The 55,311-nt window shown below is 69.9% G+C and carries 54 protein-coding genes, 3 tRNA genes and 1 pseudogene (2 of these 58 cut by a window edge); 26 read left to right on the forward strand and 32 right to left on the reverse strand.

The annotated features are described in order from the left end of the window. A protein-coding gene (locus tag ABIA33_RS18280) for a PKD domain-containing protein (protein ID WP_370082787.1) crosses the window boundary here: on the forward strand, positions 1-29 show its 3' portion. 2,728 nt of this gene lie to the left of the window's left edge; 29 of the gene's 2,757 nt are visible here — the last part of the coding sequence; the start codon falls outside the window, past its left edge; it ends in the stop codon at positions 27-29. Positions 30-129: 100 nt separating this feature from the next. Here ABIA33_RS18280 and ABIA33_RS18285 read toward each other — a convergent pair whose 3' ends face one another. Then, entirely contained in the window at positions 130-3,696 is a 3,567-nt protein-coding gene (locus tag ABIA33_RS18285) for a PAS domain-containing protein (protein WP_370082789.1), read from the reverse strand. Between the two features lie 222 nt (positions 3,697-3,918). On the opposite strand from ABIA33_RS18285, the gene ABIA33_RS18290 reads away from it, so the two are divergent. Further along, positions 3,919-4,009 (forward strand) — tRNA-Ser (locus ABIA33_RS18290). A gap of 230 nt (positions 4,010-4,239) precedes the next feature. Further along, positions 4,240-4,312 (forward strand) — tRNA-Arg (locus ABIA33_RS18295). A 70-nt stretch (positions 4,313-4,382) separates the two neighbouring features. Here the strand turns inward: ABIA33_RS18295 and ABIA33_RS18300 are convergent. The 5 genes and pseudogenes from ABIA33_RS18300 to ABIA33_RS18320 all read right to left on the reverse strand — a co-directional run bounded on the left by ABIA33_RS18300 (position 4,383) and on the right by ABIA33_RS18320 (position 9,036). Beyond that, the gene (locus ABIA33_RS18300) at positions 4,383-4,754 is read right to left on the reverse strand and encodes a tyrosine-type recombinase/integrase (RefSeq protein WP_370082941.1); all 372 of its coding nucleotides are present in this window, start codon (positions 4,752-4,754) and stop codon (positions 4,383-4,385) included. Next, positions 4,752-4,982: pseudogene (locus ABIA33_RS18305) on the reverse strand (transposase); the annotation flags it as partial. The pseudogene ABIA33_RS18305 and the gene ABIA33_RS18300, both read right to left, overlap by 3 nt. A gap of 133 nt (positions 4,983-5,115) precedes the next feature. Further along, entirely contained in the window at positions 5,116-5,469 is a 354-nt protein-coding gene (locus ABIA33_RS18310) for a hypothetical protein (RefSeq protein ID WP_370082791.1), read from the reverse strand. Between the two features lie 440 nt (positions 5,470-5,909). After that, positions 5,910-8,747 carry a PKD domain-containing protein gene (locus tag ABIA33_RS18315; protein WP_370082793.1) on the reverse strand — a complete coding sequence of 946 codons (2,838 nt, stop codon included), beginning with the start codon at positions 8,745-8,747 and terminating at the stop codon, positions 5,910-5,912. A gap of 88 nt (positions 8,748-8,835) precedes the next feature. Beyond that, positions 8,836-9,036: a hypothetical protein gene (locus ABIA33_RS18320; protein ID WP_370082795.1), complete on the reverse strand. Its 201-nt coding sequence runs from the start codon at positions 9,034-9,036 to the stop codon at positions 8,836-8,838. Between the two features lie 804 nt (positions 9,037-9,840). Here ABIA33_RS18320 and ABIA33_RS18325 point away from each other — a divergent pair. Beyond that, the gene (locus ABIA33_RS18325; RefSeq protein WP_370082797.1) at positions 9,841-10,011 is read left to right on the forward strand and encodes a hypothetical protein; all 171 of its coding nucleotides are present in this window, start codon (positions 9,841-9,843) and stop codon (positions 10,009-10,011) included. A gap of 16 nt (positions 10,012-10,027) precedes the next feature. Here the strand turns inward: ABIA33_RS18325 and ABIA33_RS18330 are convergent, their stop codons facing one another. Continuing rightward, positions 10,028-10,849 (reverse strand): MerR family transcriptional regulator, encoded by an 822-nt coding sequence (locus ABIA33_RS18330; RefSeq protein ID WP_370082799.1) that lies wholly within the window; start codon positions 10,847-10,849, stop codon positions 10,028-10,030. A 225-nt stretch (positions 10,850-11,074) separates the two neighbouring features. Between ABIA33_RS18330 and ABIA33_RS18335 the strand changes: the two genes are divergently transcribed. The 6 genes from ABIA33_RS18335 (at position 11,075) to mscL (ending at position 16,390) form a co-directional block, all read left to right on the forward strand. Then, a complete protein-coding gene (locus ABIA33_RS18335; RefSeq protein ID WP_370082801.1) occupies positions 11,075-11,770 on the forward strand; it encodes a class I SAM-dependent methyltransferase in 696 nt (231 codons plus the stop codon). 97 nt (positions 11,771-11,867) lie between these two features. Beyond that, positions 11,868-12,686 (forward strand): alpha/beta fold hydrolase, encoded by an 819-nt coding sequence (locus ABIA33_RS18340; RefSeq protein ID WP_370082803.1) that lies wholly within the window; start codon positions 11,868-11,870, stop codon positions 12,684-12,686. Between the two features lie 108 nt (positions 12,687-12,794). Further along, on the forward strand, positions 12,795-13,505 hold the full coding sequence (locus ABIA33_RS18345) for a histone deacetylase (RefSeq protein WP_370082805.1): 711 nt from the start codon (positions 12,795-12,797) through the stop codon (positions 13,503-13,505). Positions 13,506-13,602: 97 nt separating this feature from the next. Further along, positions 13,603-14,133, forward strand: a complete 531-nt coding sequence (locus ABIA33_RS18350; RefSeq protein ID WP_370082807.1) for a MarR family winged helix-turn-helix transcriptional regulator — start codon at positions 13,603-13,605, stop codon at positions 14,131-14,133. 62 nt (positions 14,134-14,195) lie between these two features. Next, positions 14,196-15,845 (forward strand): MDR family MFS transporter, encoded by a 1,650-nt coding sequence (locus ABIA33_RS18355; protein WP_370082943.1) that lies wholly within the window; start codon positions 14,196-14,198, stop codon positions 15,843-15,845. Positions 15,846-15,958: 113 nt separating this feature from the next. Then, positions 15,959-16,390, forward strand: a complete 432-nt coding sequence (gene mscL, locus ABIA33_RS18360) for a large conductance mechanosensitive channel protein MscL (protein WP_370082945.1) — start codon at positions 15,959-15,961, stop codon at positions 16,388-16,390. Positions 16,391-16,417: 27 nt separating this feature from the next. Here mscL and ABIA33_RS18365 read toward each other — a convergent pair whose 3' ends face one another. From ABIA33_RS18365 to ABIA33_RS18380, 4 genes are all read right to left on the reverse strand, one after another. Beyond that, entirely contained in the window at positions 16,418-17,062 is a 645-nt protein-coding gene (locus ABIA33_RS18365; protein ID WP_370082809.1) for a uridine kinase, read from the reverse strand. Positions 17,063-17,147: 85 nt separating this feature from the next. Then, the gene (locus ABIA33_RS18370; protein ID WP_370082811.1) at positions 17,148-18,107 is read right to left on the reverse strand and encodes an aldo/keto reductase; all 960 of its coding nucleotides are present in this window, start codon (positions 18,105-18,107) and stop codon (positions 17,148-17,150) included. Between the two features lie 51 nt (positions 18,108-18,158). Beyond that, on the reverse strand, positions 18,159-19,124 hold the full coding sequence (locus ABIA33_RS18375) for a sugar kinase (RefSeq protein ID WP_370082813.1): 966 nt from the start codon (positions 19,122-19,124) through the stop codon (positions 18,159-18,161). Continuing rightward, complete coding sequence (locus tag ABIA33_RS18380) at positions 19,121-19,834, reverse strand: bifunctional 4-hydroxy-2-oxoglutarate aldolase/2-dehydro-3-deoxy-phosphogluconate aldolase (RefSeq protein WP_370082815.1); 714 nt, start codon at positions 19,832-19,834, stop codon at positions 19,121-19,123. Before ABIA33_RS18380 ends, ABIA33_RS18375 begins: the two co-directional genes overlap by 4 nt. A 134-nt stretch (positions 19,835-19,968) precedes the next feature. Between ABIA33_RS18380 and ABIA33_RS18385 the strand changes: the two genes are divergently transcribed. The 4 genes from ABIA33_RS18385 to ABIA33_RS18400 all read left to right on the forward strand — a co-directional run bounded on the left by ABIA33_RS18385 (position 19,969) and on the right by ABIA33_RS18400 (position 23,298). Then, the gene (locus tag ABIA33_RS18385) at positions 19,969-20,625 is read left to right on the forward strand and encodes a GntR family transcriptional regulator (RefSeq protein WP_370082817.1); all 657 of its coding nucleotides are present in this window, start codon (positions 19,969-19,971) and stop codon (positions 20,623-20,625) included. Positions 20,626-20,770: 145 nt separating this feature from the next. Further along, positions 20,771-21,718: a 5-dehydro-4-deoxyglucarate dehydratase gene (locus ABIA33_RS18390; RefSeq protein ID WP_370082819.1), complete on the forward strand. Its 948-nt coding sequence runs from the start codon at positions 20,771-20,773 to the stop codon at positions 21,716-21,718. Next, on the forward strand, positions 21,715-23,025 hold the full coding sequence (locus tag ABIA33_RS18395; protein ID WP_370082821.1) for a glucarate dehydratase family protein: 1,311 nt from the start codon (positions 21,715-21,717) through the stop codon (positions 23,023-23,025). Before ABIA33_RS18390 ends, ABIA33_RS18395 begins: the two co-directional genes overlap by 4 nt. 81 nt (positions 23,026-23,106) lie before the next feature. Next, entirely contained in the window at positions 23,107-23,298 is a 192-nt protein-coding gene (locus tag ABIA33_RS18400) for a hypothetical protein (RefSeq protein WP_370082823.1), read from the forward strand. An 82-nt stretch (positions 23,299-23,380) separates the two neighbouring features. Here ABIA33_RS18400 and ABIA33_RS18405 read toward each other — a convergent pair whose 3' ends face one another. Next, complete coding sequence (locus ABIA33_RS18405) at positions 23,381-24,211, reverse strand: hypothetical protein (RefSeq protein ID WP_370082825.1); 831 nt, start codon at positions 24,209-24,211, stop codon at positions 23,381-23,383. Between the two features lie 170 nt (positions 24,212-24,381). On the opposite strand from ABIA33_RS18405, the gene ABIA33_RS18410 reads away from it, so the two are divergent. Beyond that, positions 24,382-25,263 carry a tyrosine-protein phosphatase gene (locus ABIA33_RS18410; RefSeq protein WP_370082827.1) on the forward strand — a complete coding sequence of 294 codons (882 nt, stop codon included), beginning with the start codon at positions 24,382-24,384 and terminating at the stop codon, positions 25,261-25,263. A gap of 63 nt (positions 25,264-25,326) precedes the next feature. Here the strand turns inward: ABIA33_RS18410 and ABIA33_RS18415 are convergent, their stop codons facing one another. The 5 genes from ABIA33_RS18415 to ABIA33_RS18435 all read right to left on the reverse strand — a co-directional run bounded on the left by ABIA33_RS18415 (position 25,327) and on the right by ABIA33_RS18435 (position 29,257). Continuing rightward, positions 25,327-26,127 (reverse strand): RNA polymerase sigma factor SigF, encoded by an 801-nt coding sequence (locus ABIA33_RS18415; protein ID WP_370082947.1) that lies wholly within the window; start codon positions 26,125-26,127, stop codon positions 25,327-25,329. 298 nt (positions 26,128-26,425) lie between these two features. After that, complete coding sequence (locus tag ABIA33_RS18420) at positions 26,426-27,388, reverse strand: RNA polymerase sigma factor SigF (RefSeq protein WP_370082829.1); 963 nt, start codon at positions 27,386-27,388, stop codon at positions 26,426-26,428. Between the two features lie 245 nt (positions 27,389-27,633). Then, complete coding sequence (locus tag ABIA33_RS18425; RefSeq protein ID WP_370082831.1) at positions 27,634-27,927, reverse strand: Dabb family protein; 294 nt, start codon at positions 27,925-27,927, stop codon at positions 27,634-27,636. Between the two features lie 38 nt (positions 27,928-27,965). Then, positions 27,966-28,130 (reverse strand): hypothetical protein, encoded by a 165-nt coding sequence (locus tag ABIA33_RS18430; protein ID WP_370082833.1) that lies wholly within the window; start codon positions 28,128-28,130, stop codon positions 27,966-27,968. Positions 28,131-28,528: 398 nt separating this feature from the next. Further along, the gene (locus ABIA33_RS18435) at positions 28,529-29,257 is read right to left on the reverse strand and encodes an SHOCT domain-containing protein (protein WP_370082835.1); all 729 of its coding nucleotides are present in this window, start codon (positions 29,255-29,257) and stop codon (positions 28,529-28,531) included. A gap of 491 nt (positions 29,258-29,748) precedes the next feature. On the opposite strand from ABIA33_RS18435, the gene ABIA33_RS18440 reads away from it, so the two are divergent. Both ABIA33_RS18440 and ABIA33_RS18445 read left to right on the forward strand, forming a co-directional pair. Next, positions 29,749-30,666: a hypothetical protein gene (locus ABIA33_RS18440; protein WP_370082837.1), complete on the forward strand. Its 918-nt coding sequence runs from the start codon at positions 29,749-29,751 to the stop codon at positions 30,664-30,666. Between the two features lie 329 nt (positions 30,667-30,995). Next, the gene (locus ABIA33_RS18445; protein WP_370082839.1) at positions 30,996-32,252 is read left to right on the forward strand and encodes a hypothetical protein; all 1,257 of its coding nucleotides are present in this window, start codon (positions 30,996-30,998) and stop codon (positions 32,250-32,252) included. Between the two features lie 148 nt (positions 32,253-32,400). Here ABIA33_RS18445 and ABIA33_RS18450 read toward each other — a convergent pair. The 4 genes from ABIA33_RS18450 to ABIA33_RS18465 form a co-directional block, all read right to left on the reverse strand. Next, positions 32,401-32,487: transfer RNA gene (locus ABIA33_RS18450), tRNA-Ser, on the reverse strand. Positions 32,488-32,520: 33 nt separating this feature from the next. Continuing rightward, positions 32,521-33,045, reverse strand: a complete 525-nt coding sequence (gene tadA, locus ABIA33_RS18455) for a tRNA adenosine(34) deaminase TadA (RefSeq protein ID WP_370082841.1) — start codon at positions 33,043-33,045, stop codon at positions 32,521-32,523. 95 nt (positions 33,046-33,140) lie between these two features. After that, positions 33,141-33,641: a hypothetical protein gene (locus ABIA33_RS18460; protein WP_370082843.1), complete on the reverse strand. Its 501-nt coding sequence runs from the start codon at positions 33,639-33,641 to the stop codon at positions 33,141-33,143. A gap of 235 nt (positions 33,642-33,876) precedes the next feature. After that, positions 33,877-34,134: a hypothetical protein gene (locus tag ABIA33_RS18465; protein ID WP_370082845.1), complete on the reverse strand. Its 258-nt coding sequence runs from the start codon at positions 34,132-34,134 to the stop codon at positions 33,877-33,879. A 164-nt stretch (positions 34,135-34,298) separates the two neighbouring features. Between ABIA33_RS18465 and upp the strand changes: the two genes are divergently transcribed. After that, positions 34,299-34,937, forward strand: coding sequence for a uracil phosphoribosyltransferase (upp, locus tag ABIA33_RS18470; protein WP_370082847.1), 639 nt, complete (start codon positions 34,299-34,301; stop codon positions 34,935-34,937). 190 nt (positions 34,938-35,127) lie between these two features. Here the strand turns inward: upp and ABIA33_RS18475 are convergent, their stop codons facing one another. The 5 genes from ABIA33_RS18475 to ABIA33_RS18495 form a co-directional block, all read right to left on the reverse strand. Beyond that, positions 35,128-35,862 (reverse strand): LytR C-terminal domain-containing protein, encoded by a 735-nt coding sequence (locus ABIA33_RS18475; protein WP_370082849.1) that lies wholly within the window; start codon positions 35,860-35,862, stop codon positions 35,128-35,130. Positions 35,863-36,017: 155 nt separating this feature from the next. After that, positions 36,018-36,314: a type II toxin-antitoxin system VapB family antitoxin gene (locus ABIA33_RS18480; RefSeq protein WP_030253738.1), complete on the reverse strand. Its 297-nt coding sequence runs from the start codon at positions 36,312-36,314 to the stop codon at positions 36,018-36,020. A gap of 147 nt (positions 36,315-36,461) precedes the next feature. Beyond that, positions 36,462-37,643: a hypothetical protein gene (locus ABIA33_RS18485; RefSeq protein WP_370082851.1), complete on the reverse strand. Its 1,182-nt coding sequence runs from the start codon at positions 37,641-37,643 to the stop codon at positions 36,462-36,464. 330 nt (positions 37,644-37,973) lie between these two features. Beyond that, the gene (locus ABIA33_RS18490; protein WP_370082853.1) at positions 37,974-38,159 is read right to left on the reverse strand and encodes a hypothetical protein; all 186 of its coding nucleotides are present in this window, start codon (positions 38,157-38,159) and stop codon (positions 37,974-37,976) included. 188 nt (positions 38,160-38,347) lie between these two features. Next, the gene (locus ABIA33_RS18495; protein WP_370082855.1) at positions 38,348-39,322 is read right to left on the reverse strand and encodes a magnesium transporter CorA family protein; all 975 of its coding nucleotides are present in this window, start codon (positions 39,320-39,322) and stop codon (positions 38,348-38,350) included. Positions 39,323-39,543: 221 nt separating this feature from the next. Between ABIA33_RS18495 and ABIA33_RS18500 the strand changes: the two genes are divergently transcribed. The 4 genes from ABIA33_RS18500 (at position 39,544) to ABIA33_RS18515 (ending at position 42,007) form a co-directional block, all read left to right on the forward strand. Then, on the forward strand, positions 39,544-39,714 hold the full coding sequence (locus tag ABIA33_RS18500; protein ID WP_370082857.1) for a DUF6126 family protein: 171 nt from the start codon (positions 39,544-39,546) through the stop codon (positions 39,712-39,714). A 58-nt stretch (positions 39,715-39,772) separates the two neighbouring features. Then, positions 39,773-40,186 (forward strand): anti-sigma factor antagonist, encoded by a 414-nt coding sequence (locus ABIA33_RS18505; RefSeq protein WP_370082860.1) that lies wholly within the window; start codon positions 39,773-39,775, stop codon positions 40,184-40,186. 206 nt (positions 40,187-40,392) lie between these two features. Continuing rightward, positions 40,393-41,310, forward strand: a complete 918-nt coding sequence (locus ABIA33_RS18510; RefSeq protein WP_370082949.1) for an esterase/lipase family protein — start codon at positions 40,393-40,395, stop codon at positions 41,308-41,310. A gap of 121 nt (positions 41,311-41,431) precedes the next feature. Then, entirely contained in the window at positions 41,432-42,007 is a 576-nt protein-coding gene (locus ABIA33_RS18515) for a hypothetical protein (RefSeq protein ID WP_370082862.1), read from the forward strand. Positions 42,008-42,041: 34 nt separating this feature from the next. On the opposite strand, the gene ABIA33_RS18520 is transcribed toward ABIA33_RS18515, so the two are convergent. The 3 genes from ABIA33_RS18520 to ABIA33_RS18530 all read right to left on the reverse strand — a co-directional run bounded on the left by ABIA33_RS18520 (position 42,042) and on the right by ABIA33_RS18530 (position 44,800). Continuing rightward, on the reverse strand, positions 42,042-43,058 hold the full coding sequence (locus tag ABIA33_RS18520; RefSeq protein ID WP_370082864.1) for a TolB family protein: 1,017 nt from the start codon (positions 43,056-43,058) through the stop codon (positions 42,042-42,044). A 324-nt stretch (positions 43,059-43,382) separates the two neighbouring features. After that, positions 43,383-44,537: an SPFH domain-containing protein gene (locus tag ABIA33_RS18525; RefSeq protein WP_370082866.1), complete on the reverse strand. Its 1,155-nt coding sequence runs from the start codon at positions 44,535-44,537 to the stop codon at positions 43,383-43,385. An 11-nt stretch (positions 44,538-44,548) separates the two neighbouring features. Beyond that, a complete protein-coding gene (locus ABIA33_RS18530) occupies positions 44,549-44,800 on the reverse strand; it encodes a hypothetical protein (protein WP_370082868.1) in 252 nt (83 codons plus the stop codon). Positions 44,801-45,281: 481 nt separating this feature from the next. On the opposite strand from ABIA33_RS18530, the gene ABIA33_RS18535 reads away from it, so the two are divergent. Beyond that, positions 45,282-47,351, forward strand: a complete 2,070-nt coding sequence (locus ABIA33_RS18535; protein ID WP_370082870.1) for a glycosyl hydrolase family 28-related protein — start codon at positions 45,282-45,284, stop codon at positions 47,349-47,351. A gap of 103 nt (positions 47,352-47,454) precedes the next feature. On the opposite strand, the gene ABIA33_RS18540 is transcribed toward ABIA33_RS18535, so the two are convergent. Beyond that, the gene (locus ABIA33_RS18540; RefSeq protein ID WP_370082872.1) at positions 47,455-48,372 is read right to left on the reverse strand and encodes a Gfo/Idh/MocA family protein; all 918 of its coding nucleotides are present in this window, start codon (positions 48,370-48,372) and stop codon (positions 47,455-47,457) included. 137 nt (positions 48,373-48,509) lie between these two features. Between ABIA33_RS18540 and ABIA33_RS18545 the strand changes: the two genes are divergently transcribed. After that, positions 48,510-49,610, forward strand: a complete 1,101-nt coding sequence (locus tag ABIA33_RS18545; protein WP_370082874.1) for a glycosyl hydrolase family 18 protein — start codon at positions 48,510-48,512, stop codon at positions 49,608-49,610. A gap of 84 nt (positions 49,611-49,694) precedes the next feature. On the opposite strand, the gene ABIA33_RS18550 is transcribed toward ABIA33_RS18545, so the two are convergent. Next, positions 49,695-51,491 (reverse strand): discoidin domain-containing protein, encoded by a 1,797-nt coding sequence (locus ABIA33_RS18550; RefSeq protein ID WP_370082876.1) that lies wholly within the window; start codon positions 51,489-51,491, stop codon positions 49,695-49,697. 368 nt (positions 51,492-51,859) lie between these two features. Between ABIA33_RS18550 and ABIA33_RS18555 the strand changes: the two genes are divergently transcribed. After that, the gene (locus ABIA33_RS18555; RefSeq protein ID WP_370082878.1) at positions 51,860-53,359 is read left to right on the forward strand and encodes a glycosyltransferase family 39 protein; all 1,500 of its coding nucleotides are present in this window, start codon (positions 51,860-51,862) and stop codon (positions 53,357-53,359) included. Positions 53,360-53,432: 73 nt separating this feature from the next. Here the strand turns inward: ABIA33_RS18555 and ABIA33_RS18560 are convergent, their stop codons facing one another. After that, the gene (locus ABIA33_RS18560; RefSeq protein WP_370082880.1) at positions 53,433-54,293 is read right to left on the reverse strand and encodes an aldo/keto reductase; all 861 of its coding nucleotides are present in this window, start codon (positions 54,291-54,293) and stop codon (positions 53,433-53,435) included. Positions 54,294-54,410: 117 nt separating this feature from the next. Here ABIA33_RS18560 and ABIA33_RS18565 point away from each other — a divergent pair, with 117 nt between their 5' ends. Next, positions 54,411-55,311 carry the 5' portion of a LysR family transcriptional regulator gene (locus ABIA33_RS18565; RefSeq protein ID WP_370082882.1) on the forward strand. It continues 2 nt past the right edge of the window, so the window shows 901 of its 903 coding nt (coding positions 1-901); the start codon lies at positions 54,411-54,413; the stop codon is cut by the window's right edge — 1 of its three bases falls inside, at position 55,311.

Consider the following 55,311-nt stretch of genomic DNA (forward strand, 5'->3'; position numbering starts at 1 on the left):
GCTATCAGTACACCTACCCCCAGGGGTAAGGGTCCGACAGCAGGGGAACGGGGCACTGCGGAAATCTCCGCGGTGCCCCGACTCGTTGCACCCTGCGCAGGGCACTGCCCTGCCCTGGGCCGGGCTCGGCTACTGACCCAGCGACCCGATCTTGCCCAGCAGGTCCACTATCCGGCTCTGCACCTCAGCACTGGTCGAGCGCTCCGCGAGGAACAGCACCGTCTCGCCGGAGCGCAGCCGGTGGGTCTGGTCGGGTCCGTCCACCGAGGTGTAGACGACCAGCGGCGTGCGGTGCAGCTGGTTGCTGTCGCGAAGCCAGTCCACGATGCCGACCCGGCGGCGGCGGATCAGCATCAGATCCATCACCACCAGGTTCGGCTGGACGCTGCCCGCCTTCTCGACGGCGTCGTTCTCGCTGGTCGCGTGCACCACGTGCATGCCGCGCCGCTCCAGCGTCGCGGTGAAGGCCGCAGCGATGTCCGGGTCCTGCTCCACCAGCAGCACCCGGGGGGCGTGCCGCTCGCTGTCACGCGGTGCCAGCGCGCGCAGCAGCACAGCCGGGTCGGCTCCGTACGCGGCCTCCCGGGTCGCCTGGCCCAGCCCTGCGGTGACCAGGACCGGGACGTTGGCGTCGCCGGCCGCGGTGCGCAGCGACTGCAGCGCGGTGCGGGTGATCGGTCCGGTCAGCGGGTCCACGAACAGCGCGGCGGGGAACCCCGCGACCTGCCCCTCGACCTCCTCGCGGGTACGGACGATCACCGGGCGGTAGCCCCGGTCCTGCAGCGCCTGACGGGTCGAAGGATCGGGCTCCGGCCACACCAGCAGCCGGCGCGGTCGTCCGTCGGCGGCGGGCGCGACCATCGTCGGGTAGTCCGCCCCCGCGATGAACTCCAGGCGGCTCTCGGTGCCGGGAGGCGCGTCGTCGTCCGCACGGTTCGCCGGGTCGGCCGCCTCGAGCGCGAGGGCGTCCGGGACGGGGCCCAGCGCGCGGCCCTGGCCGGGGACACCGGCCGGAGCGTTCGCGGGCGCGCTCTGACGCTCCACCGCCGCGCCCCCGCCGTCGGGTCCAAAGCGCCCGCCGAAGGGAGCCGCGGGCACCGGCTGCAGCGCGGCCGGACCGGAGCCGGCGGCCGGTGCCTGCCCCTGGCCCGCCCCCTGGTTCTGGTTCTGGCCTTGGCCTTGTCTCTGTGTCTGCCCAGGCGAACGACCGTGCGTCAGTCCCTGCGCCATGCCGTTCAGCTGCGCGGGCACCGGAGCGGACACCGGCGCAGACACCGGAGTGGCGCCCTGCCCGTCGCTTCCCGCGGCCTCGAGCGCCAGCGGCCCGTCGCCGAACGGACGCGCGGGCTGCTGGTCACCCGGCGGCACCGCGAGGCGTCGCCGTCGACCACTCGGCGACGGCGACTCCCCGGCAGGAGGGGTCGTACCGATCCTGCTCCCGGCCGGGGGCAGAGCATGCTCAAGCCCCGGGTACACCGGGCCGCCGATCAGCCCCGGGAAGCCACCCGAGGACTGGCCCTGTGTCTGCGGCTGGACCTGGCCCAGGGCTTGGACCTGGACCTGTGCCCGCCGCTGCGCTGCGGCCTGCGCTTCCTGAGCCTCCGTCACCGCCCGAGGCGGCCGGACGACCTCCGGTGCGGGCAGCGCCCGCCTCCGCCGCGAGCGGTCGATGCCCTCGGCGGGAGTGTCCTGGGTACGTTCGGCCTGTGCCTGTGCCTGTGCCTGTGCCTGTGCCTGTGCCTGTGCCTGTGCCTGTGCCTGTGCCTGTGCCTGCGGCACAGCTCCGCCCGGGCCTCCGAAGGACCCCCCGGCAGCCGGTGTCCCGCCGGCCGGGGTCGTCCCCGCCATGCTCTCGTCGCTGCGTCGTGCCGACGGCACCGAGGCTCCGCCTCCGCCCGACGTGCCCCTGGCGGGCGACGCCACCGGTCCGCCCAGGCCCGGGAGCTCGGGCAGCATCGCCGTGTCGTTCTCCTTGGGTCGGTCGGACGCCCGCGCCGAAGCGGCCGCGCGCTCCGCGGCCTCGCGCGCCGTCGCCGGGTCCAGCGGCAGCTCCACGACGTAGGTGCGGCCCTGCTTGCCCGGCAGCTCGTGCGACTGCAGCACGCCACCGTGCCGTTCCACCATGCCGCGCGCTATCGGCAGATGCACCGGGCTGCCGCCCGCGCTCGGTCCCCGGACCTCGATCCGTGCGACCGAGCCTCGCTGCGCAGCAGCTATCACCACCGTGGGTCCCTGCGCGGGCGAACCGGTCAGCCCGGAGGCCACCCCCACGGCCATTCCGTACAGATCGTTGCCGCCCTGGCTCTGGCCCTCCTCGGAGCCCGTGCCCGCTCCGGCCTCCGGCCCGGTGGCCGTCGCCACGTCCGCGATCAGATGCCCCAGCGCCTGCGCCAGCCGCTCCTGGTCCGCGATCACCTCGACCTCGGAAGGGTGCACGGCGAACCGCACCCGGTCCTCGCCGATGAGCTCTGTCGCCGCCGCGACGGCTCGTCGCACGACCTTGTCCAGGCCCACCGGCTGCCGGTCGAGGTTCTCCCGGCCGGCGTCCAGCGCTGCGTCGAAGCGCTGGTACGACAGCACTCCGCTGACCAGCCGCGATGTGCGGGCGCACTCGGCGGCGAGCCGCCGAAGCACCCAGTTCGCCTCCGGCCACAGCTGACCGGCCGGGTCGGCCGCCAGCCGTTCCAGAGTGCCCTGCAGCCGGGCCAGGGGCTCGTCCATCTCCTCCTGGAGCACGGCCGTGAGGTGCTCGTGCCGAGCCGCCAACGCCAGGTAGGCGCTGCGGTCGGTGAAGGTCATCACCGCGCCGACCAACTGGTCCCCGTCGCGCACCGGCGCGGTGGACAGCTCCACGCTCACCGGGCGGCCGTCCTTGCGCCACAGCGTCGCCGTACGGACGCGGTGCTTGCGGCCCGAGGCGAGGGTGTCGGCCAGCGGGGACTCCTCGGCCGGCTGCGGCGAGCCGTCGGCCTTGGAGTGCTGGACCAGCGGCAGCAGCTCCTGGCCGCCGAGCTCGCTGGCGCGGTAGCCGAGGATGTGCGCGGCGGCAGGATTGACCAGCACCACCCGGCCGTCGATGTCCACTCCGAGCACGCCCTCGGCGGCGGCGCGCAGGATCATCTCGGTCTGCTTGTGCTGGCGGCGCAGCTCGGCCTCGACCTCGACGCGGCCCGACAGGTCCCGGACGACGATCAGCAGCAGCTCCCGGTCCGAGGGACTCGCGAACCCGCTGCCACCGCCTGCTCCACCGCTGCTCGCGCCGTACCCGTACCGCGAGACCCCGCCGTAGGAGTCGTACGGGCCGAAGCCCTCCCGGCTGCCTTCGCCGAGACCGCTGACGCTCCCGCCCAGCGAGCCGTCGTCCTCGAACTCGTTTCCGGCGACCTCGACCGGGAACATGGTCCCGTCCGTCCGCCGCGCTGTCATCCGTACGGGCTTGCCGTCGTCGTCCTCGGTGCCGTCCTGGCTGCGGGTCCGGGGGCGCATCGAGCCGGGAATCCGGCTCGGATCGAACTCCGGAAGAAGATCCAGCACGCCCATGCCGACCAGCGACGTGCCCGGAGCCTGCAGGCTCCGCACGGCGGCGGCGTTGGCGTCCACGACGGTCCCGTTGCTGTTCACCAGCAGCAACGCGTCCGGAAGGGCGTCGAGTATCGCTGCGAGGCGAGCAGTGCCTCGGGTCGGCCTGCTGCTCACGACGAGGCGTCCTCCCTTGCTGACTTCGCTGCCGCAGCGACGGGGTCCTGCCACTGCGTCCGGCGAGTCTCCCCCAGGATCGCCAGCTAGCACTATCCCATCCTTTTTGCGATCGCGGCGACCCGCCTAGTAACGTGGTTACCGGTTGGCCGCAGCCCCCGGGGCTGTGGCATCATCCATGCAGACGGTCGTGATCGCCACTCGGCGCCCGCGCCCGCGCAGGGAGGCTTCGCCTAGTCCGGTCTATGGCGCCGCACTGCTAATGCGGTTTGGGGTTTACCCCCCATCGAGGGTTCAAATCCCTCAGCCTCCGCAGTCACACAGGGGCCCCTCGCTTCGGCGAGGGGCCCCTGTCCGCGTTCCGCGACAGGCGTCCGCCGCCGCTGACTGTGGATCAGGTGACGGACCTCCGTACGCCGATCGGCCCGGTCCGTGGCCTGGTCAGGAGGCTCGAATACTCGATTTCACCCAAGGGCGGCGGTCGTGTAATGTTGTTCTCGCAAGGCAGCGGGGCGAACAAAAACCGCCCGGAAGCCAAGCAAGGCGCTCATAGCTCAACGGATAGAGCACTTGACTACGGATCAAGAGGTTGCAGGTTCGAATCCTGCTGAGCGCACCCAGGTCAAAGACCCGGAGACATTGTCTCCGGGTCTTTTCACATCCACGGCTGACAACAACGCGCCCGTTCAGTCCCTCACGGGCACCCGTGCGGCGGCGGGTCCGTCGTCCTCAGCGGCACAGTAGGCGAGAACGGCATCCATGCGGGTCGCCGCTTCCTGGAGCGTCGTCTCCATCACATGCGCGTATGTGTCGAGGGTCATGCTGATGTTGCTGTGTCCCAGCGTTTCCATGATGGTGCGGACGGCGACGCCCTCGGCGAGCAGGAGCGACGCGTGCCGGAGGTCGTGAATCCGGACCGAGCGGAGGTGCGCCCGGCGGCACAGGACGGCGAGCTGCCGGTTCAGGCTGCGCGGGTCGATGGCCGTACCTGTCAGGCTGGTGAAGACCAGCCCATCCTTCGGCTGGAAGTCCAGCGGAAGCCAGTCGATGCCCGCCATGGCCACGTCCGACAGGCAGTCCCCGCCCAGTGCCACCGTCAGGGCGAGGTCCAGCAGGACCTTGCCCAGGTCGTGCACCGCGCGGAGCTTGCGCCAGGGCGTCAGCGCCGCTGATATGGCCGTGTCCAGGCCGGTCTTGCGGACGGTCTCCACCAGCAGCACCCCACCGGCCTGCGAGACCACCGCGCCCCCGTCGCCCTGGACGCGGAGAGGCGGATACGACCCGATATGCTCTTGTTCACTTGGAGAGTGCTTTCCTTGCAGCTGACAGGACCCTAGACAAGTCCAATCGTCGCAGGTCAGAGGCACTCTCTGCTTATTTGATCAAGGGTCGGACAGTCCGCCCGGACGGTGCTTCGTGTCAGTCGACGAAGGTCGGTGCCGGTGACCACGCCGTGGGGAGTTCCTCACTCGGGTCCCCCGTCACCAGCAAGGGGTAGCGGTACTGCCACCATCGGACCTGCTCTCGCACCTCGGTTTCACTCATGCCCCAGGCCTTGAGGAGTCCCGTGGCGGCGCGGAACCGCTCGTCCAGTGCATCGAGTTCGGGCTGGCGGAGCCGACGGACCCGATCTGACATGAGGGGCCACGCGTCGCTGAGCCAGTCACGGTGCGCAAGGTCCTGGGTGAACTCCCAGACGAACATGGTGTCCAGGCCCTCTTCAACCTCGGCCACGACCTGCGCCCATGCCTCAAGCCGCGCGTTGAGGCTCATGGGACCGGGGTAGCGACTGGACAACCTCTGTGTCGCCTGACGAGCGGGGACATAATCGGTCTCCTCAAATTCGCTCTCCACGGCTGCAGCATCGCAGGACCCACCGATTCCGTCATCCGCCCGAGCGACCGATCGAGCCCTGCCCGACGGAACACCGCTCACCTGAAAGGTGCAGCGCTCCAAACCCCGCCGAATCCGATCCGGTTGACGAAGAGCCAGGTCAGAGAGGATGCCCGATAGCCGCCACCAGCCATCCATCTGAACTCGTGAAAGCGTGAGGCTAACGGAGTAGTCCGCCAGGGGGCTTTTTCCTTCTGCCCACACCAACGGGCACCAGCCGTCTGCCGAGGGCGTGCACCGGAATGGTAGATGGGGCCTGACTGTGACGAGGGCCTGGTGCCGACAGGAGATCGGCACCAGGCCCCGTCGAGCGGGCGCGGTCAGGGCGAGGCCGCAAAGGTCCCATTCAGGTCCACGATCAAGTCAACCGGAGCACTGCCACCGTTGTAGAGGGTGATCGAGCCGTCGGATCCGATCGGCGTCACAGCCGCGTTGGCCACTGTCTGCCCGGCGGCGAAGTTCAGGCTGGACGCGTTCGGCAGCGAAGTGCCGTCGGGGTACGCGCTGATGAACCCGGCGCCGGGGGTATCGGTGACGGTCAGGTTGAGCTCCGCAGCCACAGCGCCGAAGGGAACTCCCTTCAGTCCGGCGATGTGGAGCGTGATCGACTTCCGGGCGCCGAGCTTGGCGATGAGCCCGCCCGTGCCCGTTCCGTTCCGGGTATCGAGGATCCTGTTCGGCCCGGTCGGCACGATGACGGCGCCAGTGCCCCAAGAGTTGTAGTAGCCGACCAGGTCCGCCACGAAGTCGGCCGTCCCGCCGCTGCCATTGGAGAAGACAACCTTGCCATCGCTGACCGGGACCACGACCAGACTGGAAACGGTCTGTCCGGCCGCCCAGTTGGAGTTAGACGTTCCAGGATCGGCGGCCTTGTCGCCGTAGGCGGTCAGATGGCCGGCAGTCTTCGTGTCAGTGATCGCCACGTTCAGCACCACGGCAGTTGCGTTGGTCGGAACACCGTTGTAGCCACCGACCGCCAGCGTCACAGACCCGCTTCCGCGAACCAGCGCCTTCGGCGCGCCAGTGCCTACGCGTGTGTCAAGCACGCGGACGGGGCCCACTGGGGCGTAGGTCATGCCGATACCCGGGCTGGTAGCGGAGATGGACCACCCGTAACTGTCCACGACCAGGTCGGCCGGGCCTGCGCTGCCGTTGTAGAAGTCGATGACTCCGTCCGAGCCGGCGTAGGCCAGCAGGCTGTTGGCCACTGTCTGGCCCGAGACGTAGTTGAGCGTCGAGCCGGTTGGACGAGCGGTCCCATCCGGGTAGACCGTGAGGAATCCGCTGGCCTTCGTGTCCGTGACGGTGACGGTCAGCCCGGCGCCATGGGCGCCCGCTTCGTCGGCTTGGAGTTGCGCCAGCGAGAGTCGGACGGTTCCGTGTGCCGGGATACTGTCGATTCCATGGGTGCGGCTGTCGAAGACCCGCGTCGGACCGTACGGCTGGAACTCGTCCCCGACGGTGATGGTCAGGGTTGAGGAGGAGGTACGGCCGACTATGTCCGTGGTGACGATCTTGGCGGTATAGGTACCGGGGTGGGGGTAGGTCCAGTCGAAGGTATTGATCGACTCCGTCTCCTGCGTTCCGTCTCCTGGATAGAACTGCGCGCTGACGAGCTCAAAAGCATTCGACCCCGCCTGGACAGTGAAGGACACGTGATCCGGGAAGACGTACCTTCCGTCGTCCCGTGTGGTGCCTGAGAGCATGATGCTCGGCGCTGTCGGGGTAGCCACACGGACAACCCGAGTACGCGACGTGGCATACCCGTTGATGTCCGAGGTCGTCGTCTTCGCGGTGTAGGTACCGGGCGTGGTGTACACGTGGGAGATCTGACCGCCGCTCACGGTCTGGAGGCCGCTTCCGTCGCCGAAGTCGACCGTTGTCGCCAGGGCGTCATGCCAAGTGTCGCCAGTGTTCGTGGAGACCGAGAAGGTGAACGGTGCCGCACCAGTTGCGGTCGTCGGAGCGTAACTGGCCGCGAGCGTGAGGGCGTCCTGGCGCTCGACAGCACCCCGGTCCATAATCCCCGTGCCCGTACCCGTACCCGTGCCCGTGCCCGTGCCCGTGTTCGGCACCTGGGGATCGTCCGCACGCGGGTTCCCGTAGTAGTCCGTCGCAGTCGCGCCCGGGGTGTCGGAGTTCCCCGAGTCGATCAGCGGAGAGCCCTCCGGTGGTCCCGTGGTGATGTCCGCCGACGGGACGTCGAGATCGTGGGCCGCCTGCCCCGGGACAGCGGCGGCAAAGTTCGCCGCGGTGGCGTAGTCAGTCCCGCCCCAGGCATAGTCGAATCGTGGCGCAGGGACGGACCAGGCGTTGTAGTCCGCAGCGACACTTCCCGTGCTGTCTGACGAGACGGACACCAAGGGAGGGGCGGCACAGGTCGAAACTGCCGCGGTCGACGCCGTGGCAGCGTTGTTGTCGACGGTGGCAGAAGTGCCACCTGCCAGGGACAGAGACACGGCGCAGGGGTCCGTATTGAACGTATTGCCGGTCACCGCCAGACCAGAGACGCCGCTGGCGACGATATCGCCGCCGGCATTGCTGCCCAGCACGTTGGATGCGAGCGTGACCTGCCCCGCACCCTTGTCGAGTTGGACTCCTGCTCCCGTGCTCATGGTGATCGAAGTGCGGGTGACGCTCACATTCGAGGACGAGGTATCGATGTGGATCCCGGCGCCCACTGCCGTGCCCGTCCCGACGCGGTCCGTGGCGGACGTGTCGAGACTGACGTCGGTCGAACCGATCACATCGACGCCGTCGCCTGAGCTGTACTCGACCGTCACGTCACTCACACGAACGTCGTGTACGCCGGAGAACGTCAGGCGGGACACAAATGCCCAGCGGGGTTCATCGGAAGTAAAAGTTATCGGAGCACCCGAAGTGCCCGAATGGGAAATGGTGACCGGCCCGTACTGGTAGCCCGACTGAATATGGACGGTCTGCCCCGGCACCACGACATCCGCAGCTTGCTGAATAGTGCAGAAGGGATCCGCAGCAGACCCGTCGCCGACCAGGAAGCCCTGATTGCATTGGGCCCCGCCCGCGTTCACGTAGAGGTCGGAGAGCGCCTGGTCTGCGCGGGCCGTGGTAGCCGGAGCCAGGGCAGCCGTCACGAGCAGCGCTGCGGCCGCAATGGCGGCTTTGGGCCTGAATTTCATGAATGTCCCCCCATTCCCGACAAGCGAGAACAAGTCGGGCAAGCATTTCGCATGGTCGAATTCAACGAAGGTCGCGAGGATACTACTCTCACCTCAAGCGGCGGCCCTTCCTGGTCGCGAACTCATCAATGCCGAGTACCCGCGGGCTCGCCCAGGCCGGGTCCGGCAGCGCCATGACTAGGCGCAGGACCGTCATCCGGCTGACCGTGACGCCGAGCAGCAGTGCCAGGCGCGCCACCGCGCGGGCGGCCAGGACCACGCCCAGGGCCGCCCGCAGGCGTTGCAGCACGGGCGTGCGCCGACCGTAGCGGCAGGTCAGCCCCTCGCTTGGCAAAGCGGCAGGTCGGAGGCCATTTCACGGCCTGAAAAGCGGAAGGTCAGCGCCGGGTCGTGCGAGGCTCCTGGCGTCTACTCCTGAGAACAACGGCTGACAACAACGGGTGCACACAACGACGCACGGGGGTGGATCTCGCGGCAGAGGAGTCACTTCCACGGCGTCGGATTGGCACCGTAGGTTCTGGCGTTCGGAGGTCGCAAATCAAGTGGAATGGGCCTACGGAATCAAGAGGTTGCAGGTTCGAATCCTGCTGAGCGCACAGAAGAGGGCCCTTCGGCTCGGAGCTTGACTCCAGGCCGGAGGCCCTTCTCGTTGCTCGGACACGTCAAGCGTGATCATCTCTGCCGGGCTTTGGGGAATCCGGGGACCGAGAGGCCGCACCGAGGGCGCCGAGGGTGCCCCGAAGGGCACGGATGCCTGCGTGAGGGGCACTGGGCCATAGTGATCACAGCGCTGCAGGCGAGTGACGGATACAGGGGGCCCAGCTCCGGGTGCCGTCGCGGGACGCCTGAGAGCGAACCCCGGCGGGCTCAAGCCGGAGCCTCGCTAGGACGCGCGGTTCAGGCGCGCGGCGGGGCTACTGAGCCGCGCGCTTTGATGTCGCTTCGCTAGGTTCCGCCGCGCTGATCGCTGTGCGGCCGGGGGCCCGCACGCGGTTGTTCTACCGGCTGCGGGTCCACCGGGGTCGCGAGAAGGAGCGGCGGTCGTTGTCCGAGCGCGACTGCATAGGCCTGATCGACGAACCCGGCCGAGGGCGTGTGGTCTCACGTCAACCGCAGCCTGGCCGACCTCGTCGCTGCCCCCGTCGCCGTCGACCAGCTGGAGGCGCTGGTCCGCGACCGGCTCCAGCGCCTCCAGTACCGCCCCACCATCCTCAACGGCTTCGTCGCCGAGACCGGCCTGGCCTTCGACGCACCACCGCCGTGACCTCGCCGTGCCGGGCTCAGTAGGCCTTCGTGATCGGCTCTTGAAGCTCCGTCACCCATGCACCTTCATCGGCAGGGGTCTCCAGGTAGAGCTCGCGGTTGTAGCCGGTCGAGCGATGGCCGTTGGCATCGATCCACTTGGCGAGCGTCTGGATCGAGGACATGACGTCGTCCATCGATCCGCGATGCACGACCGTCGCCGCGGTATCGATCCCCGGCAGGTCCACGATCGACCAGTCGTGGCTCGGATCGGCCTCGATGTTCACCGGCATCCCGGCGTGCACGACAACCTGGTCGTCCTCGGCGCTCTCGTAGTAGGCGATCGCGGGGCCGACCGGCGTCACGCCTGCGGCCATCAGCCGCTCGATCAGCTGCGCGTACAGCGGCTTGATCACCGGCGTGATGTCCTGCGGCGAGAAGCTCGCCGCGACTCCTGTGAGTTCGGCGAGCCGAACCGCCGGAATCTGCTTGACCACAACGTCGTCGGTGGGCATGTGACCCTCCCTTTCGATGATGCGGAGTCTCGCCTCGACCTCGGCCAGCCGTGCCGCCGCTGCCTCGCGCGCCGCCGCCAACTCGGCCCGGCGCAGCCTGAGCATTCCGCGCAGTTCCTCGACGCCGACCTTGTCGTCCAAGATGTTCTGGACGTGCTGGAGCGTGAAGCCGAGGTCCTTGAGCGCGATGACTCGGTTGAGGCGGGCGAGCTGGCCGGCCTCGTAGAAGCGGTAGCCGCTCGCGGGGTCGACGTAGGCCGGCCGGAGCAGTCCGATGTCGTCGTAGTGACGCAACATGCGGATCGACACACGGCCGTGCTTGGCGAAATCTCCGATGCTGAACATGACGCCTCCTAGTGCAGGGCCTCACACCGTGTGAGGGTCAAGCCGGCCGCCCTACCCGCCCCGGTGATCTTGACAACCCGCCCCCGCGGGCGTCCGCGCCCGGAGGTCAGGAACGTACGCGCGCTGGACAGGTCACGGCCCTGATGGGTGCAGAAATGGATTGCCCGTAACAGTCCTGTCGCTCACGATGGCCCTGATTGTCACGGCCCGCAGAAGGATGCTCCGGTGGACCTGCCCGACTTCGCTCCCGCCCCCAACCAGGGTGGTGACCCCGCACTCTACGAGATCGAGAACCGTGCGCTGGACCCCCAGGGACTCGTCCTGGAGGCCATGCGGAAGACGGCTCCGTGGGCTGGCCGTACCCTGCTGGATCTCGGCTGTGGCAGCGGGTTCTGGCTTCCGGGGTATGTCCAGGAGGCATCCGAGACCATCGGAGTCGAGCCCGACCCGACCTTGATACGGATCGCGCGGCAACGGGACCCGCGGGCCCGGGTCCTGGCCGGCTCGGCCGAGCACATCCCGCTCCCAGACGCTTCGGTGGACGTAGTGCACGCGCGGTTCGCCTACTTCTTTCCGCCCCGTTGCGAGCCGGGACTGGCTGAGGTACTGCGCGTTCTCAGGCCCGGTGGAGCTCTGGTGGTCGTGGACAACGATCAGCGCAGTGGGCAGTTCGCGGACCTGCTGGCGCAGTTGTCGTGGGCCGGGCCACAGGCCGCGGGGCAGCGCACCGATGAATGGTGGGCTCAGCGGGGTGCCGAGCGGACCGAGGTATTGAGCGAATGGCGGTTCAACTCCCGCGCGGACCTCGAGGCGGTGCTGCGGCTGGAGTTCCCTGCCGAGATCGCCGATCCTTGGCTCGCCGCCCACCCCGCTGCCCTGGGACTCAGCTACGGCTACGTGCTCTTCACCATCCGCTGCTGAATCTCCCGCTCCCACATCGACCCCGACGGCGTACGACGAGTCGCCCGGCGCGCGCCGGAATGGTGAGGTTGGCCCGAACCGAGGTCTGGAGGCGCGGGTGGCTGAGATCAGGACGAACGGCACATCGCTGCACTACGAGGTCCAGGGGAGCGGGCGCAGCGTGGTGCTCGTTCACGGTTCGTGGGTGGACGGGAGCAGTTGGTCGAGAGTCGCGCCACAGCTGGCCGAGCACTGCACGGTGGTGTCGTACGACCGGCGTGGCCACGGTCACAGTGCCGCTCCGGCCGGCCAGGGCTCGGTGTACGAGGACGTGGCGGACCTCGCCGGGTTGATCGAGGGACTGGAACTGGCTCCCGCGTTCGTCTGCGGCAACTCCTTCGGATCGCTGATCACGTTGCGGCTGGCGGCGGCCCGGCCCGAACTCGTGCGCGGGATCGCCGTGCACGAGCCACCGGGGGTAGGACTGCTGGTCGACGACCCGATGGTGCGGCCCATCGCGCTGGCTGTTCGCGAAGGCCTGAATCCGGTCCGCGCGGTGCTTGAGACCGGCGACTACGTGGCGGCAGCGGAGTTGTTCGTCGATACGGTCGCGTTCGGTCCGGGCGCGTGGGGACAACTCCCCGCCCCGGTCCGGGACGTCTTTGTGCGCAACGCTCCGACCTTCCTCGACGAACTCCGCGATCCGGACGCGCCCGGTTTGGACCTCGGCGCTCTGGGCGCGTACCACGGACCCGCGTTGCTCACGGGGAGCGACAACAGCCCGCCGATGTTCGGGCCCGTACTGGATCGCATCGCCGCCGTCCTGCCGCAGGCCGAGCGGCACCTGTACGCCGGTGCCGGGCACGCTCCGCAGCTGACCGACCCGGAGGAGTACCTCCGGGTGACCCTCCCACGCGCACTGCGCCGACAGCCCTGACGTCGCAGGGCGGGACGCGCTGCGTGTCGAGCACTGCTTCAGCGGTAGTGCAGCGCGGGCGGTGCGCCGTCGGGGAGGGTGTACCAGCGGAACGGCCAGACTGGTGACGTGACCACTCCACCCAGGCCGGCGGACGCTTCCAGCCGCGCCGAGGCGACGCGCCGGGTCTGGTACGCCGCCTATGGCTCCAATATGCATGTCGACAGGCTCGCCTACTACCTTGCGGGCGGCCGCCCGCCCGGAGGTGCGAGGACCTACCCGGGGTGCCGCGATCCGCGGCGGCCGGAACGAATGGTTCCGGTGATGCTGCCGGGGCAGCTCTACTTCGCTCTGGAGTCGGCGACGTGGACCGGCGGCATGGGGTTCTACGACCCGTTCGATCCCGGCGAGATGCCGGCGCGGGCCTATCTGCTCACGGTGTCGCAGTTCTCGGACATCGCCGCCCAGGAGATGTACCGGGATCCCGGCGAGGATCTCGACCTCAGCGGTGTGCTCGCCACCGGTCGGGCGACGCTGGGGGAGGGACGGTACGAGACCCTGGTCCGCCCGAGGCTCCTCGACGGACATGTGGACGGACATGTGGACGGACATGCGGACGGGCGTTTGGACGGGCGTCCCGTGCTGACCTTCACGGCTCCGTGGCGTCGAGCTGAGGCTTGGCTCAACAGGCCGAGTGCCGCCTACCTCCGCAACCTCGCAACGGGCCTCCGGGAGTCGCACCGCTGGAGCACGGAGCGGATCGCTCAGTACCTCGCCGCCCGTCCCGGCGCCGCCGGGCAGTGGTCGATGGCGGACATCGCCGCCCTGCTCGCCGACTGAGCAAGTGCGGCGGTAACAGCCCAACCCCGCGCGAGGCATAGAACGGTGCCGTGTACAGTTACTTGCAAGGGGCAAGCAACTGCATGGGAGGGGCGTCATGGCGCAGCAGGTATCCGGTACGGCCACCGCCGCCGACGCGGCTACCGCGCTCGGTGACGAGATGGCCCGCTTCATGCGGCTGATCACGGCGTGGAAGCAGCGTTCGCGCGAGGATCCGGGCGGGGGCGACCGCCTGCTGCTCGCGCGCCTGGTGAGCTGCGGCCCGCGTAGGGCCACCGATCTCGCTGCGGACACTCTGCTGGACCTCTCCACCGTGAGCCGGCAGATCCGCTCCCTGGTCGACCGCGGCCTGGTCGAGCGGCGCCCCGACCCCGAGGACCGCAGGGGCGCGCTGCTCTCCGCCAGCCCCGACGGCGTCATCGCCTTCCAGCACTACCGCGACCAGCGCAACCAGCGACTGGCCCGCATGCTCGACGCCTGGCCGGCCGAGGACCGCTACCAGCTGGTCCGGCTGTTCGGACGCCTCAACGACGACTTCGCAGAAAACAGCGCAGAACTCTTCGGCGGCCCCATCGGAGCGACACCTCCGATGGCGACCGCTGCGGTGCAACAGGGAGAACACCAGTGAGCAGCAGCACCACCGCGTCACCGCCGGTACCCGCACCCGGTGGCCTGAGCCACCGCCAGATCATGACCATCCTCAGCGGTCTGATGATGGGCATGTTCCTGGCCGCACTCGACCAGACCATCGTCAGCACCGCGATCCGCACCATCGCCGACGACCTGCACGGCCTGAGCCAGCAGGCGTGGACCACCACGGCGTACCTGATCACGTCCACCATCGCGACGCCGCTCTACGGCAAGCTCTCCGACATCTACGGTCGCAAGCCGTTCTTCCTCGTCGCGATCAGCATCTTCGTGGTCGGATCGGTGGCCTGCACCTTCTCCACGTCGATGATCGAGCTCGCCGCCTTCCGGGCCTTCCAGGGCCTGGGCGCGGGCGGTCTGATGGCGCTGGCCCTCGCGATCATCGGCGACATCGTGCCGCCGCGCGAACGTGCTCGCTACCAGGGCTACATCCTCGCCGTCTTCGCCACGTCGAGCGTTCTCGGGCCGTTGGTCGGCGGCTTCCTCGCCGGGCAGAACACGATCCTGGGCATCGCCGGGTGGCGCTGGGTGTTCCTGGTGAACGTGCCGATCGGCATCGTGGCGCTGGTCGTGGTCGCCAAGGTGCTGAACGTGCCGCACACCCGCCGGGACCACCGGATCGACTGGTGGGGTGCCGTCACCATCGCCGTCGGCGTCGTCCCGCTGCTGCTGGTCGCCGAGCAGGGACGCGACTGGGGCTGGGTCTCGGGTCGGTCGCTGACCTGCTATGTCGTGGGCGTGCTCGGTATCGTGGCCTGGATCCTGGTCGAGCGCCGGATGGGCGACGAGGCCCTGATCCCGATGCGGCTCTTCGGCAACAAGGTCTTCAGTCAGACCAGCGTGCTCGCCGTCCTCGTCGGCATGGGCATGTTCGGCGGAATGCTGATGATCCCTCAGTACCTGCAGATCGTGAAGGGCGCGAGCCCGACCAAGTCCGGCCTGATGATGCTGCCGTTGATGCTCGGGATGATGGCCGCCTCGATCATGGCCGGCCAGATCACCTCTCGCACCGGCCGCTACAAGATCTTCCCGGTCGTCGGCACCGCGCTGCTGGTCGCCGCGATGCTGCTGTTCCACTTCGAGGTGCAGTGGAACACCCCACTCGCGGAGACCATGGCCTTCATGCTGGTCTTCGGCGTGGGGCTCGGCTGCACCATGCAGACGCTGACGCTGTCCGTCCAGAACGCGGTCCCCGCGAAGGACATGGGCGTCGCCACCGCGTCGTCCACCTTCTTCCGGCAGTTGGGCGCGACGGCCGGTACGGCGATCTTCCTGTCGGTGCTGTTCAGCACCGTCGGCGACAAGATCAATACAGCGTTCCAGGCGGCAGCGAAGACGCCGCAGTTCCAGTCCGCGCTGCACGACCCGACGGTCGTCAACAACCCCGCCAACCAGCCTGTGGTGCAGATGCTCAAGCACCCGAGCGCGAGCAGTGGCGGATCGTCCTCGGTGCTCAGCGACTCGTCCTTCATCCAGAAGCTGGACGGCGTCTTCGCCGCCCCCTTCAAGCAGGGCTTCGCGGACTCCATGCACACGGTGTTCCTGCTGGGCGCGGCGGTTGTCGCGGTCGCCTTCGTGCTGGTGCTGTTCATCAAGGAGGTTCCGCTGCGGAGCGTGTCCGGCATCCAGGCGCAGGCGCAGGCCCAAGCTGCGGAGAAGGAGAAGGCCGCGAGGGAAGCTGACGCTTCGTAACGCGTGTTGTGTCGTGAACGGCCCCGTTGCGGAGCGGGGCCGTTCGCTTCTTCGGCCCCAATCCTGGAATGGTGTTACCGCGCCAGTCCTCGGCGCCGGACAGTATGGAGAACATCATGAAGGGCTTCCGCAGCTTCCTGCTGCGCGGGAACGTCGTCGACCTCGCGGTCGGCATCGTGATCGGCGCAGCGTTCACGGCCGTGGTGAACGGCTTCGTCACCGCGTTCCTGACGCCGATCGTCGGAATGGTCTCGGGCAGGACGGGCGACTTCAGCAAGCAGAGCTTCAACGTGAACGGGGTGATCTTTCCCTACGGCGCTCTGATCAGTGCTCTGATCAGCTTCATCCTGGTGGCCGCCGTCGTCTACTACTTCGTCGTGCTCCCCGTGAACCGGCTGCACCAGCGCTTCGCGCCCAAGAAGGAGCCGGGTGCGCCGACCAAGGAGTGCCCGGAGTGCCTCAGCACCATCCCGGCGGCGGCAACCCGCTGCTCCTTCTGCACCGTGCAGGTCGTCGCGCCCGTGCAGAGCTTCCCGCGTCAGTGACAGGCTTCCCGCGTCGGTGACGGCGCGTCAGACGGTGGGCGAGTTGACGACCAGTGCCGGACGGCGCTGGTCGTCAGCTCGCACGACCAGGTCGGCGGCTTCGCTCGGCCGGACCTCGTCCTCGTAACGGGCGAAGGCCGGCAGTGTCCACTGCTGGTCGGCGGGCGTGCGCCGGGCCAGCGCGGCGGGGGTCAGCCGCAGGTGGACGGTGAGGTCCAGCGGCAGCCAGCGGCCGAGCAGCAGCGGGCCGTCGAGCAGCAGGACCCCGCCGGGCGGCAGGGGCACGGGCTGGGCACGGGTGGACCGGTCCGTCCGCGCGTCCCGGAGCGCAGGCAGGACCTGGCCGCTTCCGCCCGGTTCCAGCGGGTCGAAGACCTCGCGGAACAGGGCGTTGGTGTCCAGCCACCCGTCGTAGTAGGCGTCGGGGTCCTGGTGGCCGTACTCGAGGCGGAGCGAGGCCGGGCGGAGGAAGTCGGCGGCGCGAACGCGCAGCACGGCACGCCCCTGGACACGCAGCGCGTCCGCGACCGTGTCCGCGAGCTCTCCCGTCCCTGCCGCGGCGGCCCCGTCCACAGCGACCCGCAGCCGTGTGCCCTCGGGCAGCGGCAGCCGTGCGGCATGCTCCGCGAGCTCGGTCGCGAGCGCGGCGGGGGTCAGCGGCCGGACCTGCACGTGGGCTCCTTCGCGGTGGTCGTGGTTGCGGTTGTGCCCCCCAAGGCTGGGAGGCACAACCACGATCGATCTCCGGTGATGGCGATCAGGCAGAGGCGTCCGTCAGCAGGGTGAGCTCCGCGTCGGTCAGCGCCAGGTCCGCGATGGCCACCAGCGCGGGCAGCTGCTCGACCGTGCGGGCGCTGGCGATGGGTGCGGCGACGGTGGGCCGGGCGGCGAGCCAGGCGAGGGCGACGGTGGCGAGCTCCACCTCGTGGGCGGCCGCGACCGTGTCCAGGGCCTCCAGGACCTTGAGGCCGCGCGGGGTGTCCAGGTGCTTTGCGGCGCCCGCCGCGCGGGCGCTCTCGACGGCGGGGCCGCCCGGGCGGTACTTGCCGGTGAGGAAGCCGGAGGCGAGGCCCGAGTAGGGGGCCGCGGACAGGCCGAACGTGGCGGCGACGTCGGCGAGTTCGCCCTCGTAGGTGTCGCGGGAGACCAGGTTGTAGTGGGGCTGGAGCGCGACGTAGGTGGCCAGGCCCTCGCGCCGGGAGAACTCCAGCGAGGCGGTGAGCCGGGCCGGCGAGATGTTGGAGGCGGCGATGTGGCGGACCTTGCCCGCGCGCACCAGCTCGTCCAGCGCGGTGATGATCTCCTCGACGCGGGTGCTCTCGTCGTCGAAGTGGGTGTAGAGCAGGTCGATGTGGTCGATGCCGAGGCGGCGCAGCGACTGCTCGGTCGCCGCCGCGATGGTCGCGGCCTTGAGGCCCTTGAACTCGGGATGGGCGCCGATCTTGGTGGCGACGACGATGTCGTCCCGGTTCCCGCGCGCCGCGATCCACCGGCCGAGCACGGTCTCCGACTCGCCGCCGGAGTTGCCAGGCGCCCACGCGGAGTAGACGTCGGCGGTGTCGACGAAGTTGCCGCCGGCGGCGGCGTAGGCGTCGAGAACGGCGAAGGACTGAGCCTCGTCAGCGGTCCAGCCGAAGACGTTGCCGCCGAGAGTGAGCGGGAACACGGACAGATCGGAGTCGCCGAGGCGGGTACGGGTAGCGAGGGGAGAGGTCATGACCTGATCCAACGCAGGTCGGACGAGGGGTATTTCCGCGGCAGGGTCGCGTCAGCGGAGGGTCGTGCCGGGGGCGGCGTCGAGTAGGTGCAGCTCGTCGCGGGTGGGGAGGCCACTCCAGTCGCTGGCGACGGAGACGGCGAACGCGCCGGTCAGGCAGCCGAGCCGGAGCCGCTCGGCGCGCGCGGCGCCGTCCAGCAGCCCGGCGAGGTAGCCGGCGACGAACGCGTCCCCCGCGCCGACGGGGTCGACGGCCCGCACCGGGACGGCGGGCGCGTGCAGCGGGGCCTCCGCGCCGTCGGACAGCGGCGCGTGGACGGTCGCGCCCCGCGCGCCGCGCTTGATCACGATCTCTGGCCCGCGCAGGCGGCGCACGGCCTCGTGCTCGTCGTCGGTGTCGGCGAGCAGCAGCAACTCGTCCTCGCCGCCGAAGAGGTACGACAGGTGCGGAATCAGCGGGCGGAGGTGCTCGCGCAACCCGTCCGGACTGCCGAGCGCGGAGCGGTGGTTGATGTCCAGGGAGACGGGGACCCCGGCGGCGGTGGCGAGCTCGACGGCGCGGGTGACGGCCGCCGCGGCGCTGGCGGACAGCAGCGGGGTGATGCCGGTGAAGTGAAGGACGGCGGCATCGGCGACCAGTTCCGCGGCTGGGCTGTCGGTGAGGTCGTCCGGACGGAGCCGGGAGCCGGCCGATCCGGCGCGGTAGTACTGGACGCGGGTGACGTCGGGGGTGCGCTGCTCCTTGATGAGCAGGCCGGTGGGGGCGTCCGGGTCCGTGCGTGCGCCGGTGACGTCCACCTGCTCGGCGCGGAGGCGCTCCAGGACGAGAGAGCCGAACTCGTCCGCGCCGACCCGGCCGATCCAGGCGGCGGGGTGGCCGAGGCGGCGGACGCCGATGGCGACGTTGGACTCGGCTCCGGCGATGGAGAGTTGCAGGTGGGAGGCCTGACGGAGAGGTCCGGGGGTAGTCGAGCAGAGCGCGGCCATGGACTCGCCGAGGGTGACGAGTCCGCTCACCGGGCGCTCGTGCCGCTCGTGCTGCTCGCGGCGGTCCCGGCGGCCCCGGCGCTCCCAGCGCTCACGCCCGTCGCGGCGAGGTAGGCGCGAGCGCGGGCGGCGAGGGCGTCGAGCGCTGCCGGGCTGCTGTCGCGCGCCGCCTCGCGGAGCAGCGGCGAGCCGACGCCGACGGCCAGGGCTCCCGCGGCGAGGTAGTCGGCGACGTCGTCGAGGCCGATGCCGCCGATGGCGATGAAGGGGACGTCGGGGAAGGGCGCACGGAGGTCGCGGAGGTAGCGGGCACCGCCCACGGCGTGAGCGGGGAAGAGCTTCACGGCGGCTGCGCCCAGGCGTACTGCGGTCATCGCCTCGCTGGGTGTGAGGGCGCCGCAGAGCACCGGGACGCCGAGGTCTGCGGCCTCCGCGAGGACGTCGGGGGCGACGCCGGGGGTGACCAGGTAGCGGGCTCCGGCATCGACGGCGGCGCGGGCCTGGCCGCGGGTCAGGACGGTGCCCGCGCCGAGTAGGACACCGGATCCGGAGGGGAGTCCGGCGGCGGTGCGACGCAGGGCTTCGAGGCCGGCCTCGCTGGAGAGGGTCAGCTCGACGGCGCGTACACCGTTGTCGGCGAGGACGGCTGCGCAGGCGGTGAGGGCGTCGGCGTCGGTGCCGCGAAGTACGGCGAGGAGCCGGTCCTGGCGGAGGACGTCCAGCAGGGTGGAGGCGGGCACGGCTTCTCCTGGTGGTCGGGCGGCGCTGGGGGCGAAACGATGTGAACGATAATCGATTAGACCCTCGGCCGATAGCCCCTCCACCGATAGAGTCGTCAGCAGCATCGCCCGCCCCCTCACCGAGGAGCAGCACCATGGTCGAGCCCGGTCTCAGTGGACGGCTGTCGGACCAGCTGTACGAGCGCGTCCGCACGGCCATCGCGGCCGGCGAGCTGGTGCCGGGGACCCGCCTGGTCGAGCTGGAGCTCGCCCGGCGCTACGGAGTGAGCCAGGCGCCGGTCAGGGACGCGCTGAAGCGCCTGGCGGCGGAAGGACTGGTCCTGCAGTTCCCGCGTCGGGGCAGCTACGTGGCAGACATCTCGGAGGAGGACGCCCGTCAGGCGTACCGGGTCCGCGCGGTGTTGGAGCAGTTCGCGGCCACGGAGGTGTGCAGGCTCGGGCCGCCCGGACTGGCGGAGCTGCTGGCCGGGGACGTCGAGGCGATGCGTGCGGCGGCGCGCCGGGACGACGTGGGCGGGGTGGTGGACGGCGACGTCTCGTTCCACCGGCACGTCTGGGAGGCAGCGGGCAACGGACTGCTGGCGCGGATGTGGACCGTGACGGAGGCCGGCCTGCGGAGCTTCACCGCCGTATCCAACAAGGTGTACTTCGGGCGCCTGGAGGAGATCGCCGAGAACCACGTCCCACTGGTCACGGCGCTGGGGGGTGGCGTTCCCGAGGTCGCGGGCATCCTCTTCCGCGAGCATGTCCTGGAGATCTGGGAGCGGATCGGTGCTCCGATAGAAGGCTGACGGCGGGGCCTGAAGGCATGACCCTGACGATTATCGATTAGATCAACCCGCCCGGATGGTGGAGTGGTCTCCCCTGTCCAGAAATTGTTCAGTAAACTGAATCTGGTTCACGAACATGAACACTGACATCTCGCCGAGGAGCCCCATGGACCTCCACTCCGTGCTCACCCCGCCGCTCTCCTTTCCGCTGACCCCCTTCACCGACGACGACAGGATCGCCCTCGACGTTCTCGCCGTCCATGTCGAGCAGCAGGTCGCAGCGGGCACGACGGCTCTGTTCATCGCCTGCGGCACCGGGGAGTTCACGGCGCTCAGCCGTGAGGAGTACCGCGAGGTCGTCACCCTCGCCGTCAAGACCGTCGCCGGACGCATCCCCGTCTTCGCGGGCGTCGGAGGCGGCCCCGCCGTCGCCCGCGAATGCCTCGCCGACGCCGCCGACTGCGGTGCCGACGGCGTGCTGCTGCTGCCTCCCTACCTGGTCAGCTCCACCCCCGAGGGCATCCTCGGGCACATCGAGTACGTGGTTCGCGACAGCCCGCTCCCAGTGATCGTCTACCAGCGTGCCAACGCCCGGCTCAACCCCGCCACCGCCCTCGCGCTGCTCGACCTGCCGCAGGTCGTCGGTCTCAAGGACGGACTCGGCGACGTCGAGCAGATGCAGCGGATCGTCGCGACCGTCCGCACCAGCGGGCATCCGCGTGCCGCCACGTTCTACTTCCTCAACGGCCTTCCCACCGCGGAGCTCTCCGCCCGCGCCTACCGCGCCATCGGCGTCGGCAGCTACTCCTCCGCCGTCCACGCCTTCGCCCCCGACCTCGCGCACGCCTTCGCCCGAGCCCTCGACAGCGGCGACGACGCGCTGGTGGACGCTCTGCTCGCGGCGTTCCTGCTGCCCCTCGCCGATCTGCGCGACACCGTCGCCGGCTACGCGGTCTCCCTGGTCAAGGCCGGCGCCCGGCTGGAAGGGCTCGCCGTGGGACCCGTCCGCCCGCCGCTGGTCGAGGCGAAGCCCGAGCACGTCGAGGAGCTCGCCCGCATCATCGCCGCCGGCCGTGCCGCCCTCGCTGCGCACCGCGAGGAGCGGGGCCAGTGAGGATCCGCCGCGTCACCGTCACACCCGTCGCCTTCCACGACCCCGCTCTGCTCAACGCCGTCGGAGTGCACGAGCCCTACGCGCTGCGCAGCATCATCCAGTTGCACTGTGACGACGGCGTCGTCGGCCTCGGCGAGTCCTACGGCGACGACAGCTTCCTCGATCTGCTGCAGGCGGCCGCCCGTGCCATCACCGGGATGGACGTCTTCCAACTCGGCCGGATCCAGCAGGTCGTGGGCAGCGCCGTCGGCAGCGGGGCGTTCGCCGACAGCCACGGCCTCACCGGCGGCTCCTCCAGCTCCAAGACGGTGCTGTCGGTCTTCTCCGCCTTCGAGGTCGCCTGCCTCGACGCCCAGGGCAAGGCGGTGGGCCGCCCTGTCGCCGACCTCCTCGGCGGTGCGGTGCGCGACAGCGTGCCCTTCTCCGCGTACCTGTTCTACAAGTGGGCCGAGCATCCCGGAGCCGCTCGCGGAGCCGCCCGCGGAGCCGCCGCCGGAGGCGCTCCCGGAGGCGGGGAGGACGGCTGGGGCGCGGCACTCGACCCGGACGGCATCGTCCGCCAGGCCCGCCGCATGATCGACCAGTACGGCTTCGGGGCCGTCAAGCTCAAGGGCGGCGTGTTCGCCCCCGAGGAGGAGATCGAGGCGATCCACGCGCTGCGCGCCGCCTTCCCAGAGCTCCCTCTCCGCCTCGACCCCAACGCCGCCTGGACCGTGCCCACCTCGGTGAAGGTCGCCGAACAGCTCGACGGCGTACTGGAGTACCTGGAGGACCCGACGGCGGGCATCGAGGGCATGGCCCAGGTCGCCCGCCGCGCCCCCATGCCGCTGGCCACCAACATGTGCGTCGTCGCCCCCGAGCACCTCGCCCCGGGGCTCCGCCAGCAGGCCATCGGCGTGCTGCTCTCCGACCACCACTACTGGGGCGGCCTGCGGCTCTCCCAGCACCTCTCCACCCTGTGCGCCAGCTTCGACGTGGGCCTGTCGATGCACTCCAACAGCCACCTCGGGATCAGCCTCGCCGCCATGGTCCAGCTCGCGGCGGCGACGCAGCACCTCAGCTACGCCTGCGACACCCACTGGCCGTGGAAGCGCGAGGACGAGGACGTGGTCGTCCCTGGTGCGCTGCGCTTCGTGGACGGCGCGGTGCCCGTTCCCCAGGGGCCGGGACTGGGCGTCGAACTCGACCCGGACGCCCTCGCCCGGCTGCACGAGCTCTACCTCGCCTGCGGGCTGCGACGGCGCGACGACACGGCCTACATGCGGCGACTGCATCCCGGCTACCTGCCGCACACGCCGGGGTGGTGAAGGTGATGTGTGGCGGTTGATACAGGACCGCGACACTGGGAAGTGACCAGCGTTCATCCGGATTGGCTAGAGTCCTCTGCCATGGCCGACTACCAGAACCCCCCTGTCGAGGACCCGTCCGCGAGCACCCAGATGTTCCGTGCCTTCGTCGACGAGCCCCAGCCCCAGCCCGCTACCGCCGTCAACGGGGGCAGCCGCACGGCTGGCATCGCGATCGGCGTGATCGTCGCCCTGGCGATCGTCGCTGTCGCGCTCTACTTCGTGACCAAGTAGCCCGTTTCGCCTGGTCCGCTGCCGACCGTCGTGCTCCTGCCAGGTGCCGACGGTCGGCATTGTGCTGCCCGACTCGTGCGGCTCAGGGGAGGGCGATGCTCGCCGATCGGGTTTCCAGGTGCATGCCTGCGGGGACGCGCCAGGAGTCGAGGCAGACGCTCCAGGTCTCCGTGGCGGAGGCGTGCCCGGGTACCGGAGCGTGCAGCGGCTGCTGGGTCTGGTAGGTCCACCAGTCGGTACCCAGGGCCCCGATGACGTGTGTGGAGAACGTCACAGTCGCGGCGTCGGCGGCCCGGCCACCGCTGTTGGTGAGGGTCAGAGTCACGTTCTGGCACCAGCGCTGGGAGCCTGCGGAATCGCTCGGCGCCGAGGCGCTGAGCGAGGCAGGCGAGAGCGTCGGCGGAGGAGCGGGCGTGGGCGGCGTCGGGGTGGGCGAGGCCGCCGGCGGGACGGGTGAGGACGGGCCCGGTGCGGGCTGACCCCGGGAAGGTGCGCCGGGCGAGGGAGAGCCGCCCCCGCTGCTCGCACGGCCGGTGCCGCCAGCGGCCGTCCGGCCGGTCGCGGGGACGGCGCCCGAGCCCGCGCCGCCCGCGCCGCCGGTCGTCACTGCCGGTGCGGTCGAGGAGGTCGGGTTGCCGCTCGGCTGCCCGCTGCCGCTCGGGGTCGGGCCGAGCGGGACGAAGACCACGTTGCCGGTGGGCAGAACCGCCCGGACGCTTGCGGCCGGTCCACCCACGCCCACCGCGACGTAGCCGGTGTGACCGGTTCCACAGGCACTGACGCCGACGGCGGCGAGGACGGCCAGTGCGACCCCGTAGGCCGCACGGCCCCACGGCCTGACCAGGGTTCCCCTGCCGCCGTCCCCGCCGCGGTCCCTGCCGCCGTCCCCGCCGCCACCGCTGTCGTCACCCATGCCCCCACCAACCCCACCAGAGGGGGTGTCCCACCCGAGCCACCCACGACCCCGCCAGTTTACTGATGGGTCATCAGATGGGAAGAGGAGATCCGCACCTCCTGCCTACACTGGCCGGGCACCGCCCGAACACGCGCGCGGGGCGATGCCGCGCAGGGGAGAGAACCGAAGTGACCGAACCGCAGACACCCGCCCGCAGCCTCGGCCTGCAGGCCGCGGTGAACGCCCGCGACCTCGGCGGATACCGCACCACGGACGGTCGGACGGTCCGCACCGGAGTCGCGCTGCGTGGTGACGCCCTCAACCGGCTCACCGACGCCGACCTGGACACCCTCACCGCGCTCGGCGTCCGCCAGGTCGTCGACCTGCGTGGGCTCAACGAGGTCGAGGAGAACGGCAGCGACCGTCTGCCGGGTCTAGACCCGGCCGACGCCGACCGCGCCGAGCTCACCGACGGTCGGGCGATAGCCGCCGAGGGCCCGGTCCGCCTGGTCCACCTGCCGGTGTACTCGCCCGACCACGACATCTACGTCTCCCTGCGGGACGTCCTGGCCGGCCAGGACGCGGCAGCGCAGCACGCCCTGCTGGGTGACGGCGGCGGCGAGCGGATCATGACGGAGATGTACCGCTGGTTCGTCACCGACGAGGTGATCCGCGGACGCTTCGCTGAGACCGTACGCCTCCTGGCCGACCCGGACGGCACCCCGCTGCTGTTCCACTGCACGGCAGGCAAGGACCGCACCGGCTGGACGGCGGCCATCGTGCTGACCGCGCTGGGCGTCGACCGGGCCACGGTCTACGAGGACTACCTGCTCACCAACGAGCGCTCGGCCGCGCTGATCGAGCGGATCATGGACGCCTTCGGCACGCGCGGCGTCATGAAGGACCCCTCGCTGATGCTGCCGGTGATCCGGGCGGAGTCCGTCTACCTGGACGCGGCCTTCGCCGCGGTGGCCGACGGCTGGCCCGACTTCGAGGACTTCCTCGCCGACGGCCTCGGGCTGGACGCGGGGACGCTGGCCGCGCTGCGCAAGAACCTCCTGGTGGACTGAAAGGCGGTGGGCGGGCCCCCGAGGCCCGCCCACCAGTCATGGGGTTCCACTCGCCAAGCTTCCTCACGCCTCCGCGATCAGTCCCTCGCGGAGCTGCGCCAGGGTGCGGGTGAGCAGCCGGGAGACGTGCATCTGCGAGATGCCGATCTCGTCGCCGATCTGCGACTGCGTCATGTTCCCGAAGAAGCGCAGCATGATGATGCGCCGCTCCCGTGCGGGCAGCCGGGCCAGCAGCGGCTTCAGCGACTCGCGGTACTCCACGCCCTCCATCGCGGCGTCCTCGTAGCCGAGCCGCTCCGCGAGCGGGCCGTCACCGTCCTCGTCCGTGGGGGCGGTGTCGAGCGAGCTGGCGGTGTAGGCGTTGCCGACGGCAAGACCCTCCACCACGTCCTCCTCGCTGACGCCGAGGCACTGCGCGAGCTCGGCGACGGTGGGCGAGCGGTCCAGCTTCTGGGCGAGCTCGTCACCGGCGCGGGTCAGCGACAGCCGCAGCTCCTGCAGCCGGCGCGGGACCCGGACCGACCAGCTGGTGTCGCGGAAGAACCGCTTGATCTCGCCGATGATGGTCGGCATCGCGAAGGTCGGGAACTCTACTCCGCGCTCGTTGTCGAACCGGTCGATGGCCTTGATCAGGCCGATCGTGCCGACCTGGATGATGTCCTCCATCGGCTCGTTGCGGCTGCGGAAGCGGGCCGCGGCGTAGCGGACGAGCGGGAGGTTCAGCTCGATCAGGGTGTCGCGGACGTAGGGGTAGTCGCGGCAGTCCGGGGTCAGCGTCGCGAAGCGCTGGAACAGACTGCGGGAGAGGGAGCGGGTGTCGAGCCCGTCCCCCCGCTCAACCGTGACGATCTCGGGTTCGACGATTTCGGCTTCGACAAGCTCCGGCTCGGCCGCCCTGGGGGCGGGCAGGACCGCTGCGTTGGTCTGAACCTCAGGGCTGCCCAATTCTACGGACACGCTACCCCCTCATGACGACAACATCGCTGCCCGAGTCGACAAGGCGACGACTCGATGTACCTCCACTGAGATACCGGCACAGCATCCCCCGCAAACCCCAACACGAGCAGACGTCACGCGATGGTAACGCGCCGCAATACCATGTTTGGCACGGAAAGTGACGGATTGTGATATCTCGCGAGCGGGTGTCGCCGGTCGGCGCGGGCTAGTGCTCCCAGGCGTTACTGCTGCGCAGCCGCGCGAAGATCCTTGCCAGCAAACGGGATACGTGCATCTGCGACATGCCCAGCTCGGTGCTGATCTGGGACTGCGTCAGATTTCCGAAGAAGCGCAACATCACAATCTGTCGCTCACGGTCCGGTAGTTGGACGAGCAGGTGCCGGACCATGTCCCGATGCTCCACATGGGTGAGGGCGGAGTCCTCGTAGCCGAGCCGGTCGAGCAGCGCCAGCCCGCCGTCGTGCTCCTGCGTGGCCTCCAGGGAGGTGGCGTTGTAGGCGCGCCCGGCATCCAGGCAGGCCCGAACGTCCTCCTCCGGGATGCGGAGGTTCGCGGCGATCTCGGGGACCTTGGGCATCCGTCCATGAGTGACCGTCAGGTCCTCCATGGCGGCGCTGACCTGGACCCAGAGCTCCTGGAGTCGCCGGGGTACGTGCATGGTGCGGACGTTGTCCCGAAAGTAGCGCTTGATCTCGCCGAGGATGGTCGGCAGGGCGTAGGTGGGGAACTGCACGCCCCGGGCAGGGTCGAAGCGGTCGATGGCGTTGATCAGTCCGATGGTGCCGACCTGAACCACGTCCTCCATCGGCTCGCTGCGGCCCCGGAAGCGGGCCGCGGCGTAGCGCACCAGCGGCAGGTTGACCTCGATCAGGGCGGCCCGGACCCGCTCGTGCTCGGGGGTGCCGGGGGTGAGCTCGGCCATCCGTTCGAAGAGGACTCTGGTGAGGGTGCGGACGTCGACCCGGCTGGAGTCGACGGTCGGCGGGGTCGGCCCGGGCGGCGGGGTCGGCGAGGTCGGCGCGAGTGCTTCCGGTTCTGCGGAGGCCTGTGCAGGCGGCGGTACGGGCTGAGCCGGCTGGGCGGGCTGAGCGGGTGCTGCGGGTTGTGCAGGCGGTACGGGAGCCGCGGGTGCGTCACCCTCGTCCTTCGCGCTCCCTGGTGTCTGCATCGACACGCCACCCCTCGCGAGCTCCCAAGAGGCGCAACGCGTGCCCCAGTCCACCATCCGGCAAACCGGTCATAGCATCACAAGAGGGATGCTACTCGGGCAAGCACCACATATAGGTGTGTTGGTCGTGGGAGTGCGCAGGAGTGAATCCGCGCCGCCGTACGGACGCGCCCCGGTGCGGCGGCGCGGATTCGGTGCGACAGACAGCGCGGATTCCTGTCGGCTACTGCCGCGTTGCGACAGCCTCAGACCTCGATGTCGGCGATGATCCAGGTGGCGAACTCACGCCACAGCGCCGTCCCGGCCTGGTGAGCCGGGTGTGTCAGATAGGCGGTCAGTGCGTCCACGTCGTTCACCAGACTGTTGATCGCATAGTCGTACGCGATGTCCCGCACGGTGATGTTCCAGCCGCACTGCCACTCGCGCAGTTCGGGGATGATCTTGCCCAGCCCCTCGAATGCCTCGACGCCCGCGAGCACGCGCGGGTCGTCCTTGGCGACGCCGTCGTTGAGCTTGAAAAGGACCAGGTGGCGGATCATTCGGGGTACTCCTCGGGAGGGGATCTGGCCGCCCGAGGTTACTTCACCAGGTTGCTCATGAAGGTCCCCACGGACTTGGCCGCACTGGAGATACCGGTGAATCCGACCTGCACCAGACTGGCTGCTCGCACCGGCGACGTGACGATCGTATACAGCACAAAGATGACAAGCAGATACATCGCGATCTTCTTCGCCTGCCCCATGACCCCGCCCGCCTCCCTGTCGCACTCCCCGTGCCGACCCTAATGGCCGAAGCCTAGTCCCGGACGCCCTGTCAGCGAACGGCAACGTACGTCCTGACCTCACCTGCCCCACCAGTCCCGTTGCTGAGAACGCCGGCAACCGGGGGGACCAAGGTCCCTCCGGAAGGTGCCTCTTGCCGGGTGCGCGGCCCGCGGTTGTGGAGCACAGTGGGAGGTGTACCGGGCGGGTCTGGCAGGAACCTCCCGGTACGTGGACCGGAGACCCCGCTGTGGGACCGGCCGCCGCGACATCCCCCGACGCGGCGCCGGTTGTGGGACTCCGCAGGGGGAGCGGCTGGTCCCCCCGTAGCCGCTCCCCCTCTCCCGCCCCTCCGTCTTTCCCGACCCTCGCCGCCGGCTCACTGCTTGAGGATGCGAGCCTTCTCGGCGGCGAACTCCGCGTCAGTGAGGACGCCCTCGCGGTGCAGCTTGCCCAGCTCGGTCAGCTGATGGATGCGCTCGGAGCCGGCGGACACGGACGCGGACGAGGATGACGAACTGGAGCGGGCGCTGGAGCGGTCGTGGGGAGTGCCGGAGTCGACGGGCGAGAACTCGGAGCCGGAGAACTCGGAGCCGGAGAAGGCTGTGGGTCGCGCCTTGCCGAGCTTGACCCTGTCCTGGCCCACATCGATGGTGACTCTCTTGCGGTTGTGCGGGCTGACCGCCACCTTCACTGTCTGGCCCTGGGAGATGTGGGAGTAGGCGATGCTGCAGTAGGTCTCGTAGGGGTCCTTGCCGGAGGCGGTCACCCGGAGCTGGTACCGGTAGACCCGGCGTCCGAGGATCCCCATGTCCGGGGCCCCGCCGAGGGTCATTCCGGTCATCTCGGCCTTGAGCACCACGGCCGTGCCGCGCCGGCCGCGCTTCAGCAGCCGCCGGTCTCCGCTGCCCATCACTGCCTGGGCCAGGTACATCCCGTAGACGAACGGCCCCCACCAGAGCACCGCCACGACGAACACCGCGAGCACCGTCCTGGCCGGCCCCGGAAGCGCATGGAGGCTGAAGACGCCCAGCAGGAGGGGCAGGAAACCGAAGCTCATCACGCCGAACAGCACCCAGCAGGCGGCGGTCATCTTCCCCACGGTCACGCGCGGCAGCCTTTCTGAAGCGACCGGAAGCAGCGGACTACGGTTTACTCCACCGGCCGTCACCTGCCCAGATACGAACGGACATTGTGACCACGTCGGTACCCAGCCGACGTAGTGGGCTTGGATCCCACCCGGCGCGGGGGCGGCGTCACCCCGCGCACGCGGCCACGCCCCGCGCCCCCTCTCCACCTGTTTGGAGCCTTGCGCCGGAGCCCCGAAACGGTATGCGCCCGCAACCCGCAACGGACCGAGGCCGTCTCAGCCCCTTGCTCAACACAGGCACCCTGCACGTGAGTTCGGCCTCGAAGGGGTGAGCCCCCTGTGCTGACGGATCGCCAATGACCAGCCAGGGAAGCCGGATGGGCAGTGCGGCGAGGGTCGTCGGGGGCTTCGCCTGCTGTGCTAGGTTCCTGCACGCACGACCTAGAAACGAAGCGGCCCCGGCGGTGCGGAAACACCCCGGAGCCCGGCACAAGGAGTAAACGCTCCCCATGCACGTCCATGCTATCGCGCTGTCCGCGCGCTACCTGCAGGTGCCGCACGAGATCCTGCGTCACCCCCGCCTCAACGGCACGGCCAAGGCCCTGCTGCAGTGGGCACTCTCACTGCCCCCCGGTTCCAGGGAAACCCTGCAGACCATCGGCGAGAAGATGCCCGAGGGGCGCATCGCGGTGACCAAAGCTCGCCGCCAGCTCCTCGACGAGGGCTACCTCCACATCCGTCGACGGCAGTCCAAGCTGGGGACCTGGTCGACGGCCGTGCTGGTGTCGAACACCCCGCTGCTGGCTCCTGACGACGTGGCAGCGGCCTGGGCATCCACCGCGGGCGACGACGAAGCCCGTCCGGCTGACAGCTTGCTGACTGTCGGCAGCCTGGACGAGCAGGCGGTCGGCAGTTCCCCCGAGGGGGAGAACACCGAGGGAAACACCTCCCTCCCCGCCTCCCTCCCCGCCTCCCTCCCCGCCGCGCCGGAGCCCGTCGGTGAGGACGCCGAGGCAGCGGCCGCGCTCTTCCGCGCCGTGCTCGGTGAGCCGCGCCTGCGGCTGGGCGTGGGCGAGACCGCGCAACTCGCACCGCTGGTCGCGGAGTGGCTGGCCCGTGGCGCGACCGAGCGGGAGTTGCGCGCGGCGGTCCTCGAGGGCCTACCCGCCCGCATCCACTCCCCGTCCGCGCTGCTACGGAACCGCCTGGAACGGAAGATGCCGCCACCACCCCCGCCACCCGCGCCGGCCCGTCGGCGCCACGAGTGCGCACGATGCGAAGCGCCCGGGCTCGACACCCCGGGAATCTGCCGCCCCTGCGCCGGCCTGGGCCCAACCCCGTCCCCCTCCCGCGCCGCCGCAGCCGCCGCCCGCGGAGCAGCAGCGGTCCGCGCCGCAACCGGCTGGCCAAGGCCCGCCCTGGTGTAGCGGCGAGGCCAGAGCGCTAGTTGGTGGGATCAGCGGCGCAAGGGAATCAACCGCGGTAGCCGGTTCCCGGCACGCGAAGCTCGAACTCGGAGCACAGATAAGTCCGGTGTGCGCTGAATGGCGGGCAATGTGAGTGGGTGCAGATCACGATGGTGTCACGCGTGCGTAAGGGCAGCGTGTGAGTACGCACCAACAACTGCAGTTCTCAGCAAGTCCTCAGCCACAATGAGCTTCCCCTCGGCATAATCGCAGATCAGAGCCCCTTTTCTGGGCCTTGTCCGGGTTTGTCGCCGAGTGGTCGACAGCGATTCCCGGATCAAAGAGGACAGATGAGACGCACCCTTTCCGCGGCCGCCGTGGCACTCGCCGCCTCGGCCCTAACGGTCGCTGCGGCGGCGGGCCCCGCCGCAGCGGACGTGCCCCCCACTGACTACGGCAAGTACGTCAGTATCAGCGGCCCGAAGGGGCTGGTCGTGGGCGGCGACTGGGGTGTGTGGACGCTCCAGGCCAAGAACCCCAACGCCACCGCCGACACCCAGGATCACCTGGTCCTCAACGCCGACTTCCTGTCCGACCGCAGCCAACTCCAAGTGGAGTACCGCACGGGCAGTACCGGCGCCTGGGCCCCGGCACCCATGAACTGGTACCAGATGTCGTCCAACCCGGCCTTCTCGGCGTATCTGGGCTCCTTGGATCTGGCCGGCAAGGCGCTCTACATCGCGCCGCACAGCGCGCTGACCTTCCAGATCCGGGCCCGGCGCGTGCCAACCTCCGCCGAGACACAGCCGTTCCCCATCGAGTTCAGCGCCTTTCTGACGCCTGCGCTCGGAGCCTACGGGCAGGGCGGCAACTTCGTGGCACGCGCGGACACCGGCGTGGTGCCGCTGGGTCTGACGACGACCATCAAGGGCCTGCCGACCACGCTTCCCGCGGACGGCAGGTCACGGCTCTTCCAGATCCACATGACCACGTTGAACCACGCGAACTGGCAGATCCCCAGCGCGTCGTTCTTCATCTGGCAGGGGCAGAAGTACGGGAGCATGAGTGGCCCGAACGCCTGTGACGCCGAGGTGGACGTCTACGACGCGCCGCACCACACCTGGCACAAGGTGGGCATGGGCGCTGCGGGCGTGCTCGACGAGACCGTCGACCTGACCCACTGGGCCACCGGTCCCGCCTGGGACCGCACCGTGAACGCCCGGATCACGCTGGGTGCGGGCTTCAAGTCCGCCGCCGACGGCACAGTTGGCTTCGGCTACTACCCCGGTTCAGGCGACCCCGACTACTTCTGGGCCACCCAGCAACTGACCTCCAAGACCATCGCCGGCGCGCCTTCCTGCGCCAAGCCGGTCTCAGGCGTCCCGACCCCGTCATCCAGCCCCACCCCGACCGGCACGCCCTCCGCGCCCAGCCCCACCCCGACTGGCACGCAAACCGGGCCCAGCGCCACCCCGACCAGCGGCGGCTCGCTGGCTACTACCGGTGGCGGCTCGGACGCGCCGCTGCTGACCGGCCTGGCCGCGGCACTCGTCGCACTCGGCGGCACGACGATGGCTGTCCTGCGCCGCCGCGGCCGCCGCGCCTGACTGTTAGACAGCTCGCGCGCCACCTTCCGGCGTGCACGGGCTGCGTGCCGTCGTTGGTCCTGCCGATCCCGTCGAGGGCATTGGTACTGGGAGCACCAAGGCCCCGTCCGGTTCATCGGACGGGGCCTTGGTGGTTGCCTGCTCAGAGCGGTAGCGGTGGGATTCGAACCCACGGTGAAGTTGCCCCCACACACGCTTTCGAGGCGTGCTCCTTTGGCCGCTCGGACACGCTACCGTGGGACAGCCTACCGGACGTGAAGCAGTGCTCCTAAACGGGTTTCTCGGGCGCGTCCGGGCGGCGCTGGCCGTCGAAGAAGGCGGTCAGGACGGCGGCGCAGGCGTCCGGGAGGACGCCGGGGACGACCTCCGGACGGTGGTTCAGGCGGCGGTCGCGGATCACGTCCCAGAGGGAGCCCGCCGCGCCGGCCTTCTCGTCCAGCGCGCCGTAGACCACTCGATCCACGCGCGACAGGACGATCGCACCCGCGCACATCGTGCACGGTTCCAGGGTCACCACGAGGGTGCACCCGGTGAGCCGCCACTCGCCCAGGGCCTTGGCCGCCTCGCGGACGGCGAGGATCTCAGCGTGCGCGGTCGGGTCGCCGACGGCCTCGCGCTCGTTGTGGCCGCGACCGATCACCGTGCCGTCCTGGTCCAGGACGATCGCGCCGACCGGCACGTCACCGGTCGGCAGCGCGAGGGCGGCCTCGGCCAGGGCGAGCCGCATGGCTGGAGCCCACCTGTCGCGGAGCGGGTCGGGGCGGGGGCCGGTGCGGGGAAAGGCGCGCTGCATGGCACCAGTCTCCAGCACGGACTTCGGCACTCCGCCCCGACCCGGGCGCACAGGCACAGGCTCAGGCACACGGGCCGCCGGAAGCGGCGGCCCGGCTAGCGGACCGCCTCCAGCACCTCGCCGCAGCCCAGCGCGTCGGCGATCTCGGTCAGTGCGTCGCCGGGCACGGAGCCCTCGACGCTCATGTCCATCAGTTCCTTTGCGCCGACGCCGAACTCGATCAGCAGTCCGGCGTCGCCCAGCGGCCCCGTCGGGACGCCGTCGGGATCGACAACCGCCTCCTCCTCGTCCTCGTCGTCGTCCGCCTCGTCGTCGTCCTCGTCCAGCTCGACCACCAGGTGGTCGAGATCGTCGTCGGAACCACGCCCGAGCAGTTCGTCCGTGAGGACGATCTCCCCGTACGCACTGCGCGAGGCAGCAGCGGCGTCGGAGACGAAGATCCGCGGATCCTCCTCGCCGTCGACACGGACGACAGCGAACCAGGCGTCCTCCTGCTCGATGAAGACCAGGACGGTCTCCTCGTCCTCCGCGGCCTCGCGCGCCAGGTCAGCAAGGTCAGCGAGGGTTTCGACGTCGTCAAGCTCGGTCTCGCTCACGTCCCACCCGTCCTCGGTGCGAGCGAGCAATGCAGCGAAGTACGCCACCAGCGACTCTCCCAGGTCTTGGCCACAGGACCGGGCTCTGCGCGGGCCCGGAGTCCAGGGGTCCATGCGAACGCCCCATCGGCATCGTGACAGAAAGCGGGGCGCTCCGGGGAGTGTTCGGCGGTGCGTCTTCGCTGGTCGTGTCGCGAGAAGGGGGTGGAGGTTCGGACGAGACGCACGCGGGTAGTCAGATTCGAAAGGTCCGCATCCGTACGGCCTGGCGCATGCGCTCGGTCTTGACGCGGCGCGGCTGCACCCGGGCACGCAGTTCCCGCGCCTCGGTCAGCTCCCGCAGGAAGGCCGCTCGGCGGCGGCGCCGTTCGGCCGGAGTCTCGGGAGGGGGCTCCACGGGCGTGTCTGAGGATGTGTCGGCGGGCGTCTCGGCAGAGGTCCCGGCCCGAGACTTGGCCCGCTTGCCTGTCTTGTCGTTCTTCTGCTCGTCCATGCCTGCCCGCCTGCCCCGCTCGTCCTGGTGGACTCTGCCTTTCCACTTTCCCATTCCGGTCGCGTTGACACCGATTCGGCGTGGACCTGACAAAGTAGCGACTGCCGGGCCCTCGCGTCGCGCGGAATGTCGTGCACGTGCCCACGCTCCGTTACTGTCGCCGTATGCGGATTCATGTCCTGGACCACCCCTTGGTGGCGCACAAGCTCTCCACGCTGCGCGACGAGCGCACCGACTCGCCGACCTTCCGTCGCCTCGCGGACGAGCTGGTGACCCTGCTCGCGTACGAGGCGACCCGGGACGTGCGGACCGAGCCCGTGGAGATCACCACGCCGGTCGCGGTCACGACGGGCGTTCGGCTCAGCTATCCCCGTCCGCTGGTCGTCCCGATCCTGCGCGCCGGCCTGGGCATGCTGGACGGTATGACCCGGCTGCTGCCGACCGCCGAGGTGGGCTTCCTCGGCATGGTCCGCAACGAGGAGACGCTCGAGGCGTCCACCTATGCGACGCGGATGCCCGACGACCTCTCCGGGCGGCAGGTGTACGTACTGGACCCGATGCTGGCCACCGGCGGCACTCTGGTCGCCGCGATCCGGCTGCTGATCGGGCGCGGCGCGGACGACGTGACGGCGATCTGCCTGCTGGCTGCGCCGGAGGGCATGGCCATGCTGGAGAAGGAACTCGCCGGACTGCCGGTGACGATCGTCACGGCCGCGGTGGACGACCACCTCAACGACCAGGGCTACATCGTTCCCGGCCTGGGCGACGCGGGCGACCGGCTGTACGGGACCGCGGGGGACTGACGCCTCGTCACGCGCGCCTCCTCCCCACGCGCGCTCCGTCACCCGCGACTCGTCCTCACGCGACTCGTCCTCACGCGCGCCTCGCCGTCGCGCGTAGAGGGGCCGCGAATATCGGTGAGCGGCTGTGCCCGCCTAGCTTCTAGCTTCGGGCACAGCCGTTTCCGGTTCTCGGATGTCAGCTCGTCGGGTGTCAGCAGTGGGCCGAGGCCGTGGGGCTCGGCTTCGTCGCCAGGGCCAGCGCCTGCGCCGCCTGGGCGGGCGTCGCCAGGGCGGTGAAGCCGTTGCCGAGGACCAAGTCCACCGAGGTGTCCTTGCGCTGGTCGGTGCTCGGCTTCGCACCCGCGACCTCGGAGCCGACCACGTTCATCAGCGCGGTGCTGGTGCTGCCGCCGGTGACCAGGGCAGTTCCGGCGATCTTGTTCTGCAGGGGCGCGGGGGCGTTCCCGATCTTGCCGATGATGAAGCCGCGCTGCTTGAGCAGTGCGGCCGTCTGGCCGGCCAGGCCCGCGTGGTTGGTCGCGTTGTAGACATTGACCGTGATCGCGGCCGGAAGCGGAACGCCCGGCAGGGCGCTCGGCGCGGCAGCTCCGCTCGCGGCCGCCGCCGCAGGGGCGCCTGCCGCGGAGGTGGACGCCCTCGGCGCGGAGGCGGACGCGGAGGCGGACGCGGAGGCCGGGGCCGACGCGCGCGGAGCGCTGTCCCCGGCCGCCGCTCGGGTGCAGCGGGCCGCCGCTGTCGCCTTCTTGGCGCCGCCGCCGAAGATGTCGACCAGTTGGATGGTGCCCCAGCCGAGAACGGCCAGCACCGTCACGCCGGTCACGGCGAGCAGGATGAATCGCCGCCGGTGATTGGGTCGTCGTAGACGGGGATAGGCGGTGCCGGTGATCCGGTACTGCTTTCCCTTGAGGCCAGGGGGAGTCAACATGCTCACCGCGGGATGCCCCCTTGTGCGCCGGGCTGTCAGTGCTGGTCTGGCAGCGTCTGCTGCTTACCCCAGACTAGTGCGAGGCTCCGACTGTGCGTACTAAAGGATCATCATCTGGGCTAGCAGGACACTCGAAAGTGTGTCGAGTCGCCCGATCAGTCCATCTCCAGCACGCGTGCGTGCAGGACCTGACGCTGCTGCAGCGCGGCGCGTACGGCGCGGTGCAGCCCGTCCTCGAGGTAGAGGTCCCCCTGCCACTTCACGACATGGGCGAAGAGGTCGCCGTAGAAGGTGGAGTCCTCGGCGAGCAGGGTTTCCAGATCGAGCTGGCCCTTGGTAGTGACGAGCTGGTCCAGACGTACCGGACGCGGGGCCACGTCCGCCCACTGTCGGGTGCTGACCCGGCCGTGATCCGGGTAGGGCCGCCCGTTGCCGATGCGCTTGAAGATCACACGGAAAGCCTACCCGCCCGCAGGGGTGCGACGCAGCAAGGATGACAGTCCGTGACCTGGACAACGGCTGCCACCTGGGACTTTGCCGAGGGAATTGGGAAGGGTTCCTTCCGGGCGTCACTCGGGAGAGTGCGCGACGGTCGCGGCTCAGATCGAGGCCAGCGCCGCGCCGATCCGGTCCATGGAGCTGAGCCGCATCAGGCCGTAGTTGTAGAACTCGACCTCGGGGACGCCCAGTTCGGAGAGGGCGCGGATCTTGGCAGCGAGGTTCTCCGGGCCGTCGCAGTCCTCTGACATGGGGCGAAGGATGACCGCGAGCGTGGAGGGGGCCACGCCGTGCACGGCGAAGGCGGCGACCTTTTCGCGCACCCGCGCCGGTTCGAGGGCGTAACCGAGGGTCTCGATCCCGTGGACCACCTTGCTGAGGGCGGGCAGGTCGATGCCGGAGAGCCAGCCTTTGCCGGGGCCGCCCGCGTCCATGAAAGTCAGCCGCATCCCCTGGGCGGTGGCCACCGCGGCGGCCTCGGCGGCCAGGGAGGTGACGGTTGCGGCGGAGGCGTCGACGTAGGCGGCGAGCGCTCCGTCGGCGATGGTGTCGAGCGCGGTCGCCCCGGTGGCCGGCTCCGTCGCCGCCTCCTCGGAGCCCAGCCGACGGCGGATCTCGGACCGGACGACCTCCCGGACCTCGTCGGCGGGGACGCCGAGGCGGGCGGCGTTGCTGCGGCAGTGGTCGCAGAAGCAGAGACCGAGCAGGGCCTCGGCGACCGGCCCCAGCTGCTCGAAGTAGCGCTCGTGGTGGTAGCCGTGACGCAGGCCGTGGAAGTGGAGCGACTCGGCGCGGATGGCGTCGACCCCGTACCGGGAGTGTTCGGCGACGAGGTCGCGGACGTAGCCGCGGACCTCGGGATTGGCCGGGCAGAGCTCGGTGAGGTGGCGGTCGCCGAATGCGTTCGCCGGGGCGCAGTCGGGGTGTTCGAAGCCGAGCCGGTCGTTGTGCAGGAAGACCGTCCAGGCATGCAGCTTCAAACCGCGGCGCTGGGCCTCCGTCGAAGCCTCGGCGAAGGGGTCGCGGTCGCCGATGGCGGTGGAGGGGGTGGGGCGCAGTCGCCGGCCGGCCCAGCGCGCGGGGTCGGGGCGGAAGTAGGCCGCGCCGGGCTCCAGGTAGCGGACGACCCGGTGGGGATTGTGCGGGAAGACGTCACGTGCCTCGTGGTAGACGGAGGCGAGGGTGAGACCGCCGACTCCGGCCCGGTCGGTGAGGTTCCCGAAGAAGTGGTCGGCGCCCTCGTCGAGCAGATCGGTGGCGAAGGCGAGGACGGACGACTCCACGAGTGCTCCGGGCTGGTCGGGGGTGTGGGGAGGGGGCTGGTCGGCAGGCGCTGTATGCGCGGCAGCGGCAGAAGCAGCGGCAGCGGCAGAAGCAGCGGCAGCGGAGTAGCAGGGCAACCGTAGCCGGGTGCCCTGCCATTGGTCTAGACCTGGCCTGTCACGCTCGGGCGCAGGGCGCAGGGCGCAGGGCGCAGGGCGCAGAGCGCAGGGCGCAGGGCGCAGGGCGGACGTGGACGTGGACGTGCGTAGGGCCCGGACCGCGGTGCGGTCCGGGCCCTACGTCCTGCGGGAGATGTCAGTGCTGACGGGCGCGCCGCTTCAGACCGGCCATCAGCGCGACTCCGGCGCCGAGGAAGGCGAGCGCGCCGCCGGCGAGCATGTGACCGTCAGGGTCAGTGGGGAGGACGTGGCCGGAGCCGCGGCGTGGGCGGCGGTCGGCATGAGGACGGTGCCGCCGGTGATCGCGGCGGTCAGGGCGACGGCTGCGACGGTGCCGAGGCGGGCGCGAGCGGACATGACGGTTCCCCCAGGACGGATGGCGGTGGTGCGGTTCGCCGAGCGACGCCGATCCCCCCGAGTCGGATGGTCACTCGTTCGACTTCTTGCTGCTCTGTGCGACGAGAGAAGCCTCGCAGTCCAAGATCCGCGATCTGTGTGACCGCTGTCACGACCGTGCAACAGCGGCCGCCGCCACTGTCACGGCGTCAGATCCAGTCCCTCCGCTTGAAGCCGAAGTACAGCAGGACCGAGAGGCCGAGCATCACCAGGGTCGAGGCCCAGAAGCCGGTCTGCGTGCCGAACCCGGGGTAGGGAACGTTTTGTCCGAAGAAGCCGGTGACCGCCGTGGGGACCGCGATGATCGAGGCCCAGCTGGTCACCTTCTTCATGATCAGGTTCATCCGGTTGCCCTGAATCGTCAGGTTGGTCTCCATGACGGAGGTCACCATGTCGCGCAGCGACTCGGTCCACTCGGTGGCGCGCAGCACGTGGTCGTACACGTCCTGGTAGTACGGCATCATCGTCTCGCTGACGACGTGCAGGTCACGCCGGAGCAGCGTGTTGACGACCTCCCGCATCGGCAGCACGACGCGCCGCACCCGCACCAGGTTCTTGCGGAGTTCGAAGGAGCTGCGCTGGACCGTCTGGATCTCGTCGCGCCCGTCCTCGAAGAGCAGGTCCTCCAGCTCCTCGATCCGCTCGTCGAGCTCCTGGACGGCGTGGAAGTGGCCGTCGACGAGGTAGTCGAGCAGGCCGTAGAGGAGGTAGCCGACCCCCTCCTTGGCGAGGTCGAGGGAGTCGTCCCAGCGGGCGACGACCCGGTCCATGTCGAACTGCTTGCCCTTGCGGATGGTGATCAGCGCGGTCTGGGTGATGAAGACGGCGATCTCGCTGGTGACGACCATCCCGGTGTCCGGGTCGGTGCTGACCGCGTAGGCGCTGAGGAAGAGGTGGGTGCGGTAGCGGTCCAGCTTGGGGCGTTGGTGATCGTGTCGCGCGTCCTCGACCGCGAGCTCGTGCAGCCCGAACTCCTCGATGATCATGTCGAAGTCGGCCGACGTGGGATCGCAGAGATCCAGCCACACCGTGCAGGTGGGTTCGCACACGTAGTCCGATATGTCCTCGACCGGGAAGTCCTCAAGGTCCAGGGTGCCGCTGCGGTAGAGCCGGGTTCGAGCCATGCGGGTCAGAGTAGTGGCGCTGCCGAGGGCCGAATCACGCCACCCTGTGAGCTACGCTTGAAAACTTCTTCACATAAAAACATCACTGCCGTTTCCTGCGGTGCGGGAGGAGCGGGAACTGTGGCTCCACCCGTGAAGGTGGCACTGTGGTGTACGCCCCTGGTGGGCGGCGGCGTCATGGCCGACCGTTCGATGAGGTGCAGCCAAGGAGGCGAGACGTGATGAGCGAAGCGGGCGAGCCCCGGCCGAAGCCTGTGGACGACGGCTCCGAAGGCGGAGGCAGCCGGGCCAACAAAGGGGTGTGGATCCGCGCCTTCATCTATGTGATCGGCTTCCACGTCTTCGCCGGCTTCGTCATGCTCCTGTTCTACTTCGGTGGCCGGAACCACTGACCGATCCGGGCAGTCCACCCCACCGCCGCAGCCCGCACCTCAACCGCCGGAGCCCTTCTTGACGATCCAGTGGCACTTCCAGGACCGGTCCGGGGCCGGAGTCCTCCAGGTCTCCGGCTACCTGGGCGGCGACTCCGTCCCGCGCTTCGCCGGGGCGGTGGGCTGGGCGCTGGCACGCGGCACTGGCCCGCTCATCGTGGACCTCAAGGCGCTGCACGGGTGGTCGCCACAGGGTCAGGTCGCGCTGCGGGACGCCGCCCTCCGCCTGGCCGAGCAGCAGCGCACGCTGGAGCTCGCGGCGGTCCCGACCGGAGCGGACTGCGCCCTGATACCGGAGTTGAGCGACCTCCCGGTCCACCCCGATCTGGCGGCGGCGCTGGCCGCGCATCCGGTCGAAGCGGGAGCGGCGGCGGGCCGCCGCGCGGAGCCGCAGAACTGGCGCAGCGCCGGCTGGTCCGACACCTTGGGCTGACGTCCGACCAGCGCTGGAGGGGGGTCACTCCGGCGAGGGGGTTGCGTGCGTGGCGGCTGGATCTGAGCCGCTGACGGTGCTGTGCTGAGCGCCGACCCGGAAGCGCCGGGTTCATCCCCGTCTGGTCGCTTTTGGAGGACATCGTGTCCATTCGCTCCCACCTGCGACGCAAGGGGCGGATCGGCGTGGTCCTCGCGGCCGTACTCCTGCTCGCGGCCGGCACCGCCGCCGTGCCCGCTACCGCGACCGTCAACGCGACCGCTACCGCGACCGTCAACGCGACCGCCGCTGTCGAGTCCGCGCCCGCGTCGGCACGGTCCGACACCCGGGCGACCGTCGCCGCGGCGCAGGCCCTCCAGGCCGACGGCCTGCCCGGGGCCAACGACTGGTCCTGCAGACCCGGCGCTGCCCATCCGCGTCCGATCGTCCTGGTCCACGGCACCTTCGCGACCGGGACCCTCAACTGGATCGAACTCGCGCCGCTGCTCGCCGCCGAGGGGTACTGCGTCTTCGCGCCCACCTACGGCCGCGAGCCCGGCGTGCCGCTGCTCGCCGCGATCGCACCGGTGGCGGACTCCGCAGCTCAGTTGAGGACCTTCGTGGACGGCGTGCTGGCCGCGACGGGTACCGGCAGAGTCGACATCGTGGGGCACTCGCTGGGCGGCATGATGCCCCGTTACTACCTGAAGTTCCTCGGCGGCGCGGACAAGGTCGGACGCCTGGTCGCGCTCGCGCCGGACAGTCACGGCACCACCCTCGACGGCGTGGCCTCGCTGCTGCAGTCCGCGCCCGGCACGGACCACGCCCTGCTCGGTGGCTGGTGCCCGGGCTGCCTGGACCAGCTCGCCGGATCACCGTTCCTGCAGCGGCTCAACGCGGACGGCGACACGGTGCCAGGCGTCGAGTACACCGTGCTCTCCAGCCGGTACGACCTCGTGGTGACCCCGGTGCAGTCGCAGTTCCTGCAGGGCCCGAACGTTCGGAACGTCCTGCTGCAGGACCTCTGTCCGCTGGACCTGGCCCTGCATACGACCATCGCGTTCGACCCGGTCGCCCTGCACGAGGTGCTGAACGCGCTCGACCCCGCGCACGCGACTCCCACCGGCTGCCGCCTTACCCCCTGACGCCCCGACAGCCGCTGCCGGTCAGGGGCGCGGGGAGGCGCCGCCCGAGAGCGGCGGGGGCGGTGGTGCGCGCTGCCGCTTCGCCTGGTAGGGATGGACGGTGCGATTTGATGCAGTCCCCATGCCACCGACCGTCCAGACCCGCCCCCGTGACGTTCGCGGTTACCCCGTTCCGGCCATCACCCCATGGGAGGGCGATGAGCCGCAGTTCGCGCTCACCGACTACGGGCGCAGCGCCGATTGCGCGCTGAAGCGGTTGTGTTCGGTGTGCAACACGGTGATGCCGCAGGGTCCGGTGTGGCGGGTGCTGGGTGCCGCGGAGAGTGCCGCGATCGGCGAGGCGCTCGCCGCCGGGCGGCCCTACCGCAATCTCGCGCCGACCCTGGAGGGTCCGGGGCATCGCGCGTGCATGCTGTACGCCTCGATGGTGTGCCCCTACCTGGCCCGTCCCAACGCGCGGCGGGGCATGTCGGCGGCCGAGCCGGACGACATGACCGCGCATGTCGTCCGGGGCACAGTCCGGGGTGCGATGGGTGCGGTGGTGGGCTTCGGCGAGTACGAGTACGCAGTCACCGGGACGCAGGTCCTGTTCCGGTTCCTCGACGTGGTCGAGTTCCTGCCCCATGACACCGCCGACGCGCACCTGGACGAACTGCGCGCCGAGTTGGACCGTCGCGCCGGCCGTCCTGCGGGTTGACCGCCCGGCCGCCCGGCAGCCCGGCTGGGCGCTGTTAGCCCCGGTAGGCGGGCAGGCCCGGGAAAGTGGAGACCATCGCCGGCGCGCTGGAGCCGTTGGCCGGAACGGTGTCGACACCCCCGGGGGTCCTGACGGCGAGAGTCCGGCTGTCCGGGGACCAGGCGGGCTCGGTGTAGTCGGTGGTGGCGTTCGGAGTGAGGTCCCGGACGGCCTTGCTGTCGAGACTCTCCACGAAGACGTGGTCGTGTCCGCTGACGGAGCGGACGAAGATGATGTCGTTGCCGTCGGGCGACAGCGCGGGCTCGGAGCCGGAGGTGAACGCGCCGCCCTGCTGGCGCAGGTAGTCGTCGCGGATGTAGACCTCGCCGGTGCCGCTGTTCGCGTAGACGGAGCTGCCGAACTTCCCGCCGGCACTCGGCCACGCGTTGCCGGTCTGGGGCAGTTGCGGCACGTTGTCGCCCGCCCCGGCTGCCAGCGGCAGCGTCGTCGGCGTGCCACCGACCGCCGTGGCGGACACGCTCTCCAGCCGTGACACCCCATTCTGGGAGACGGCGAAGACGAGGTTGTCCTTGGCGCGGATCTGGTTCTTGCTGTCGGCCACCGCCAGTTGCCAGGTGGGGTGGGACCAGGTCTGTCCGCCCGGGTTCCTGGCGACGACGACGCGTCCGCTGCCGTCGGGGTTCGCGACCACGAGGTCACCCGAGCTGTTGACGAACGCGGCCTTGCTGCCGTCGGGGGACCAGGCGAGGTCCCGCACGATGGTGCCGAAGTCGACCGAAGTGCCGTTCATCAGCACATGGTCCGTGCCGTTGCTGATGGTCAGCGCGCTGTTCGCGGTTCCGTTCACGGCCGGGGCGGAGGCACCGCCGGTCGGCGCGGCGGAAGCCGACGCTGTGCCGATGGGTGCGGCGGACACCTGCACCGGGACCGGCGCGGAGGCCTTCACCGTGGTCGTCGCAGCGCAGCCGGTCAGCAACGCGGCGGTGCCGGTGGTGACCGCGACCGTGAGGGCGATGGCGGCGGCGGTGCGGAGGCGGGAGCGTGCGGACATTGGACTTCCCCCAGAGGCGTTGACGGTGCCGTGCGTCTCGTTCGCGAAGCGCGTCGGCATCCCTGCTCTGGGTTGCGTTCACCAGTTCGGGTAGTCGCCGCTCGGTGCGATGAGCCAAGGCTGGCAGTCACAGATCCGGGATCTGTACGGCACCTGTCACATCCGTGCAACAGCGGGCCGATACCCGCCGAGTCGTGCGGCGCCTGCGGCGCGGGGCGGGGCGACGGCCAACCACGCCGCCCTGCCCCGCCCCGTCTCACCGCGTCCGCGTCCGTCTCACCGCGTCCGCCTCACCACGACCGCGTCCGTGCGACCGCGCTCCGGCTAGTCGACGTCGATCGACCCGCTGTCCAGCCGGCGCGGTCCACCGTCCGTGTTCGGCTTCTCCGCGCGGCTCTGCGGCGAACCCAGGTTCTGCCGCACCGAGTCCAGGATCGTCAGACCCTGCCCGACCAGGCCCGCCGCGATCTCGCCGAGGCCGTCGGCACCGTTGAGCACGTTGACGTTGGCGCCGGCGAGGCCTCCGGCCGCCTCCTTGACGATCAGCGGCAGCTGGTCGATCAGCATCCGGTCCAGAGCCACCCGGTCGTACGAGGACGCGGCCTCCGCCTGGATCTTCATCCGGTTCGCCTCGGCCACGGCCAGCACCCTGATCCGCTCGGCCTCGGCCTCGGCGGGCTTCACGATCTCGGCCACCAGCTGCTGCTGGCGAAGTTCGGCCTGGCGCTGGGCCAGTTCTGTCTGCGCCGCGAGCACCTCCTGCTGCGCGTGTGCCTGAGCCAGCGGACCGGCCTGGGCGGCCTGGGCCTGCGCGATGTCCACCTCGGCGGAGTACTGCGCCCGCACGACCGCGGTCTGCCGGGCGTACTCGGCCTGGTTCCGCTCGGCGAACTGCTGCGCCTCCACCGATGCCTGGGTCGCCTGGGCCTGCGCGATCTGGGCCTGACGCTGGATAGCGGCCTTGTGCGGAGCCGCCATCGCCGAGATGTAGCCGGTCTGGCCGTCGTCGATCGACTGGATCTGCAGCGAGTCCACGGTCAGGCCGATCGTCCCCATCTCGGTCTTCGAGGTCTCCAGCACCTCGGTGGCCAGCTTCTGCCGCTCGGTGACGATCTCCTCGACCGTCATCGAACCGATGATGGAGCGCAGGTGACCGGCGAAGATCCGCCCGGTCAGGATCGACATCTGGTCCTGGTCGGAGAGGAACCGCTGGCCGGCGTTGACGATGCTCTCCTTGTCGTTGCCGACCTTGAAGGCGATCACCGCGCGCACGGTCAGCGCGATGCCCTGCTTGGTCACACAGGTCTCGTCGACCTCCGACTCGCACATCGCCAGCGTCAGGAAGCGGGTCTTGCGGAAGATCGGGAGCACGAACGCGCCGTGGCCGGTCACCACGCGGAACGGCGCGTTCCCCATGCCCCGCCTGCCGCCTGAGATCAGCATCGCCTCGTCAGGGGCTGGAACCCGGTATCCGAACATCTGCAGTCTCCTCAATCGGCGTCGCCGGCGTAGCCGGACAACGCATCCAACGGATCAGCCCACTCGATGACGTCGACCTGTCGAGTGCCACGGGACTCGATCACGAGGACGGGTGCCCCTTTGGGCAGGGGCTTGGCGGACCAGGCGAGGAACGTCTCGGAGCCGCCTCTGATCCGCACCAGGACCTCACCGGGACCGGCAGACCCGCGCGTACCGACGAGCAGCACCCCGGTGCAGCCGACCACGGCCTCGTCCGGCGCCATCGACGGCCGCCCCCCATCCATTTCGATCCTGAGATCCAGACCCTAGCGCTACGCCGACCGGCGGCCCATCCTCCGTACGTCCTGGAGTCCGGAAGGTTGCGCGCCAAACACTCGCAGGAGCCGTCGCCCTGGTCCGGCAGGCGCACGCTCACGTCACCGGACCGGAGCAGCAGTGCCCTCCTCATCGATGATCCCTCAGCGGCGGAGTGGGGGATAGGGGAGTCGAGCCAGAGTCGAGCCACAGTCGAGCCACAGTCGAGCCAGGTCCATGGATCAGGAGGAGAGCCTTGACCGAAAAAGCTTGCGTGAATTGAAGCAAAAAGTGTGTTGAACAAAGCAGTACCAGAACAAGATCACGAAAATACGCTGCGAAGTGCTTGTGCCGCACCGCGGGAGGCCCTAGGGTCACCTCACCCTCAGCAAGTCCGCTCCACCTTGCGCGTCGTCAGGTGTTCACCCACCCAAGAGAAACGAGCCTTCGATGTCACGGAGCGTCACAGGAGCTGTAGCGAGGTGGTCCGGCAGGCCACCGCGAAAGGTGGCGGTGGCTGTCGCGGTGTTGACCGCGGCCACCGTCGGTATCGGCGTCATGCCCAGCGGTACGGCCCTTGCCGACACGCGCGCGAGCGCCGGCGCGACCCCTGTGGTGACGCGCGCCGCGCTCGACCCGTCGCTGGTTGCCGGGCGAGGCGCCACCGTCGACTTCGCCGAGCAGGAGGCGGAGAACGCCGCGACGAACGGAACGGTCATCGGCCCGGGCCGTGACGCGTACTCGCTGGCGGCGGAGGCGTCCGGCCGCAAGGCGGTCGCGCTGACGCCGGGTCAGTACGTCGAGTTCACGCTGCCGAGCGACGCCAACGCGATCACCGTGCGCTACAGCATCCCGGACGCGCCCAGCGGCGGCGGTATCACCGCGCCACTCGACGTCACGGTGAACGGCGGCCATCGCACCACCATGACGCTCACCTCGCAGTACGCGTGGCTGTACAACCAGTATCCGTTCTCGAACGACCCCAACGCCGGGCTGCTCCACCCCGACTGGTGGATCACCGAGTGCTCCTGCGTGCCCAGCGCCACCACGCCGGCCCCGACGATCACGAAGCCGTTCCGCCCGAACCACTTCTACGACGAGCAGCGGCTCATGCTCGGCCGGACCTACCGCGCGGGTGAGAAGGTGCGGCTCACCGTTCCCGCCGGGAGCAACGCCGCGTCGACGGTTATCGACCTGCTCGACTCGCAACTGGTCGGCGCGCCGCACTTCGACCTCATCGCGGCCAACGTCCTGGCGTTCGGCGCCGACCCGTTCGGCCGACGCGACTCCGCCGACGCCTTCGACGCGGCGATCGCCTTCGCTCGGCGCACCCACCTCAAGGTCTACATCCCGCCGGGCACCTACCAGGTGAACCGGCACATCATCGTCGACAACGTGACGATCGAGGGCGCCGGCAACTGGTACACGATCATCAAGGGCCACCAGGTCACCCTGAGCACCCCGGCTCCCGACGGCTCGGTGCACACCGGCGTCGGCTTCTACGGCAAGGACGCGTCGGTCGGCGGCAGCACCAACGTGCATCTGTCCGGCTTCGCGATCGAGGGAGACGTCCGCGAGCGCATCGACACCGACCAGGTCAACGGCATCGGTGGGGCGTTGAGCAACTCGACCATCGACGGGCTCTACATCCAGCACACCAAGGTGGGCATGTGGTTCGACGGGCCGATGTCGAACCTGAGGATCACGAACAACATCATCGTCGACCAGATCGCCGACGGCATCAACTTCCACACCGGCGTGACCAACTCGGTCGTGTCGAACAACTTCATCCGCAACACCGGTGACGACGCCCTCGCCATGTGGTCCGAGAAGACCGAGGACGCCAACGACACGTTCGACCACAACACCGTGCAGACCCCGGTGCTCGCGAACGGCATCGCCCTCTACGGCGGTACGGACAACACGGTCTCGAACAACCTGGTGGCCGATCCGATCCGCGAGGGCAGCGGCATCCAGGTCGGCTCCCGCTTCGGCGCCGAGGCGTTCACCGGACACCTGTGGATCACCGACAACACCACGGTCCGTGCCGGCACGTACGAGCTGAACTGGAACATCGGCCTCGGGGCCATCTGGTTCTACGCGCTGGAGAAGAACATCAACGCGGACGTCGAGGTGGTCGGCGACAACTTCCTCGACAACACCTACAACGCCGTCATGCTGGTCGCCGACTGGCCGGTGAAGGATCTCTACTCGATCACGAACGTCCACTTCAAGGACATCAAGGTGGACGGCACGGGCACCTCGGTGCTCAGCGCCCGTGCTGCCGGATCCGCGTCCTTCGAGAACGTGGTCGCCCGCAACGTCGGCGCGGTCGGCGTCAACAACTGCGGGTCGTTCCACTTCACGTCGGCCGGCTCGGAGTTCTCGCTGACCGACCTCGGCGGCAACCTCGGGGGCGGCACCACCGGACCCTGGCTCGCCCCGTGGGAGCTGCCGAACACGATCACCTGCGCGGACCGTCCCGCGGTGGTCGCGCCACCGGCTCCGTCCCCGTGGTGACCTCCCGCACGGCGGTGTGACGAAGGCCCGGACCATGAGCGGTCCGGGCCTTCGCCGTTCAGCCGCCCCGCTTTCAGCCGCCACGTGCACTGCGTACGGTTCGTCAGCCTTCCCGCTCGGGCCGGCTGTTCCGATCCTCCACCAGCATCCGCTCGGCTTCGGCGAGGATCTCCACCACCCGCAGGGCGAACCGCACGTCACAGGCGTGCGGTTGGCCCGTACGGGCCGAGACCAGCAGTGCGTCGACGGCGCGGCCCAGAGCCTGGACCGGGCCCTCGCCCTCCCGCTGCGGCGGAAGCCCGGTCACGCCGTGCTCGCCGCGCAGCACGACCTCGACACCACCGGCGGCGGGAGGCGCGGTCAGGCCCAGGGTGGCCGTGCTGGACGCACCACCGGTGTGGCGAAACGTCAGATGCACGGTGTCGAACTGCCCTCGCGCCGCGCCGGTCACCGTCGCGTCGCCCAGTATCGGGAGCAGCAGCGACAGTGCGTGCGGACCGACGTCCCACAGGGCGCCCTTCTCCTGGCGCCACGGCGAGGCCCCGTAGGGGCTGCCGGAGTTCGGCGTCAGCACCGCCGCCAGCCAGTCCGCGCGCGCCGTGAACCAGCCGCCCAGGGACGCCTGTTCGGTGATCCACGCGGCGGTTTCCGGCATGAAGCGCAGCGTGAAGAGCACCACTGAGGCCACTCCGCCCCGCGCCGCCGCGTCTGCCACCCGCCGCGCGTCGGCCAGGTCCACTCCGATCGGCTTCTCCAGCAGCAGATGCCGCCCGGCCGTCGCCGCCCGTACCGCGTGTTCGGCCTGAACCTGTGGCGGCAGCGCGAACGCGACCGCCTCGCTGTCCTCGATCAGCTCGTCCGCGTCGCTGTACGCCTTGATCCCGAAGCGGTCCGCCAACGCGGCGGCGGCTTCCGGCCTACGGCCCCACACTCCGGTGAACTCGACCTCCGGGTGCGCGCTGAGCGCGGGGCCGTATGTCCGCTCAGCCCAGGGGCCTGTTCCCAGCAGTCCGATCTTCACGTGGTCCTCCCTCGATCGGGGGCAGCGTACTCGCAGCAGCTGCATTCTCTTGACAGCTGAATGGTCTAGTCCAAGTATTAGCGCGTTGAGTCAAAGGTCTGTACCACTTTCTTCTTCACCCCTGTCCGGGAGCCCAGATGCGCCGATCGCCCAGAACTCTCCATGCCCTGTTCACCGGATTGGTCGCGACCGCCGTCGCCTCGGCGGGGCTGCTCACCGCCGGCGCGGGTGCGGCGAACGCCGCAGGTCCCGCGACCTTCGGGCACACGGCGGCGAACCCCATCCCCGAGCACGTGTACGCGCCGTACTTTGAGGCCTACAACGGAGACGACCCGGCCACCCTCTCCGCCCAGTCCGGGGCCAAGTACCTGACCATGGCGTTCATTCAGACGGCCGCCGCGGGTTCCTGTACCGCCTACTGGAACGGCAGCACCACCCAGCCGCTCACCTCGGCCACCTTCGGCAGCTCCATCGCCGCCATCCAGCACAAGGGCGGGACGGTCATCCCGTCCTTCGGCGGCTACTCCGCCGACACCACCACCACCGACATCGCGGACAGTTGCACAGACGTCAACGCCATCGCGAAGGTCTACGAGGACGTCGTCACCACCTACCATGTGTCCCGGATCGACCTGGACGTCGAAGCCGACTCGCTGAACAACACCGCCGGCATCACCCGCCGCAACCAGGCGATCGCCGCGGTCGAGAAGTGGGCCCAGCACACCGGACGGAACGTCAGCTTCCAGTACACCCTGCCCACGACCACCACCGGGCTGGGAGCGACCGGCGTCGCAGTGCTGCAGAACGCCGTGCAGCAGCACGCGCGGATCGCCGTGGTCAACGCCATGACCTTCGACTACTACGACGGCACCGTCCACGAGATGGCGACGAACGCGGAGACCGCCGCGACCGGGGTGCACAGCCAACTCGCCGCGCTGTACCCGCACAAGAGCTCGGCCGAACTCTGGGAGACGATCGGGATCACCCTGATGCCGGGCATCGACGACTTCGGAGCGGCTGAGACGACGACGCTGGCCGACACCGCGACCGTCGAAGCCTGGGCCGCGAAGAAGGGTCTCGCCAGCCTGTCCGTATGGGCCCTGCAGCGGGACAACGGAGGCTGCCCCGGCACGTCCGGTGCAGGCACCTGCTCCGGCATCGCCCAGAACACCTGGGACGTCAGCCACATCCTGGAGCCGTTCACCAGCCACCACCGCGGATCCGACCGCCTCGGCTGATCGCGCCCTCCCCGTCAGGCCCATAGGCCCCGGCTGCCAGGCAGCCGGGGCCTATGGTGCGCCGACGGCGCACCAGGGGTGGGGTCAGCTGCCGAAGACCTGGAACTCCCACAGGGAGTAGCCGTACTGAGTAGCCCGGGCGGTGCCGTACATGCGCACGTAGCGGCCGGAGCCGGACACCGCCAGCGTCTGGGTGCCGCCGGTACCACTGGTGGTCGAGTAGACGGTGGTCCAGGTGGAACCGTCCGTCGAGGTCTGGATCTGGAACGCGGTGGCGTAGGCGGCCTCCCAGTTGAGCACCACCTGGCTGATCGTGTGGCTGGCGCCCAGGTCGACCTGGAGCCACTGCGGGTCGGAGAATCCGCTCGACCAGCGGGTGCCGGTGTTGCCGTCGACCGCGTTCGGCGCTGTGAAGCTGGCGTTCTCCACGGACGAGGCAGTCGCCGTCTTGCCCTGTGACAGCAGAGTGGAGCCGCCGCCGGAGGACGGCGTGCCGTAGAGCGCCAGTTCGTACAGCGAGTCGCCCCACTGCGACGCTCGGCTTGTCGCGTATATCCGGACGTAGCGTCCGGAGCCGGACAGGGAGACGTCCTGGAGGTCGGCAGGAGTGTTGTTGTAGGTGTAGATCGTGGACCACGTCGCGCCGTCGTTGGATGTCTGTATCTGGTAGGCCGATGCGGCGGCCGCCTCCCAGGTGAGGGTCGCGTGCGTGAGGTTGTAGGACTGGCCGAGGTCGACCTGCAGCCACTGGGGATCGCTGAAGCCGCTGGACCAGCGGGTGGTCGGGTTGCCGTCGGTGGCGTTGGACGCCGGGAACAGCGTGCTCTCCACCGACGAGGCCGTCGTGGGCTTGCCCAGAGCGATATCAGGACCCACGATGCCGGCCGGCGGCTTGTTGTACACGGCGACATAGTCGATGTTCATCTGGCCGCCGGAGACGGTGCTGGCGTTGGGGCCTCCGCCGAAGGCGGCCGGGAATCCGCCGCCCATGGCCAGGTCAAAGATGACGAAGAAGGAGTGGTCGACCGCGTTGGCCCACGTGGTGGCGTCCACCTGGCTGGAGTTGATCGTGAAGTAGTTGGCGCCGTCGAGGTAGTAGCGGATCTGCTCGGGCGAGGTGGACCTGTCGATCTCCACCGCGTAGGTGTGGTACCCGGTCTGGCAGCCACTGCATGCGTGCTCGCCGCTGCCGATCCCGGTGGACTCGTTGCAAGGGCCGCCGGGGCTGACGCCGCAGTGCAGCGTGCCGAACACGGAACTGCGACCGTTGATGTCCTCCATGGTGTCGATCTCGCCGGATCCCGGCCAAGGGACTCCGATGCGCAGCGGCGAGCCCAGCATCCAGAACGCCGGCCAGTACCCGGCCCCGTTCGCCGTCGTGAGGTTGGGCTGCTGGATGGAGGCCTGCACCCGCACCACGCCGCCCGGCTGGGCACCGAAGCCGTCCGCCTGCGTCTCGACCCGACCCGAGGTCCAGCCCGCGTTCGGGTCGGTACCCGAGTGCAGGGCCTTGAGTACCAGATGGCCGCTGCCGTCCTGGTACACGTTGGCGGTGCTGTTGGTCATCGTCTCGATCTCACCAGTACCGAAACCGCTGCCCGCGCCGGTGTCGTAGCGCCAGGTTCCGGTGTCCAGAGCGGAGCCGGCGGCGCCGCTGAAGTCGTCACTCCACGTGGTGTTGAACCCCGTCGGTGGTGCCGGCACGCTGGCTGGCTGTGCGGCCGCGGAGAGCACGGTTCGGGAAGCGGTCGGCTGGGCGGAGGCGGAGGGCGAAGCGGTCAACGTGACCGCCGCCATCGCGGTGACCGCCAACAGGCTGATCGCGAGCCGGCTGTTGGGACGGTTGTGCCGCAGGTGCATGCGCCTACGTTTGAACGCCATGCGTACTCCTTGTGGGTGGGGACCGCCTCTGGCTGGGAGACGGGGTCTGGCAGGAGCTGTGAGAGCGCTCTCTGGAGAGTCTTCCTCTGGTCGGAGCACTGTCAATAGACCGGCCCGGTTCCGGAACCGTCGCGTCCTCGGCGTCAGGGCGAACTGCGGTGGTCCGGGGTCCACAGAAGCGTGGTCACCTGCGCACTCGAATCAACGTGGCGTCAGGTCGCCGACGTTGAGGGGATGCTGGGGTGACACGCCGGCGAACGAAGGTTCCGGCGCCCGGGCCGGCGCCACCGCGCACCTCTCAGTCAGGAGCCCTACATCTCACCGTCCGGGCAGTGTCCGGCGGGCGGTGTGCGTGCCAGACTGGCGGCATGTCGGCCGTGCAGTTCCCACGGGTCGCCTGGCGGCGCGTCCTGCCAGTTCTGTTCGTGCTCGCCGGCTTACTTGAGGCCACCGCCGGGCGCTATGGCTACCACCGTGACGAGCTGTACTTCATGGTGGCGAGCCGTCACTTGGCCTGGGGTTACGACGACCAGCCACCGCTGGTGCCCGCGATGATCCGGGTGGAAACCGCCGTGCTGGGCGACTCGGTGCGGGCGATTCGGACGCTTCCGCTGCTGCTGGCGCTCTGCACGGTACTGCTCGCGGTGCTCTGCGCACGGGAGTTGGCCGGGTCGGACCCGCTGCGCAGCCGCCGTGCCCAGCTGCTGGCCGCGGCGGCCACCGCGGCCTCGGCGATGGTGCTGGTGGGCGGCCACCTCTTCGTCACCTCGGGGGTGGACCTGTGCACCTGGGCGCTGCTGCTCTGGCTGGTGCTGCGCTGGCTGCGCACCCGGGACGACCGGCTCTGGCTGCTCGCCGGGGCCGCGGCCGGGGTCGGTCTGCTCGCCAACAATCTGGTGACGCTGCTCGCGTTCGCGCTGGCCGTGAGCGCGGTGGCGGTCGGGCCGAGGACGATGTTCCGGAGCCCGCTGCTGTACGCGGGGGCGGCGATCGCCCTGCTGATCTGGGCACCGAACCTCGTCTGGCAGGCGCAGCACGGCTGGCCGCAACTGACGATGGCCCGGCGGATCTCCTCAAACAGCGAGCGCGCCCAACTACTGCCGTTCCAGTTCGAGGTGGCCTTCCCGGTGCTGTGGATCGCCGGGTGGTGGGCGCTGGCCCGGCGCGCGGAGTTCTCCCGGTACCGCCTGCTCGCGATGGGGTACCCGCTGACGCTGGCGCTCGCGCTGCTCACTGGGGGCAAGCGCTACTACGCGACCGGATGGGCTCCGCTGCTGTTGGGCGCGGGTGCGGTGGTCGCGGTGGACTGGCTGTGGCGGCCCGGCCGGGTGCGCTCGGTGCGCCATACCTGCGCGGTGGGGCTGGCGGCCTCCGTCGGAGTGGTGTTCGCGCTGGTCGAGGTGGTGGCCGGGCTCCCCGTGCTGCCGGTCGCCGACTACCACCTCGTGCAACCGCTCAACGGTGAGAACGGGGAGACGGTGGGCTGGCCCGAACTGGCCCGCACCGTGGCCGGGGTGTACCGCGCACTGCCCTCGGGCGCCGACCGCTCCACAGCGACGCTCGTCGCCGAGAACTACGGAGAAGCCGGCGCCCTGGCCCACTACGGCGGCCCGCTGGGCCTCCCCACCCCCTACGCCGACCACGACGGCTACGCCAACTTCGGCACGCCCTCGACTGACGGGCCGTCAATCATGGTCGGCTTCAAGCCGGAACAGCTCACCGGCTACTGGGGCGACTGCACCCTCGCCGCCCGGATCGACAACGGCCGCCACCTCAAGAACCAGGAGCAGAACAAGCAGATCCTGGTCTGCCGCAACCGGCTACTGCCCTGGCCGGTCCTCTGGAAGCGCCTGATGCACTACTCCTGACCTTGACTCCTTGGCTCCTGACCTTGACTCCTGACCCTGACGGCAAGGCCGGGGTCCAGTGGGTGGGTCTGTCTCAGGCCGCGTCGAGGCGGCGGAGCTCCTCGGCGGACAGCTCCAGGTCCGCCGCCGCTACGGAGTCGCGGATCGTCTCGGGACGCGAGGAGCCCGGGATCGGAATGACCACCGGTGCCTTGGCGAGCATCCAGGCGAGGCACACCTGCTGCGCGCTCACGCCGTGTGCCAGCGCCACCTGCTCGAACACGTCGAACCGTGAACCCAACCGGCCTGCGTTGGAGATGCCGCCAAGCGGGCTCCACGGGAGGAAGGCGATGCCCAGTTCCGCGCAGAGCTCCAGCTCCGGCTCGCTGGAGCGGAATGCCGGCGAGAACTGGTTCTGCACGCTCACCAGCCGTCCACCGAGGATCTCGTTGGCCTGCCGGATCTGTTCCGGGTTCGCGTTCGAGATCCCCGCGTGCCGGATCTTCCCGGCGTCCAGCAGGTCGCGGATCGCGCCAACCGACTCCGCGTAGGGGACCCTCGGGTCCGGGCGGTGGAACTGGTACAGCCCGATGGCTTCGACGCCGAGTCGCTTCAGCGAGGCGTCGCAGGCCTCTTTCAGGTATTCCGGCGAACCGTTCAGGGTCCACGAGCCGTCGCCGGGGCGCAGATGACCGCCCTTCGTCGCGATCAGCACCTCAGAGGTGTCGCCGCCGTAGCCGGCCACCGCACGTGCGATCAGTGACTCGTTGTGGCCGACGTCGTTCGCCTTGAGGTGGTAGGCGTCAGCGGTGTCGATCAGCGTGACGCCGGCGTCGAGGGCGGCATGGATCGTGGCGACCGAACGCCGCTCGTCGGGGCGCCCCTCGATCGACATCGGCATCCCGCCGAGGCCTATCGAGCCGACCCGGACGTCACCGATGCTTCGAGACTGCATGGAGGATCCTCCTGGGATTCATAGGTGCTGCTCTGCGGTCTTCACCAGCCTGCGCTTCCGCGATTAAGCTGTCCAACAGAAGATGATGATGCCTTTGAGCAGTGCAGGTGATGAATCATGGAACTACGGCAGCTCGAGTACTTTGTGGCCGTCGCCGAGGAGTGCCACTTCACCCGGGCGGCCAAGCGCTTGCAGGTCGCCCAGTCCGGGCTGTCGGCCTCGATCCGGACGCTCGAACGCGAGTTGGGCGGCGCGCTGTTCTTCCGCAGCACCCGCTCGGTCGAGATGACCCCGGCCGGTCAGGCCCTGCTTGTCGAGGCCAGGCGCGCCCTGGCCGCGACCCATGCCGCTAAGGACGCCGTCGCAGCCGTCCAGGGCCTGCTCCGCGGGAGCCTCTCCATCGGCTCACTGCAGTGCCTGCACGTCGTCCACCTGCCCGCCGTCCTCGCCCGGTTCGCCGCCGCGTACCCGGGACTGGAGATACGGCTGCGCCAAGGGGGATCCAACGAACTGACCGAGCAGGTTCGCGCCGGACGGCTCGACCTGGCCTTTGTCTCCAGCCCGGCCCGTTGCCCCGACAGCCTGCTGGTGGAACCGCTCGCCGACGAGCCGCTCGTCCTCGCCTGCGGCCCCCGGCACCCCTTCGCGGAACGCACGCACGTCGAACTGGCGGAACTGCAGAAGGAGCAGTTCGTCGACTTCCACCTCGACTGGGGCACCCGGGACCTGGCCGACCAGGTGCTCGCCGACGCGGGGGTCGAACGCCGTGTCGCGCTGGAGGTGACCGATGTTCATTCACTGCTGGACCTGGTGGCCTTTGGGCTCGGCGTCGCCCTCGTCCCGCAGTCCTTCGCCGTCAAGACCGATCAGGCGCGCTTCATCGCCATCGCCGGAACTCTCCCGCCCTGGAAGACCGTGACCGTCACCAGCGACCCGACAAGCCCCGCCGCGGCAGCCCTGCTGCGCGAAGTCCGCCAGGACCGGAGCGGCCGCCGTGCCGTCACCGAGACCCGGAGCT

This window comes from Streptacidiphilus sp. MAP12-16 (genome assembly GCF_041262165.1).
GTDB lineage: Bacteria > Actinomycetota > Actinomycetes > Streptomycetales > Streptomycetaceae > Streptacidiphilus.

Bases quoted from the DNA above. Each gene is read 5' to 3' on its own strand.
- ABIA33_RS18300 (WP_370082941.1), bottom strand. From the start codon at position 4,754: ATGGCGGGCATCGACTGGCTTCCGCTGGACTTCCAGCCGAAGGATGGG.
- ABIA33_RS18310 (WP_370082791.1), bottom strand. From the start codon at position 5,469: ATGAGCCTCAACGCGCGGCTTGAGGCATGGGCGCAGGTCGTGGCCGAG.
- ABIA33_RS18315 (WP_370082793.1), bottom strand. From the start codon at position 8,747: ATGAAATTCAGGCCCAAAGCCGCCATTGCGGCCGCAGCGCTGCTCGTG.
- ABIA33_RS18330 (WP_370082799.1), bottom strand. From the start codon at position 10,849: ATGTTCAGCATCGGAGATTTCGCCAAGCACGGCCGTGTGTCGATCCGC.
- ABIA33_RS18350 (WP_370082807.1), top strand. From the start codon at position 13,603: ATGGCGCAGCAGGTATCCGGTACGGCCACCGCCGCCGACGCGGCTACC.
- ABIA33_RS18355 (WP_370082943.1), top strand. From the start codon at position 14,196: ATGACCATCCTCAGCGGTCTGATGATGGGCATGTTCCTGGCCGCACTC.
- ABIA33_RS18370 (WP_370082811.1), bottom strand. From the start codon at position 18,107: ATGACCTCTCCCCTCGCTACCCGTACCCGCCTCGGCGACTCCGATCTG.
- ABIA33_RS18385 (WP_370082817.1), top strand. From the start codon at position 19,969: ATGGTCGAGCCCGGTCTCAGTGGACGGCTGTCGGACCAGCTGTACGAG.
- ABIA33_RS18390 (WP_370082819.1), top strand. From the start codon at position 20,771: ATGGACCTCCACTCCGTGCTCACCCCGCCGCTCTCCTTTCCGCTGACC.
- ABIA33_RS18400 (WP_370082823.1), top strand. From the start codon at position 23,107: ATGGCCGACTACCAGAACCCCCCTGTCGAGGACCCGTCCGCGAGCACC.
- ABIA33_RS18405 (WP_370082825.1), bottom strand. From the start codon at position 24,211: ATGGGTGACGACAGCGGTGGCGGCGGGGACGGCGGCAGGGACCGCGGC.
- ABIA33_RS18420 (WP_370082829.1), bottom strand. From the start codon at position 27,388: ATGCAGACACCAGGGAGCGCGAAGGACGAGGGTGACGCACCCGCGGCT.
- ABIA33_RS18425 (WP_370082831.1), bottom strand. From the start codon at position 27,927: ATGATCCGCCACCTGGTCCTTTTCAAGCTCAACGACGGCGTCGCCAAG.
- ABIA33_RS18430 (WP_370082833.1), bottom strand. From the start codon at position 28,130: ATGGGGCAGGCGAAGAAGATCGCGATGTATCTGCTTGTCATCTTTGTG.
- ABIA33_RS18440 (WP_370082837.1), top strand. From the start codon at position 29,749: ATGCACGTCCATGCTATCGCGCTGTCCGCGCGCTACCTGCAGGTGCCG.
- ABIA33_RS18445 (WP_370082839.1), top strand. From the start codon at position 30,996: ATGAGACGCACCCTTTCCGCGGCCGCCGTGGCACTCGCCGCCTCGGCC.
- tadA (WP_370082841.1), bottom strand. From the start codon at position 33,045: ATGCAGCGCGCCTTTCCCCGCACCGGCCCCCGCCCCGACCCGCTCCGC.
- ABIA33_RS18465 (WP_370082845.1), bottom strand. From the start codon at position 34,134: ATGGACGAGCAGAAGAACGACAAGACAGGCAAGCGGGCCAAGTCTCGG.
- upp (WP_370082847.1), top strand. From the start codon at position 34,299: ATGCGGATTCATGTCCTGGACCACCCCTTGGTGGCGCACAAGCTCTCC.
- ABIA33_RS18475 (WP_370082849.1), bottom strand. From the start codon at position 35,862: ATGTTGACTCCCCCTGGCCTCAAGGGAAAGCAGTACCGGATCACCGGC.
- ABIA33_RS18490 (WP_370082853.1), bottom strand. From the start codon at position 38,159: ATGTCCGCTCGCGCCCGCCTCGGCACCGTCGCAGCCGTCGCCCTGACC.
- ABIA33_RS18495 (WP_370082855.1), bottom strand. From the start codon at position 39,322: ATGGCTCGAACCCGGCTCTACCGCAGCGGCACCCTGGACCTTGAGGAC.
- ABIA33_RS18500 (WP_370082857.1), top strand. From the start codon at position 39,544: ATGAGCGAAGCGGGCGAGCCCCGGCCGAAGCCTGTGGACGACGGCTCC.
- ABIA33_RS18515 (WP_370082862.1), top strand. From the start codon at position 41,432: ATGCCACCGACCGTCCAGACCCGCCCCCGTGACGTTCGCGGTTACCCC.
- ABIA33_RS18520 (WP_370082864.1), bottom strand. From the start codon at position 43,058: ATGTCCGCACGCTCCCGCCTCCGCACCGCCGCCGCCATCGCCCTCACG.
- ABIA33_RS18525 (WP_370082866.1), bottom strand. From the start codon at position 44,537: ATGTTCGGATACCGGGTTCCAGCCCCTGACGAGGCGATGCTGATCTCA.
- ABIA33_RS18530 (WP_370082868.1), bottom strand. From the start codon at position 44,800: ATGGCGCCGGACGAGGCCGTGGTCGGCTGCACCGGGGTGCTGCTCGTC.
- ABIA33_RS18535 (WP_370082870.1), top strand. From the start codon at position 45,282: ATGTCACGGAGCGTCACAGGAGCTGTAGCGAGGTGGTCCGGCAGGCCA.
- ABIA33_RS18545 (WP_370082874.1), top strand. From the start codon at position 48,510: ATGCGCCGATCGCCCAGAACTCTCCATGCCCTGTTCACCGGATTGGTC.
- ABIA33_RS18550 (WP_370082876.1), bottom strand. From the start codon at position 51,491: ATGGCGTTCAAACGTAGGCGCATGCACCTGCGGCACAACCGTCCCAAC.
- ABIA33_RS18555 (WP_370082878.1), top strand. From the start codon at position 51,860: ATGTCGGCCGTGCAGTTCCCACGGGTCGCCTGGCGGCGCGTCCTGCCA.
- ABIA33_RS18560 (WP_370082880.1), bottom strand. From the start codon at position 54,293: ATGCAGTCTCGAAGCATCGGTGACGTCCGGGTCGGCTCGATAGGCCTC.